Source organism: Salmonella bongori NCTC 12419 (genome assembly GCF_000252995.1).
Taxonomy (GTDB): domain Bacteria; phylum Pseudomonadota; class Gammaproteobacteria; order Enterobacterales; family Enterobacteriaceae; genus Salmonella; species Salmonella bongori.
Window position 1 is genome coordinate 3113708 of record NC_015761.1, and the last position, 57671, is coordinate 3171378.

Annotated in this window: 54 protein-coding genes, 1 tRNA gene, 1 other RNA gene and 1 pseudogene (2 of these 57 running past the window's edge); 35 read left to right on the plus strand and 22 right to left on the minus strand. The window is 51.1% G+C overall.

Annotated elements, in window-relative coordinates:
• The 3 genes from SBG_RS14715 to SBG_RS22780 all read left to right on the plus strand — a co-directional run.
• On the plus strand, nt 1-418 hold the 3' portion of the coding sequence (locus SBG_RS14715) for a phage repressor protein CI (RefSeq protein ID WP_001217271.1). 161 nt of this gene lie to the left of the window's left edge; the window shows 418 of its 579 coding nt (coding positions 162-579); its start codon lies off the left edge, out of view; its stop codon occupies nt 416-418.
• Nucleotides 418-1455, plus strand: a complete 1038-nt coding sequence (locus SBG_RS14720; protein ID WP_000218395.1) for a phage integrase — start codon at nt 418-420, stop codon at nt 1453-1455. Before SBG_RS14715 ends, SBG_RS14720 begins: the two co-directional genes overlap by 1 nt.
• Nucleotides 1447-1572: transfer RNA gene (locus SBG_RS22780), tRNA-OTHER, on the plus strand. The genes SBG_RS14720 and SBG_RS22780 overlap by 9 nt, the downstream gene beginning before the upstream one ends.
• Before the next feature lie 120 nt (nt 1573-1692).
• Here SBG_RS22780 and yecR read toward each other — a convergent pair.
• On the minus strand, nt 1693-2028 hold the full coding sequence (gene yecR / locus SBG_RS14725) for a YecR family lipoprotein (protein WP_000716773.1): 336 nt from the start codon (nt 2026-2028) through the stop codon (nt 1693-1695).
• 242 nt (nt 2029-2270) lie between these two features.
• Here yecR and SBG_RS14730 point away from each other — a divergent pair, with 242 nt between their 5' ends.
• Nucleotides 2271-2639 carry an NlpC/P60 family protein gene (locus SBG_RS14730; RefSeq protein ID WP_024135121.1) on the plus strand — a complete coding sequence of 123 codons (369 nt, stop codon included), beginning with the start codon at nt 2271-2273 and terminating at the stop codon, nt 2637-2639.
• Nucleotides 2639-3142: a YbjP/YqhG family protein gene (locus tag SBG_RS14735; protein WP_001258712.1), complete on the plus strand. Its 504-nt coding sequence runs from the start codon at nt 2639-2641 to the stop codon at nt 3140-3142. The genes SBG_RS14730 and SBG_RS14735 overlap by 1 nt, the downstream gene beginning before the upstream one ends.
• A gap of 310 nt (nt 3143-3452) precedes the next feature.
• Here SBG_RS14735 and SBG_RS14740 read toward each other — a convergent pair whose 3' ends face one another.
• Nucleotides 3453-4220: a siderophore-interacting protein gene (locus tag SBG_RS14740; protein ID WP_000213737.1), complete on the minus strand. Its 768-nt coding sequence runs from the start codon at nt 4218-4220 to the stop codon at nt 3453-3455.
• A gap of 229 nt (nt 4221-4449) precedes the next feature.
• On the opposite strand from SBG_RS14740, the gene SBG_RS14745 reads away from it, so the two are divergent.
• Nucleotides 4450-5097, plus strand: a complete 648-nt coding sequence (locus tag SBG_RS14745) for a PadR family transcriptional regulator (protein WP_000983440.1) — start codon at nt 4450-4452, stop codon at nt 5095-5097.
• Here the strand turns inward: SBG_RS14745 and SBG_RS14750 are convergent.
• Both SBG_RS14750 and SBG_RS14755 read right to left on the minus strand, forming a co-directional pair.
• A complete protein-coding gene (locus SBG_RS14750) occupies nt 5094-6659 on the minus strand; it encodes a methyl-accepting chemotaxis protein (protein WP_000478452.1) in 1566 nt (521 codons plus the stop codon). The two genes, SBG_RS14745 and SBG_RS14750, sit on opposite strands and share 4 nt — an antisense overlap.
• 344 nt (nt 6660-7003) lie before the next feature.
• Entirely contained in the window at nt 7004-8524 is a 1521-nt protein-coding gene (locus SBG_RS14755) for a methyl-accepting chemotaxis protein (protein ID WP_000094659.1), read from the minus strand.
• A 429-nt stretch (nt 8525-8953) separates the two neighbouring features.
• On the opposite strand from SBG_RS14755, the gene ygjG reads away from it, so the two are divergent.
• Nucleotides 8954-10333 (plus strand): putrescine aminotransferase, encoded by a 1380-nt coding sequence (ygjG, locus tag SBG_RS14760; RefSeq protein ID WP_079775117.1) that lies wholly within the window; start codon nt 8954-8956, stop codon nt 10331-10333.
• Between the two features lie 168 nt (nt 10334-10501).
• Nucleotides 10502-12520, plus strand: a complete 2019-nt coding sequence (locus tag SBG_RS14765) for an NADPH-dependent 2,4-dienoyl-CoA reductase (protein WP_000122474.1) — start codon at nt 10502-10504, stop codon at nt 12518-12520.
• Between the two features lie 93 nt (nt 12521-12613).
• On the opposite strand, the gene rlmG is transcribed toward SBG_RS14765, so the two are convergent.
• Nucleotides 12614-13750, minus strand: a complete 1137-nt coding sequence (gene rlmG / locus SBG_RS14770; protein ID WP_000019978.1) for a 23S rRNA (guanine(1835)-N(2))-methyltransferase RlmG — start codon at nt 13748-13750, stop codon at nt 12614-12616.
• A gap of 85 nt (nt 13751-13835) precedes the next feature.
• Here rlmG and SBG_RS14775 point away from each other — a divergent pair, with 85 nt between their 5' ends.
• The 5 genes from SBG_RS14775 (at nt 13836) to sstT (ending at nt 18999) form a co-directional block, all read left to right on the plus strand.
• Entirely contained in the window at nt 13836-14333 is a 498-nt protein-coding gene (locus tag SBG_RS14775) for a M48 metallopeptidase family protein (protein WP_000202735.1), read from the plus strand.
• Between the two features lie 151 nt (nt 14334-14484).
• On the plus strand, nt 14485-15177 hold the full coding sequence (locus SBG_RS14780) for a SanA/YdcF family protein (RefSeq protein WP_000625353.1): 693 nt from the start codon (nt 14485-14487) through the stop codon (nt 15175-15177).
• An 87-nt stretch (nt 15178-15264) separates the two neighbouring features.
• On the plus strand, nt 15265-16263 hold the full coding sequence (locus SBG_RS14785; protein ID WP_024135122.1) for a Gfo/Idh/MocA family protein: 999 nt from the start codon (nt 15265-15267) through the stop codon (nt 16261-16263).
• 269 nt (nt 16264-16532) lie between these two features.
• Nucleotides 16533-17501 (plus strand): TerC family protein, encoded by a 969-nt coding sequence (locus tag SBG_RS14790; protein WP_001098831.1) that lies wholly within the window; start codon nt 16533-16535, stop codon nt 17499-17501.
• Between the two features lie 253 nt (nt 17502-17754).
• The gene (gene sstT / locus SBG_RS14795) at nt 17755-18999 is read left to right on the plus strand and encodes a serine/threonine transporter SstT (RefSeq protein ID WP_000235302.1); all 1245 of its coding nucleotides are present in this window, start codon (nt 17755-17757) and stop codon (nt 18997-18999) included.
• 89 nt (nt 19000-19088) lie between these two features.
• On the opposite strand, the gene SBG_RS14800 is transcribed toward sstT, so the two are convergent.
• Together SBG_RS14800 and uxaC are read right to left on the minus strand one after the other, a co-directional pair.
• On the minus strand, nt 19089-20576 hold the full coding sequence (locus SBG_RS14800) for a UxaA family hydrolase (RefSeq protein ID WP_001199406.1): 1488 nt from the start codon (nt 20574-20576) through the stop codon (nt 19089-19091).
• Between the two features lie 14 nt (nt 20577-20590).
• Nucleotides 20591-22003: a glucuronate isomerase gene (gene uxaC, locus SBG_RS14805; protein ID WP_000187429.1), complete on the minus strand. Its 1413-nt coding sequence runs from the start codon at nt 22001-22003 to the stop codon at nt 20591-20593.
• Between the two features lie 470 nt (nt 22004-22473).
• Between uxaC and SBG_RS14810 the strand changes: the two genes are divergently transcribed.
• The 11 genes and pseudogenes from SBG_RS14810 (at nt 22474) to SBG_RS14860 (ending at nt 29848) form a co-directional block, all read left to right on the plus strand.
• Nucleotides 22474-23772 (plus strand): MFS transporter, encoded by a 1299-nt coding sequence (locus SBG_RS14810; protein WP_001226461.1) that lies wholly within the window; start codon nt 22474-22476, stop codon nt 23770-23772.
• Nucleotides 23773-23936: 164 nt separating this feature from the next.
• Entirely contained in the window at nt 23937-24713 is a 777-nt protein-coding gene (gene exuR, locus SBG_RS14815) for a transcriptional regulator ExuR (protein ID WP_000406481.1), read from the plus strand.
• Nucleotides 24714-25061: 348 nt separating this feature from the next.
• A complete protein-coding gene (gene yqjA, locus SBG_RS14820; protein ID WP_000422141.1) occupies nt 25062-25724 on the plus strand; it encodes a DedA family general envelope maintenance protein YqjA in 663 nt (220 codons plus the stop codon).
• A gap of 3 nt (nt 25725-25727) precedes the next feature.
• Nucleotides 25728-26111, plus strand: a complete 384-nt coding sequence (gene mzrA, locus SBG_RS14825) for an EnvZ/OmpR regulon moderator MzrA (protein WP_000917519.1) — start codon at nt 25728-25730, stop codon at nt 26109-26111.
• Between the two features lie 143 nt (nt 26112-26254).
• Nucleotides 26255-26623, plus strand: a complete 369-nt coding sequence (locus SBG_RS14830) for a DUF1090 domain-containing protein (protein ID WP_000877295.1) — start codon at nt 26255-26257, stop codon at nt 26621-26623.
• A gap of 41 nt (nt 26624-26664) precedes the next feature.
• Nucleotides 26665-26970, plus strand: coding sequence for a DUF883 family protein (locus SBG_RS14835; RefSeq protein ID WP_000031219.1), 306 nt, complete (start codon nt 26665-26667; stop codon nt 26968-26970).
• Nucleotides 26971-26972: 2 nt separating this feature from the next.
• Nucleotides 26973-27375: pseudogene (locus SBG_RS14840) on the plus strand (phage holin family protein); the annotation flags it as partial.
• Entirely contained in the window at nt 27368-27667 is a 300-nt protein-coding gene (locus SBG_RS14845) for a YqjK-like family protein (RefSeq protein WP_000095498.1), read from the plus strand. The pseudogene SBG_RS14840 and the gene SBG_RS14845, both read left to right, overlap by 8 nt.
• A gap of 246 nt (nt 27668-27913) precedes the next feature.
• Nucleotides 27914-28306, plus strand: coding sequence for a DoxX family protein (locus SBG_RS14850; protein WP_015703025.1), 393 nt, complete (start codon nt 27914-27916; stop codon nt 28304-28306).
• 66 nt (nt 28307-28372) lie between these two features.
• Nucleotides 28373-29359 carry a glutathione S-transferase family protein gene (locus SBG_RS14855; protein WP_000531170.1) on the plus strand — a complete coding sequence of 329 codons (987 nt, stop codon included), beginning with the start codon at nt 28373-28375 and terminating at the stop codon, nt 29357-29359.
• 123 nt (nt 29360-29482) lie between these two features.
• Complete coding sequence (locus tag SBG_RS14860) at nt 29483-29848, plus strand: DUF805 domain-containing protein (protein ID WP_000384141.1); 366 nt, start codon at nt 29483-29485, stop codon at nt 29846-29848.
• A gap of 35 nt (nt 29849-29883) precedes the next feature.
• On the opposite strand, the gene yhaJ is transcribed toward SBG_RS14860, so the two are convergent.
• Nucleotides 29884-30780 (minus strand): DNA-binding transcriptional regulator YhaJ, encoded by an 897-nt coding sequence (gene yhaJ, locus SBG_RS14865; RefSeq protein ID WP_001041021.1) that lies wholly within the window; start codon nt 30778-30780, stop codon nt 29884-29886.
• Nucleotides 30781-30883: 103 nt separating this feature from the next.
• Here yhaJ and SBG_RS14870 point away from each other — a divergent pair, with 103 nt between their 5' ends.
• Complete coding sequence (locus SBG_RS14870; RefSeq protein WP_000633543.1) at nt 30884-31585, plus strand: pirin family protein; 702 nt, start codon at nt 30884-30886, stop codon at nt 31583-31585.
• 23 nt (nt 31586-31608) lie between these two features.
• Nucleotides 31609-31773, plus strand: coding sequence for a hypothetical protein (locus tag SBG_RS14875; RefSeq protein WP_000039329.1), 165 nt, complete (start codon nt 31609-31611; stop codon nt 31771-31773).
• A 114-nt stretch (nt 31774-31887) separates the two neighbouring features.
• Here SBG_RS14875 and SBG_RS14880 read toward each other — a convergent pair whose 3' ends face one another.
• The 12 genes from SBG_RS14880 to garL form a co-directional block, all read right to left on the minus strand.
• Nucleotides 31888-33198, minus strand: coding sequence for an L-cysteine desulfidase family protein (locus tag SBG_RS14880; RefSeq protein ID WP_000463062.1), 1311 nt, complete (start codon nt 33196-33198; stop codon nt 31888-31890).
• Between the two features lie 25 nt (nt 33199-33223).
• Nucleotides 33224-34555 (minus strand): SLC5/6 family protein, encoded by a 1332-nt coding sequence (locus SBG_RS14885; protein ID WP_000443193.1) that lies wholly within the window; start codon nt 34553-34555, stop codon nt 33224-33226.
• A 366-nt stretch (nt 34556-34921) separates the two neighbouring features.
• Nucleotides 34922-36286, minus strand: coding sequence for an L-serine ammonia-lyase (gene tdcG / locus SBG_RS14890; protein WP_000622090.1), 1365 nt, complete (start codon nt 36284-36286; stop codon nt 34922-34924).
• A gap of 86 nt (nt 36287-36372) precedes the next feature.
• On the minus strand, nt 36373-38667 hold the full coding sequence (pflB, locus tag SBG_RS14895) for a formate C-acetyltransferase (RefSeq protein ID WP_000867331.1): 2295 nt from the start codon (nt 38665-38667) through the stop codon (nt 36373-36375).
• 32 nt (nt 38668-38699) lie between these two features.
• Nucleotides 38700-39908, minus strand: coding sequence for a propionate kinase (tdcD, locus tag SBG_RS14900; protein WP_001001846.1), 1209 nt, complete (start codon nt 39906-39908; stop codon nt 38700-38702).
• 66 nt (nt 39909-39974) lie between these two features.
• Nucleotides 39975-41306, minus strand: coding sequence for a threonine/serine transporter TdcC (tdcC, locus tag SBG_RS14905; protein ID WP_000108137.1), 1332 nt, complete (start codon nt 41304-41306; stop codon nt 39975-39977).
• 35 nt (nt 41307-41341) lie between these two features.
• Nucleotides 41342-42331: a bifunctional threonine ammonia-lyase/L-serine ammonia-lyase TdcB gene (gene tdcB, locus SBG_RS14910; protein ID WP_000548372.1), complete on the minus strand. Its 990-nt coding sequence runs from the start codon at nt 42329-42331 to the stop codon at nt 41342-41344.
• A 93-nt stretch (nt 42332-42424) separates the two neighbouring features.
• On the minus strand, nt 42425-43363 hold the full coding sequence (tdcA, locus tag SBG_RS14915) for a transcriptional regulator TdcA (protein ID WP_001087412.1): 939 nt from the start codon (nt 43361-43363) through the stop codon (nt 42425-42427).
• Between the two features lie 754 nt (nt 43364-44117).
• Nucleotides 44118-44494: RNase P RNA component class A (gene rnpB, locus SBG_RS22075), an RNA gene on the minus strand.
• A 32-nt stretch (nt 44495-44526) separates the two neighbouring features.
• Nucleotides 44527-45672 carry a glycerate 2-kinase gene (gene garK, locus SBG_RS14925; protein WP_000706449.1) on the minus strand — a complete coding sequence of 382 codons (1146 nt, stop codon included), beginning with the start codon at nt 45670-45672 and terminating at the stop codon, nt 44527-44529.
• A gap of 97 nt (nt 45673-45769) precedes the next feature.
• A complete protein-coding gene (gene garR / locus SBG_RS14930; RefSeq protein ID WP_000178102.1) occupies nt 45770-46660 on the minus strand; it encodes a 2-hydroxy-3-oxopropionate reductase in 891 nt (296 codons plus the stop codon).
• A 25-nt stretch (nt 46661-46685) separates the two neighbouring features.
• A complete protein-coding gene (gene garL, locus SBG_RS14935; RefSeq protein ID WP_001057713.1) occupies nt 46686-47456 on the minus strand; it encodes a 2-dehydro-3-deoxyglucarate aldolase in 771 nt (256 codons plus the stop codon).
• A gap of 515 nt (nt 47457-47971) precedes the next feature.
• On the opposite strand from garL, the gene garD reads away from it, so the two are divergent.
• The 8 genes from garD (at nt 47972) to SBG_RS14975 (ending at nt 56203) form a co-directional block, all read left to right on the plus strand.
• Nucleotides 47972-49543, plus strand: coding sequence for a galactarate dehydratase (gene garD, locus SBG_RS14940; protein WP_015703027.1), 1572 nt, complete (start codon nt 47972-47974; stop codon nt 49541-49543).
• Nucleotides 49544-49813: 270 nt separating this feature from the next.
• Nucleotides 49814-50668: a tagatose bisphosphate family class II aldolase gene (locus tag SBG_RS14945; protein ID WP_000469975.1), complete on the plus strand. Its 855-nt coding sequence runs from the start codon at nt 49814-49816 to the stop codon at nt 50666-50668.
• A 122-nt stretch (nt 50669-50790) separates the two neighbouring features.
• Entirely contained in the window at nt 50791-52062 is a 1272-nt protein-coding gene (gene gatZ, locus SBG_RS14950) for a tagatose-bisphosphate aldolase subunit GatZ (RefSeq protein WP_000658733.1), read from the plus strand.
• A 14-nt stretch (nt 52063-52076) separates the two neighbouring features.
• On the plus strand, nt 52077-52541 hold the full coding sequence (gene gatA, locus SBG_RS14955; protein WP_000080441.1) for a PTS galactitol transporter subunit IIA: 465 nt from the start codon (nt 52077-52079) through the stop codon (nt 52539-52541).
• A 29-nt stretch (nt 52542-52570) separates the two neighbouring features.
• Nucleotides 52571-52855: a PTS galactitol transporter subunit IIB gene (gatB, locus tag SBG_RS14960; protein WP_000824297.1), complete on the plus strand. Its 285-nt coding sequence runs from the start codon at nt 52571-52573 to the stop codon at nt 52853-52855.
• Between the two features lie 3 nt (nt 52856-52858).
• On the plus strand, nt 52859-54232 hold the full coding sequence (locus SBG_RS14965) for a galactitol-specific PTS transporter subunit IIC (protein ID WP_000490606.1): 1374 nt from the start codon (nt 52859-52861) through the stop codon (nt 54230-54232).
• A 43-nt stretch (nt 54233-54275) separates the two neighbouring features.
• Nucleotides 54276-55319 (plus strand): galactitol-1-phosphate 5-dehydrogenase, encoded by a 1044-nt coding sequence (gatD, locus tag SBG_RS14970; RefSeq protein WP_000844189.1) that lies wholly within the window; start codon nt 54276-54278, stop codon nt 55317-55319.
• Nucleotides 55320-55429: 110 nt separating this feature from the next.
• Nucleotides 55430-56203 (plus strand): DeoR/GlpR family DNA-binding transcription regulator, encoded by a 774-nt coding sequence (locus tag SBG_RS14975; RefSeq protein ID WP_001083894.1) that lies wholly within the window; start codon nt 55430-55432, stop codon nt 56201-56203.
• On the opposite strand, the gene SBG_RS22840 is transcribed toward SBG_RS14975, so the two are convergent.
• Complete coding sequence (locus tag SBG_RS22840; protein WP_020845334.1) at nt 56189-56359, minus strand: hypothetical protein; 171 nt, start codon at nt 56357-56359, stop codon at nt 56189-56191. The two genes, SBG_RS14975 and SBG_RS22840, sit on opposite strands and share 15 nt — an antisense overlap.
• A gap of 2 nt (nt 56360-56361) precedes the next feature.
• Nucleotides 56362-57225, minus strand: coding sequence for a 16S rRNA (cytidine(1402)-2'-O)-methyltransferase (gene rsmI / locus SBG_RS14980; RefSeq protein ID WP_000812280.1), 864 nt, complete (start codon nt 57223-57225; stop codon nt 56362-56364).
• A gap of 64 nt (nt 57226-57289) precedes the next feature.
• Between rsmI and SBG_RS14985 the strand changes: the two genes are divergently transcribed.
• Nucleotides 57290-57671, plus strand: the 5' portion of a protein-coding gene (locus SBG_RS14985) for a penicillin-binding protein activator (RefSeq protein ID WP_000249249.1). The gene runs 1670 nt beyond the window's last position; 382 of the gene's 2052 nt are visible here — the first part of the coding sequence; it begins with the start codon at nt 57290-57292; its stop codon lies beyond the right edge, outside the window.

Consider the following 57671-nt stretch of genomic DNA (forward strand, 5'->3'; position numbering starts at 1 on the left):
GGCACACTGCGCTCTTGAAACAGGGGCCAATCTGCAGTGGTTACTTACAGGAAAAGGGCAACCGTTCACATCTTCTGCGACAGCCGAGGACACAATGAGCATCGAGTTATTCACATTAAGTGAAGAAATACTCAAAAGTGATGGTTCTATAACAGTCGACGCTCATTTTTTCACAAAGCCGCTTACAGATGCGATGGCTATACGAACGGAAGGAAAACTCCATTTCATTGATAAGCAGGCATCACTCTCTGACGGCCTTTGGCTGGTCGACATAGAGGGTGGAATTAGTATTCGAGAGCTAACAAAACTCCCGGGTAGAAAATTGCACGTTACTGGTGGAAAGGTTCCTTTTGAGTGCGGTATTGATGACATAAAGACGCTGGGTAGAGTGGTAGGTGTGTACAGCGAGGTTAATTGATGACTGTCCGTAAAAACCCCGCTGGAGGTTGGATTTGCGAACTTTATCCTAACGGGGCAAAAGGCAAGCGTATCAGAAAGAAATTCGCCACCAAAGGTGAAGCGCTGGCCTTTGAACAATACACCGTACAAAATCCGTGGCAGGAGGAAAAGGAAGACAGGCGAACGCTAAAAGAATTGGTCGACGCATGGTATAGCGCTCATGGTATTACCTTGAGAGACGGACTAAAACGCCAGCTAGCTATGCACCATGCCTTTGAGTGTATGGGCGAACCACTCGCACGCGATTTCGATGCACAGATGTTTTCCCGCTACCGGGAAAAGCGGCTAAAGGGTGAATATGCCCGTTCAAATAGGGTTAAAGAGGTTTCCCCTCGCACGCTTAATCTTGAACTCGCTTACTTCCGCGCGGTGTTCAATGAGTTAAATCGCCTCGGCGAATGGAAGGGTGAAAATCCTCTAAAAAATATGCGCCCTTTCCGCACAGAAGAAATGGAAATGGCCTGGTTAACTCACGACCAGATTGCGCAACTGCTCGGAGAGTGCAAACGCCATGACCACCCTGATTTAGAAACAGTGGTGAGAATCTGTCTCGCCACTGGCGCTCGATGGTCAGAGGCTGAGAGCCTGAAAAAAAGCCAGCTCGCGAAATACAAAATCACGTACACCAACACAAAAGGCAGAAAAAACCGCACAGTTCCCATCAGTAAAGAGCTTTATGACTCCCTACCTGATGACAAAAAAGGCCGACTGTTTAGTGATTGTTATGGGGCGTTCAGGTCTGCTCTGGAAAGGACAGGCATCGAATTACCGGCCGGGCAACTTACCCACGTTTTACGGCATACCTTCGCCAGCCATTTTATGATGAATGGTGGTAATATTCTGGTCTTGCAGCGCGTGCTTGGTCATACCGACATAAAAATGACGATGCGATATGCGCACTTTGCCCCTGACCACTTAGAGGATGCCGTTAAACTTAATCCACTGGCGATGAGTGGCGATAAAATGGCGGTAGAAATGGCTCAAACTGGCCCTTAGCTGGTCAAGAGTGGCCCTTTATGTCTATGATTTATAAAGCAACCTATTGATTTTCGGTTGTTCTGTTAGGAACTCATAATCGCTTGGTCGCTGGTTCAAGTCCAGCAGGGGCCACCAAATAAAACAAGGGCTTACGCTAAAAACGTGAGTCCTTTTGTTATCTATGGAAAACCCCCAGCCTAGCTGGGGTTTTCCATAGACAAAAAAAGCCGGTCGTTTGACCGGCTACTTGTTGTTTTAGTTCTGTGACGCTTTCCCGTCAATACACTGATATTCGACGTAGACGTCCATTTGTCTGCATCCTATTGGGCTGGGATCCGTACATTGTGACGTCTGGCCTCCGAACGCCTCGGCGCCATCATATCCCCACACCCTGCATTTTTGGGCGGCCAATGATTGGCCCTGATTCATATCTACGCTCGCTTTTTCAAACGCGCCGTAACTTTCGCCAACGTGATACCCCATCCTGATCGTTCCATCGGCTTTACTTCCTCCGACGGGTGTCATTTGCTTATGAACAGTGCAACCAGAAAGTATTAAAAAACCAAAAAGACAAAATGCAATTTTTTTCATGATAAAACCCTTTTCCTTATAGGATTTTTCATGATGCACCCGGCATGTACGGAAACATACCCGCGCCCTTTTATTTTCGGAATTCGTTTAGGCTATCTCCTCGCGATTGATTCCGCCTGCTCTCAGCATCAAGCGCACTAGCCTCACACAGCACGTTACGCTTTCTGCGGCACTAAATGATTAACCTCCCTAATTAATTGGGTATCTACTAGCAACTCCTTTAACTGGAATGGATGATAATCATGGGATGGGATCCAAGAAGCGCAGGCAACTACGCGAAAGCTCAAGCCGAGCCAGGCCCAACAAGCAACTGCGCCGCATACGTGCGGCGGGCAATTCATGCTGGCGGGATAAATGTCATAAATACACACCATGCAAAAGACTACGGCCCGATGTTGGAGGCGGCAGGGTTTAGAAAAATATCTTCAACGCAATCCCCCATGGCAGGTGACGTGGTTGTGATACAGCCCTACACAGGAGGGAATACTTCGGGACATATGGCGATTTACGACGGGCAGGACTGGTATTCTGACTTTAAACAGAGGGATTTTTGGGGCGGGCCTGGTTATCGCTCAGCAAAGCCGTCGTACCAAATGTACAGGATGAACTAATGCGCACTTTCATTGCGATTTTATTTATCTCTCTACTTTCAGCATGCAGTTCGCATCCTGAACAGGCACAGAAACGGGTATTTGATTTTTACTCGTATTATTTAAATGTTTATGCTAATAGCACAGGGAAAATAAAACCAGATCCCGAAAAGATGAAAGATTACGTTGCTCAAGAGACACTAAATCAATTGAGCGTCATTTCATATATTTATGAGCAGGAAATCGTTGGTTCTGATTATTACACATACGCACAAGACTATGCCGCTGACTGGATACCGCGCTTAAGGGTGGGTGATGCTAAGGATTATTTTGGCGGTAAGTATGTTAACGTCTGGTTAGGTTGTGAAAACAATAAAACTTACCAAATCGGTGTATACCTGATAAAAGAGGATGGCCGCTGGAAAATATACAGAGTGAAAGATATAACCGATAATTACGAGCAGTATATATTTGACACGCACGCCATAGAAAAAGCGAAGCAACACGCCGCAAGCATCAATTAATTAGGGAGATTATGACGGCTGCTCAATTAATCTCAATGAGCGGCCATCCTTAACAGTCATAGGGCTTTTTTTCGTCTTCCTGCGGATTCAGTAACGCAAGCAACACAGGCCATTTACCCGCCTCGCTCAATGTTCCATCAGCACCAACGTATCACGCCTTACGTTACGGCGAGCACGAGCACTGCCTGAAAGCGTTCCAACCTGACGGCCCCGGCAACCGAAGATGTGTCCGATACCACTATGTTTATTAAATCACAGAGTTTCGTCCATCTTTGAGGTGTGAGGCCAGGCGATTAACACCCTCTCCCCCCTATTTACGATGCCAATAAGCTGCCGCACGAACCAGTTGTGGGTCGAACCCATTTTCAAAGCGCTGGCTTAAACGTTTCACCATTTTTCCTTCGCCAGTGATCCAGATGAAATAGTCTGAATTGGGTATGGCCATCTGCGACAGGCGCGTCTGTATTGCCTGTTCATCACCGCCAACAACATATTCCACAGCAACGTCAGTCAAATGGGCAAGATAATCCTGATATGCCGCATTCTGAATGCTCACCAGCGCCATTATGTCGGGACGCGCAGGCAGACGGCTAAGCACCTCCAGGCGACGACGCAGCGCAGGCATACCAGACTCATCGCAGACATACACCTGACAGGCATAGTCTTCCGGCACCACCAGTGAACCGCGAGGCCCGCCAATGGTCAGTGTATCGCCCTCACACGCCTCCAGAGCCCAGCGGCTGGCCATGCCGCCAGCATGAATGAAGAAATCCAGCGCCAGCTCACGACGCGCTTCATCATATAACGGCGTGTAATCCCGGGAGGCCGGACGAACGCCGTCCCCCCAGATAATGCCTTCCGCTGTTACTGCCGGAGGCGTAAAGCGGCTGCCGGGCTCAGGGAAAAAGACTTTCGTATGATCGTCAAAGCCCAGGGACGTAAAACCGTCCAGAGCATCGCCGCCAAGCACGATACGCTGAAAAGCCGCGCTAATACGCTCTGCCCGTAGGACGGTCAACTCGCGAAAACGCAGTTCATTACGAACACGTTGTGGGTAACGTAGGGATGATGTTGTCATTTGTTGCCTTCGCAAAGTAATTCGATATATCGGAATCAAATTCTTAAATGATAATGATTGTTAATAAGAGAAAATGCAACTCTTTTTTGATAGCCTTGTTGTAGAGCACTTTCCTCGCAACCAAAAATAATCCATTACAAATCATAACATTATCTCATTAATAAAAATCAACCTTGCTAACACTTCTTATTTAGATATAAATTAGATATATCTAAACAAACAGGAGGCAATGATGCAAAATCAACATGAAGGGTGTTGCAAAAACCGGGATCATAAACATGACGGCTGCTGTAAAGGTCGGGAACATCAGCATGAAGACTGCCATGACGCACATCAGCATGAGAGTGCCAGTTGCGACAGCGAACACCTTCACGGGCGCGGCTGTGGTCGCCATGGGCGGGGCGGTGGCCGCCGTCAGCGCTTTTTTGGCCACGGTGAACTTCGGCTGGTCATTCTTGATATCCTGACCCGCGACGCCAGCCACGGCTATGAATTAATTAAAGCGATAGAAAACCTGACGGGGGGAAACTATACGCCAAGCGCTGGCGTGATCTACCCAACGCTGGATTTTTTACAGGACCAGCAGTTCATCACTATTAGCGACGAAGAAGGCGGGCGGAAGAAAATCGCGATTACTGAGAGGGGCGCGCAATGGCTTGATGAAAATCGCGAACATCTGGCGCATATTCAGGCGCGAACAAAAGCACGCTGTGTCGGTATGGAGTTACGTAAAAATCCGCAGATGAAGCGGGCGCTGGATAACTTCAAGGCCGTACTGGATCTGCGGATAAACCACAGCGATATCAACGACGCGCAAATCAAACGCATTATCGGCGTGATTGATCGCGCGGCGCTGGAGATCACCGAACTGGATTAAGCTGGCTGAACGTCCTCTTCCCGGACGCGGAACACATTAACCAACTCTTTTAAATGTAGCGCCTGTTCGTTCAGCGACGCCGCGGCGGCAACAGACTCTTCTACCAGACAAGAGTTTTGTTGCGTGGCGGCGTCAATCAGGCCAATCGCGCTGTTAATCTGCGAAATACCATCGGTTTGCTCGCGGCTGGCTTGCCCAATTTCACGCAAGATGACATCCATCTCTTCGACGTTATCCACCATACCATTAATCAGATCGCTGGCTTTCTCCACCAGTTGCATCCCCTCCTGGGTCTGGCTGGTCGAATCTTCAATCAGATTACGGATTTCGCTGGCCGACGAAGCGCTCTTTTGCGCCAACTGGCGAACCTCCCCTGCGACAACGGCAAAACCGCGTCCATGCTCGCCCGCGCGCGCCGCCTCAACCGCCGCGTTCAGCGCCAGAATATTGGTCTGGAAGGCAATGGAATCAATGATATTGATGATATCTGACATACGATTTGCCGTATCGTTAATGACACGCATTTTCTGCGTCACCTGATTCATCATCTCACCGTTGTTTTTCACCACACTGGCGGCACCCGCAGACAGTTTTGTCGCTTCGCTGGTATGGTCAGCCGTATTTTTAACGGTGGCGGTAATTTGTTCCATCGATGCCGCCGTTTCTTCAACAGAGCTGGCCTGCTCTTCAGTACGGGCCGCCAAATCTTGGTTGCCGGCAACAATTTGCGCCGCCGCCGTCGAGATACTTTCCGAACCGTTTTGCACTTCCTGTACAATCTCCAGAAGACGCGTCTTCATCGCCATTAATGCCTGTAACAGGACACCGGTTTCATCTTTATCGTTGGTGGTGATATGACGGGTCAGATCGCCATCGGCAATCGCTTCAGCAAAACGTACTGCTTCATCAAGCGGTTGGGTAATGGAGCGCACGATATACCATCCCATAACACTTCCGGCGGCGATGCTTATCAGCGCTAAAGTGATTAACAGTGTCCGATTCGTTTTAAAATCTCCTTCGACCTGTACACCTGCGTGTTGCATCTGCGCATCCTGAACGGCGATAAGTTCCTGGACTTTATCTTTATAGATCTTTTGTACCTGTACCGTTTTAGTCATCATCTCCTGAATGGCCGCCTGACGATTATGGCTTTGGATATCCCGTAAAATGCGGAATCGCGATTCCAGGTACTGTTGGCGCGCTTCACGGATTTCAGTAATGATTTTTTGCGAAGCCGCATCATGACGATGTCTGGAAAGCTCATCCAGTAACGCCGAAATACGCTGGCTTATCTCATCCAGTTCTTTCTGCGAGCTCTGGCTCCAGCGCCCTTCCTCATCCAGTAACATAAGCTGCTGCGCGATGATGAAATCATTAAAATTATCAATCAACAGATTAGCTTTCACCGTGGTGGGATAGTCATTGGCAATAATGTTCTGCATCCCCGTATTAGCCCGATCGAGGCTGAACAAAGACAAAGCGGAACTCACCACCATAAGTACAATGAATAAACCAAAGGCAATAAATAATTTCGAACGTATTTTAATGTTATGCAAAAACATATTTTCTCCCTGGGAATGCATATCCTCATACAGGAAGATTTATCGGCAGAAATGTTACTAACTTTATGATATTGATCGTTTTTTATTTCAAAGCATTATTAATAATTATATTTTATCGTTCGTAAAAAAATTGAGCTAATAGTGGTATAAATTGTGACTTATAATGAAAGAAACAGACTGAATGGTTAATCATTACTCATTAATTACAGGATAAGACACCCATTAATAGGTAGATGAAAGCCGCCTATCAGCCAGCAGATTTCCTCTCTCAGAACGTGTCCGCCCGGTAAGCAACTTGCTGCCAGGCGGACATCATTACAGCGGTAGCGTAAAATTAAACGGTATTAATGCAGCACCGTGACCGCATCCTCCAACCGGCTGGCGCGATGTTTTACCATTGCCGATACCTGCGCGCTCTCTTCCACCAATTCCGCGTTTTTCTGGGTAATGCGATTCAGCTCATCCACCGCGCGGGTCAGGCTGGAAAGTCCATCTGTCTGTTCCAAAGTAGACTGACTAATACGGGCAATAAGCTGCGTGACATTTTGTACCTGAGCCACAATGTCATCCATAGTACGGCCTGCGGCATGAACCTGCTCGGAGCCTGACTGCACCTTTGTTGCACTGGCATCAATTAATTTGCGAATATCGTTTGCTGCGTTCGCACTGCGGCTGGCGAGATGGCGAACCTCGCCGGCAACCACTGCAAACCCTTTCCCCTGCTCGCCCGCTCTCGCCGCTTCTACCGCGGCATTCAGCGCCAGGATATTTGTCTGAAAAGCGATGTCGTTAATCAGCGTAGTAATGGTGCCAATACGCTGCGTACTGTTGGCGATATCGTCCATCGTTTTAATGACTGTATCCATCGCCTCGCCTCCCTGGGTTGCGGCACTACTGGCCGCTATAGAGAGCTTGTCCGCAGCGGAAGCCGTCTCTGAATTGAGTTTGACGGATTCTGCCATCTGGTTCATGGTCGCCACCGTTTCCTGAACATTTTCCACGGTCTGGCGGGTATGCTTATTCAGGTCATCATTCCCCTTCGCCAGTGTTTCGCTGCCGTTTCTGACGCTGGAGACCTGACTTGATACATCATTGATCAGCCAGCGGCACATTAATCCAAGCTGTCCCACCGCTCTTAGCGTCAGTCCCAGTTCATCGCTACGGTTAAGATGTTGCACGCTGTTGCGCTCACCGGTCGCGACTTTTAGCGCCTGTGTCGCCACATTTTCAATGGGGCGCACAATTTGCCATTCAAATATTGCGGCTCCGGCCAGCATCACCAACGCGCTCATCAGCAACGCCAGCCATGAGGCATCCGTATAAAAGAGCGCCGCCGCCAATATCACAGCCATGAGCCCCATGACGCTGCGCACCCGACAGCGAACAGACATGGCGGGCAGCCTGCCTGACCAGCCCCGCCGAACGACTAACCCTTTATGAATACGCTTGTTACACCGCCCTTCATTCAGCGCCTTATATAACGGTTCGACGGCGGCAATCTCGTCATCCGTGGCCCGGGTACGAATCGACATATACCCCGTCACCCGACCTTCGCGCACCATCGGTACCGCGTTGGCCCGCACCCAATAATGGTCGCCGTTTTTACGGCGATTTTTCACAATACCACTCCACGGTTCACCCTGCTTTAGGGTATACCACATGTCTGCGAAAGCGGCTTTCGGCATATCCGGATGGCGTACCAGATTATGTGGCTGCGCCAGCAACTCGTTTAACGTATAGCCGCTTACCTGGACAAAGGTGTCATTGGCGTGCGTGATATAGCTTTCCTGGTCGGTCGTGGACATCAGCGTGGTATCATCATCCAGCGGCGTATTTCGCTGGCTGACGTAGGGATGAGAAGACATGATAGCGTCCTGTGCAGGTTATCTGGATGTTAATTTTTCTATCAGATGTTATTTCGGCGCTAATCTATTTATCTTTAGTTGTTAAAATTGACCTGGATCGCAATTTGCAATTAATCATTAATATTTGTACGATTTTTACTTCATCCGGCTAATTATTTTCATTCTGAAATTGTTTAGCCGGGACAATCTTTTTCTCTAAAACTTGCCCTGGCTCACTTTTTTTTAGCAGCGCCGTTAACGCAACAAACCGTAAACCGTAAAACAAGATCTGCTCAAAATACACCCACTTGTTAACAGGTGGTATTAAATGTTGTATTAATGTGAGTGTTCCTGGTGTTTATCCCGATTTTCGCTATGGCCTTTGGCGCCCCCTAATCCCTGCAATACTTACTTTAGTATCATGTGATACGCGGCCTCCTGGAGCTTATTTTGAACAGGTTACCTTCCAGCGCATCGGCTTTGGCCTGTAGCGCCCACGCCCTGAATCTCATTGAGAAGCGAACGCTAACTCACGACGAAATGAAAGCATTAAACCGAGAGGTGATTGACTACTTTAAAGAACATGTAAATCCGGGATTTCTGGAATACCGAAAATCGGTTACCGCCGGCGGGGATTACGGAGCCGTAGAGTGGCAAGCGGGCAGTCTGAATACGCTTGTCGACACCCAGGGCCAGGAGTTTATTGATTGTCTTGGCGGGTTTGGCATCTTTAACGTGGGGCACCGTAATCCTGTTGTGGTATCCGCCGTGCAGAATCAGCTCGCAAAACAGCCCCTGCACAGTCAGGAGTTGCTTGATCCCTTGCGGGCGATGCTGGCAAAAACACTGGCGGCGCTGGCGCCAGGCAGACTCAAGTACAGTTTTTTTTGTAACAGCGGCACCGAATCCGTCGAAGCGGCGTTAAAACTGGCAAAAGCGTATCAGTCACCACGTGGCAAATTTACGTTTATCGCCACCAGCGGCGCATTTCACGGAAAATCATTGGGCGCGCTCTCCGCTACGGCCAAATCGACCTTCCGTAAACCGTTTATGCCTTTGATGCCTGGCTTCCGCCATGTACCGTTTGGCAATATCGACGCTATGCATACGGCATTTAATGAAGGTAAAAAGACGGGCGATGAAATAGCAGCCGTCATTCTGGAAGCTATTCAGGGTGAAGGCGGCGTGATCCTGCCGCCGCAAGGCTATCTGACCGCGGTGCGTAAGATCTGCGATGAATTCGGCGCTCTGATGATTCTGGATGAAGTACAAACCGGAATGGGGCGAACCGGCAAGATGTTTGCCTGTGAACATGAAAATGTGCAGCCTGATATTCTGTGCCTGGCAAAAGCTCTGGGTGGCGGCGTCATGCCGATTGGCGCCACCATCGCCACTGAAGAGGTGTTTTCAGTTCTGTTCGACAATCCCTTCCTGCATACCACCACCTTTGGCGGTAATCCGTTGGCCTGCGCTGCCGCACTGGCAACCATCAACGTTCTGCTGGAACAAAACCTTCCGGCCCAGGCGGAGCAAAAAGGCGATACATTACTGGATGGTTTTCGACAACTCGCGCGTGAATATCCCACTCTGGTACAGGATGTACGCGGAAAAGGCATGTTAATGGCCATTGAGTTCATAGATAACGAAACAGGCTACCGTTTTGCCAGTGAGATGTTCCGTCAGCGCGTACTGGTTGCCGGCACGCTGAATAACTCGAAAACGATTCGTATCGAACCGCCGCTAACGCTAACCATTGAACTGTGCGAACAGGTCCTGAAATCAGCGCGTAACGCGCTGGCGGCAATGCAGGTGAGCGTGGAAGAAGTTTAAACACATGCCGGATGGCGCTGCGTCATCCGGCATGTTTTTTCTCTGGCGCTGTCTCTTTTTTGAATCCCATCACAATCACTACATTCCCCTTTTCCCTTTTACGCCGCGGCGGCTACAGTAGTAACTCATCCGACCACATAACAATAATTTTACATACTGGATATGCTTATGAGCTACTCGTCGCTGTTCGCCCCACTGGATCTGGGCTTTACCACTCTCAGAAACCGCGTGCTGATGGGATCGATGCACACCGGCCTGGAAGAACATCCTGACGGTGCAGAGCGTCTGGCGGCATTTTATGCTGAACGCGCGCGGCACGGCGTGGCGCTCATCGTCTCAGGGGGAATTGCGCCTGTCCCTTCCGGCGTCACCACCACCGGCGGCGCGATGCTGAACGATGCCAGCCAGTTAGCGCATCATCGCGTTATAACCAATGCCGTACATGCAGAAGGCGGAAAAATCGCGCTGCAAATTCTGCACACTGGACGTTACAGCTATCAACCGCATCTGGTCGCCCCCTCAGCCATTCAGGCGCCGATCAACCGCTTTACGCCGCATGAACTAACGCATGATGAAATCTTGCGGTTAATCGATGATTTCGCGCATTGTGCGCAACTGGCGCGGGAAGCAGGCTATGACGGTGTAGAAGTGATGGGGTCAGAAGGCTATCTGATTAATGAATTTCTCACGCGACGAACTAACCAGCGCAATGACGAATGGGGCGGCGATTATGCCCGGCGAATGTGTTTCGCTGTTGAAGTCGTACGCACAGTACGCCAACGGGTAGGGAACGACTTTATTATTATCTACCGCCTGTCAATGCTCGATCTGGTGGAAAATGGCGGCACGTTCGACGAAACGGTCCAGCTGGCGCAAGCCATTGAAGCTGCAGGCGCAACTATCATTAATACTGGCATCGGCTGGCATGAAGCGCGAATCCCTACCATCGCCACGCCGGTACCGCGCGGCGCCTTTAGCTGGGTGACGCGTAAACTTAAAGGTCATGTGTCGGTCCCCCTCATTGCAACAAATCGCATTAACGATCCGCAGGTCGCCAATGAGATCCTGGCGCGTGGCGATGCCGATATGGTATCGATGGCGCGTCCCTTCCTCGCCGACGCTGAATTTCTTACTAAAGCGCAATCCGGGCGCGCAAATGAAATTAACACCTGTATTGGCTGTAACCAGGCCTGTCTGGACAGGATCTTCATCGGCAAAATCACCTCTTGTCTGGTTAACCCGCGCGCCTGTCACGAAACCCAGATGCCGATAACGCCGGTCATACGCAAAAAAAACCTGGCCGTTGTCGGCGCGGGTCCGGCGGGGCTGTCTTTCGCCATTAATGCCGCGTCGCGCGGCCATCATGTCACATTATTTGACGCCCACAGTGAAATTGGCGGTCAGTTTACTGTCGCCAGACAGATCCCGGGCAAAGAAGAATTTTATGAAACTCTGCGCTACTACCGTCGAATGATCGACGTTACTGGCGTTACGCTGAAACTGAACCAGCGGGTGAATGCAGCGGATCTTCAGCCGTTTGACGAAGTGATCCTCGCCTGCGGGATCGAACCGCGTCGTCCGCCGATCGACGGTATCGATCACTCAAAAGTATTGACCTACCTGGAAGTATTGCGTGATAAAACGCCTGTCGGTAAGCGGGTGGCAATCATCGGCTGCGGCGGGATCGGTTTTGACACGGCCATGTATCTGAGCCAACACGGCGAATCTACCAGCCAAAACATTGCTGAATTTTGTACCGAATGGGGAATTGATACCAGCCTGCGCCAGGCGGGTGGTCTGCGTCCGGAAGGCCCGCGTCTGGCACGCAGCCCCCGCCAAATTGTGATGCTCCAGCGTAAAGCCAGTAAACCAGGAGACGGTTTAGGTAAAACAACGGGTTGGATCCATCGTACCACGCTACTGGCGCGTGGAGTGAAGATGATCCCGGCGGTCAGTTACCAGAAGATCGACGACAAAGGATTACATATTTCGATCGGCGGTGAACCGCAATTGCTGGAGGTCGATCATGTCGTGATCTGCGCCGGCCAGGAACCCCAACGCGAGCTGGCGGAGCCGTTACGCGCCGCGGGCAAAACGGTCCATCTTATCGGCGGATGCGATGTGGCGATGGAGCTGGATGCCCGGCGGGCGATTGCCCAGGGCACCCGACTGGCGCTGGAGATTTAACGGCTTTTGCCTGATGGCGCAGCGCTTATCAGGCCGCCGGACAGGCCGGATAAAACGCGCGGGTGCCGTCATCCGGCGGCAAACGCTTTCAGGTTAACGGCGGCGTCCCAGTTTTACCGCCTTCAGAATCACAAACTTATTGTTGGTCGCTATTGTCACGCAGTTACCAAAAATCTTCTTCAGTTTGTGGAAATAATCCAGATGACGATTCGCCACAATATACAGTTCGCCGTTGATTTTCAGGCAACGGCGGGCATGGTGGAACATCTCCCAGGCGATATTATCGGTCAGAGCGTGCTTCTGGTGAAACGGCGGATTGCAGAACACCGCATTGAAGCGGAAAGGTTCAACGCCGGAGAGTGCGTTGTTGATCATAAATTCACAGCGATCGAACGCCTCCGGCAGGTTCGTTTCTACATTCAAACGGCTGGAATCTACCGCCATCGGCGATTCATCAACAAATACCACGTTTGCCTGCGGGTTTTTCGCCAGTAAGCTCAGGCCAATCACCCCGTTGCCGCAGCCGAGATCGACAATCTCCCCGTCGAGGTTTTCCGGCAGATGCTGCATAAAGAAGCGCGCGCCGATATCTAACCCGGTACGGGAAAACACATTAGCGTGATTGTGAATCGTCCAGCCGGTCTCATCCAGTTTCCAGCTTAGCGTTTGCGGCGCGTCGGCCAGCGGCGGTTCGCTGAAGGTACAGTTAATCAGTCGCGCTTTCTTCCATGCCAGCGTCGTCGTGGTCGGACCCAGCACCTTTTCAAACAGTTCCAGCGTAGAAGTATGAATATCACGCGCTTTCGCGCCGGCGATAATACGTGTTTGCGCTGTCACCACGTTACGCAAAGCGCGTAACTGCTGTTCCAGCAACGCCAGCGTTTTCGGCACTTTAATCAATACCACGCCCGGCGACTGGGGGTAATCAGCCGTACTGTCGAGAAACGTCACGCTGGACTCGGAAATATCGTTGCGGCGTAAATTCTCCCGCGTACCGAGCTCACTTAAATACGAGTCCCCAATACTGTATGGCGAATGCTCCGCCAGCGCGCAGCTCAGCGCGCCAAACGTATCATTCAGGATCAGCACCGGGCCGCAAATTTCCGTCTCATCCAGCTGTTGCAGCAGATATTCATCAGCCGCCTCCCACGCCAGCAGCGGGTTAACATCATCCGTTTCCGGAAAACGTTTCAGCGTGAGTGAACGGAAACCGTCGTCTACGTGGCTCATTGGGCCTCCTGAATGGTAAAATTGCAGCGTTATCCCTGAAAAGGGTGCGTGAGTATACACTTTTTATCAGCAACATGGAGCTTTGATGACCTCACTACCTTACCTGCAGGGGTATCCGGAACACCTCCTTGCCCAGGTGCGCACCTTAATCGCCGGGCAGCGCCTGGGAGCGGTGCTGGAAAAACGCTATCCCGGCGCGCATGATTTCGCCACTGACAAAGCGTTATATCAGTACACGCAGGCGCTGAAAAATCAGTTTTTGCGCAACGCGCCCCCCATCAATAAAGTGATGTATGACAGCAAAATTCACGTGCTGAAAAATGCGCTGGGGCTGCATACCGCCGTCTCACGCGTCCAGGGCGGCAAGCTCAAGGCAAAAGCGGAGATCCGCGTCGCCACCGTGTTTCGCAACGCCCCGGAGCCGTTTCTGCGAATGATCGTGGTTCACGAACTGGCGCACCTGAAAGAAAAAGAGCATAACAAAGCCTTTTATCAGCTCTGCTGCCATATGGAGCCGCAGTACCATCAGCTGGAGTTTGATACCCGCCTGTGGCTAACGCACCAGGCGCTGTCGGCGCAATAAATTCTGAAAATGCCCCTTTCCCCGTATCTTTTTAATGACGCGGGCATAAAATCGGCGCGTTCACATGTCGCTCATTGCCTGCCGTCACGTCAAGGATGAGGATCTGTGGAGGGTATTCCTTATCCACCACCAACGGAACCGGGCGAAAACCATGATCTCACAATGTGTCCGCTTGATCCGCCGTCGCTGTTTTACACGCCGGACGTTAACAGGGATGTGCTTTCTGCTTGTAGCAGCGGGGGGCGTGCTTTTCTACGCCAACCGGCTTATCGTCAACGCCTCACAGCATCTGACATGGAATGCGATTCAGGCCGTTCCCGCCCGCGAAGTTGGTCTGGTGTTAGGCGCTAAACCTGGCAATCGATACTTTATCCGGCGAATAAATACCGCCGCCGCGTTATATCATGCTGGCAAAGTAAAGTGGTTGTTAGTCAGTGGAGACAATGGCCAAAAAGAGTACGATGAACCGTCGGCAATGCAGCAGGCGCTAATAACGAAAGGTGTACCGGAAGCGGCCATTTTTTGTGATTATGCCGGATTCTCCACACTGGACTCCGTGGTTCGCGCCCGGAAGGTATTTGGTGAAAACCGCATTACAATTATTTCGCAAGCGTTTCATAATCAGCGGGCGATCTGGTTAGCGCAACAATATGGCATTGACGCGATCGGCGTTAACGCGCCGGATCTGAACAAAAGGCACGGGACATACACCCGGCTTCGGGAAAAGCTGGCGCGGGTCAGCGCAGTGCTGGACGCCAAAATTTTGCGCCGTCAGCCTAAATATCTGGGCGTTACTGTCACTATCGGAGCCAATAACGCACACGGGTGCCCTTCTCGCCAGTAAAATAACAGATTGCGTCACAGCGCACTGGCAAGCGCATAAAGGCGTGCTACATTGACGAAAATCCCTTTCAGGAGTCCGCTGACGTTTATGATACGTTTCGCTGTAATTGGTACTAACTGGATCACTCGCCAGTTTGTCGACGCTGCCCACGAAACGGGCAAGTTCAGACTTACCGCCGTTTATTCCCGCAGTCTTGAACAGGCACAATCTTTTGCTAATGATTATCCCGTCGAACATTTGTTTACTTCGCTGGAAGCCATGGCACAGAGCGACGCGATAGAGGCGGTTTATATTGCCAGCCCGAATTCCCTGCATTTCTCCCAGACGCAGCGCTTTTTGCAGCATAAAAAACATGTCATATGCGAAAAACCACTGGCTTCTAACCTGGCGGAGGTTGATGCCGCTATCGCCTGCGCGCGCGCCAATCAGCGAGTGCTGTTTGAAGCCTTTAAAACCGCCTGCCTGCCCAATTTCCTGCTGTTGCGGGAATCGTTGCCGAAAATCGGCAGAATGCATAAAGCATTACTAAATTACTGCCAGTACTCTTCACGTTATCAGCGCTATCTGAACGGTGAAAATCCGAATACGTTTAATCCGGCCTTCTCCAATGGTTCGATTATGGATATCGGGTATTACTGTCTGGCGTCGGCAATAGCACTGTGGGGCGAGCCGCGCAGCGTTCAGGCATCGGCAAATTTGCTGGAAAGCGGAGTGGATGCGCACGGTGTCGTGATAATGGATTACGGTGATTTTAGCGTCACGCTACAGCATTCCAAAGTCAGTGACTCCGTGCTGGCCAGCGAAATTCAGGGCGAGGCGGGGTCGCTGGTGATTGAAAAGCTGTCGGAATGCCAGAAAGTGTGCTTTGCGCCGCGCGGCGCGCTGATACAGGATCTGACCCAGCCTCAGCATATTAATACTATGCTGTATGAGGCGGAGACATTTGCCCATCTTATTGAAAATCACGCCGTGGAGCACCCGGGATTGTCGCTAAGTCGCGCTACAGCAAAATGGCTAACAGAAATACGTCGCCAAACCGGAGTCATCTTCCCGGCGGACGATTTTATGCCTTCCCTTTCTGCGTAAAATTATGTAAATCATATGTTACAGGCCATTGACTCTCCGCATGGCCTGTCATACTTTGTTACGCGCAAAGGGGAGTAACTTCATTGTCGGTCGATCGTCATTACGATGTGTGAAAAACCACATCCGGTCACCGGGCAACGATAAAGGAATACGCCAGCGTATTCCTTTATCGTTGTAAGTGAGACCTTGCCGAATGGCAAGGTCTATGCATAAAAGCAGCGGCTAATGTCATTCGGCGTTAGCCGTTTTTTTTTGCATGGGGAGAAATAATGAATACTGTCGGTACGCCGTTATTATGGGGTGGATTCGCGGTTGTTGTGGTGATAATGCTGTCCATCGACCTGTTATTACAGGGGCGCCGCGGCGCACATGCCATGTCGATGAAACAGGCGGCGGGATGGTCAATCCTGTGGGTAACGCTCTCGCTCCTGTTTAACGCCGCTTTCTGGTGGTATCTGGCGGAAACACAAGGGCGCGCGGTCGCTGACCCGCAGGCACTGGCATTCCTCACCGGCTATCTGATTGAGAAGTCGCTGGCCGTGGATAACGTCTTTGTCTGGCTGATGCTGTTTAGCTATTTCTCCGTCCCTCCGGCACTGCAACGTCGGGTGCTGGTGTATGGGGTACTTGGCGCGATTGTTCTGCGTACGATTATGATTTTTGCCGGTACCTGGCTCATCGCCCAGTTCGAATGGCTGCTGTACGTGTTCGGTGCCTTCCTGCTGTTTACCGGCGTAAAAATGGCGCTGGCGAAAGAAGACGAATCCGGTATTGGCGAAAAACCAATGGTACGCTGGCTGCGCGGTCATCTGCGCATGACCGATACGATCGAGAACGAGCACTTTTTTGTACGCAAAAACGGCCTGCTTTATGCCACACCGCTGTTGCTGGTGCTGATTATGGTTGAGTTTAGCGACGTTATTTTCGCCGTTGACAGTATTCCGGCGATCTTTGCGGTCACCACCGACCCGTTCATCGTGCTGACTTCAAACCTGTTCGCTATCCTGGGTCTGCGTGCAATGTACTTTCTGCTGTCCGGCGTGGCGGAACGCTTCTCGATGCTGAAATATGGTCTGGCGGTCATTCTGGTCTTTATCGGCATTAAGATGCTGATTGTCGACTTCTACCATATTCCTATCGCGATTTCACTGAGCGTCGTATTCGGCATTCTGATCGTTACGCTGGTGGTTAACGCCTGGGTTAACCATCAGCGCGACAAGAAACTGCGTGCGCAATAAGCCCTTATCGCAGTAACCTGCTCTGTTATTAACGCCCGGCGGCGCCTATCTGCCGGGCGTTTTTGTTTAACATGTCACAATCCTGTTAATATAAAGTTATAAAATATGATCACAGCAAAAAATCCAGGATATTTCGCTTCCCGAACCTTCAACTTTCTTTATACTCAACCAGGCAAACACTTTGTTACATCCTGAAAGATGCGCCGTTAGAGCGTGCAGTGGATGAGCAGCAACACAATACAAGGAACATGAAATGGCTACGCAACATGCATCAGGGCTACTGCAGCGTTTAGCGCAGGGCAGCCTGGTTAAACAAATTTTAGTGGGTCTGGTACTGGGGATTTTACTGGCATGGATTTCCAGACCTGCGGCGGAAGCGGTTGGCTTGCTGGGCACTCTTTTCGTCGGCGCCTTAAAAGCGGTTGCTCCTGTTCTGGTGCTGATGCTGGTGATGGCCTCAATCGCCAACCACCAGCATGGTCAAAAGACCAATATCCGCCCGATTCTCTTCCTTTATCTGTTAGGCACTTTTTCAGCCGCGCTGGCGGCAGTCGTGTTCAGCTTCGCCTTCCCTTCAACACTGCATCTGTCCAGCAGCGCACAGGATATTGTGCCGCCGTCTGGTATTGTTGAGGTCCTGCGTGGCCTGCTGATGAGTATGGTGTCAAACCCCATTGATGCGCTGCTGAACGCCAATTATATCGGAATACTGGTCTGGGCAGTCGGCCTGGGATTCGCGCTTCGTCATGGCAATGAAACCACGAAGAATCTTGTGAACGATATGTCCAACGCCGTAACCTTTATGGTGAAACTGGTGATCCGTTTTGCACCAATTGGTATTTTTGGTCTGGTTTCGTCAACGCTTGCAACGACTGGTTTCTCTACTTTGTGGGGCTATGCGCAACTGCTGGTCGTCCTGATTGGCTGTATGCTGCTGGTTGCTCTGGTGGTCAACCCGCTGTTGGTCTTCTGGAAAATTCGTCGCAACCCTTATCCGCTGGTATTTGCCTGCCTGCGTGAAAGCGGCGTGTACGCCTTCTTTACGCGTAGCTCCGCCGCCAATATCCCGGTCAATATGGCGCTGTGCGAAAAACTGAATCTGGACAGAGACACCTACTCCGTTTCCATTCCGCTGGGCGCTACTATCAATATGGCCGGCGCGGCAATTACGATTACGGTGCTGACATTAGCGGCGGTGAATACGTTAGGCATACCGGTGGATCTCCTCACCGCGCTGCTGCTGAGCGTGGTAGCGTCGCTATGCGCTTGCGGCGCCTCCGGGGTCGCAGGAGGTTCATTGCTACTGATTCCGCTGGCGTGCAATATGTTTGGTATCCCGAACGATATCGCAATGCAGGTGGTAGCGGTCGGCTTTATTATCGGCGTACTGCAGGATTCGTGCGAAACGGCGCTGAACTCGTCTACCGATGTTCTGTTCACGGCAGCAGCCTGTCAGGCTGAGGACGAGCGCCTGGCGAATAATGCCCTGCGCAGCTAAGTCATTATTGATGCAGGATAGCGCGTGCTATCCTGCAGATCTGCCGGAGGCGCCTCGCTTGCCCGGCCTGCGTCGCCATCTGGCACGTTTTATAAGGTGACGCCGCTCTTAAAGATTGCCAGCTCGCGGAAATCATTACGCTCGTTACACGTCAGCTTACCATTGGCAATCTCAACAATGGTATCCACAAACTCATTGACGAGTTGCGGCATTGCTTTTCCGTCAATGAGTTGTCCGGCGTTAAAATCAATCCAGTGTTTTTTTCTGCTTGCCAGTTCGCTGTTGGTCGCGATTTTTACCGTGGGGACAAATCCGCCATAAGGCGTTCCCCGTCCCGTACTGAACAGCACCATATGGCATCCCGCCCCAGCCAACGCGCTGGTCGCCACGGCGTCGTTACCTGGCGCGCTTAACAGATTCAGGCCGGTCTTTTTCAGGCGTTCTCCGTAGCGCAGCACGTCAACGACCTGACTGGAGCCCGCTTTCTGAGTGCAGCCCAGAGATTTATCTTCCAGCGTGGTGATCCCGCCCGCTTTGTTGCCCGGCGACGGGTTTTCATAGATTGGCTGGCCATGAGCGATGAAATATTGCTTAAAGTCATTCACCATTGCCACCAGCTTGCTAAATGTCTCTTCATCACGGCAGTGGCTCATCAGCAATTGCTCAGCGCCGAACATCTCCGGCACCTCCGTCAATACCGTAGTGCCGCCGTTAGCGATCACATAATCGGAGAATCGTCCCAGCATCGGGTTGGCAGTAATCCCTGACAGTCCGTCCGAACCGCCGCACTCCAGACCAAATTTTAGCTCGCTCAGTTTGCCAGGTACGCGTTTATCGTGGCGCATTACACTGTAAAGCTGATGAAGATGCTCAACGCCCGCCTCAACTTCATCGTCCTGATGCTGGCAAATCATAAAATGCACGCGCTCAGAGTCAAACTCGCCTAATGTTTCACGAAACGCGTCGACCTGGTTATTTTCACACCCCAGACCAACCACTAACACCGCGCCTGCGTTCGGATGGCGTACCATATTTTGTAGCATGGTACGGGTGTTAATATGGTCATCGCCCAATTGAGAGCAACCGTAAGTGTGGCTAAACAGGAAGACGCCATCGATGTCTTTCGCGTCGTGGCTCTCTTGTAAAAAACGCGTCTGGATCTGGCGCGCAATACCGTTAACGCAACCTACGGTCGGCAAAATCCACAGCTCATTACGTACGCCGACGTCACCATTAGCGCGACGATAGATCTGAACCTCCCGATCCGCAGGCTGTATCTGTGGCGTATGGAAATCAGGTTGATAGCGATACGCATCCACATCGCTCAGATTAGTGCGGGTGTTGTGCGCATGAATATGTTCTCCCGCAGCGACATCCGTCAGCGTATGACCGATCGGTAGACCATATTTAATAACATTTTCACCCGCAGTCATATCACGTAAAGCAAATTTATGTCCACGCACGACATCCTGGCGTAACATCACGATTTGGTTATCAACGCTTATTGGCGTACCTTGCACTAAATCAGCCAGCGCTACCGCAACGTTATCCAGCGAGTGGATCCTGATGTATTGCATATCAACCCCAGACCTTAGTTCAGTTCAATGGCGAAATAGTCACGCGCATTGTTAAAGCAAATATTTTTCACCATCTCGCCCAGTAACTGGATATCAGCCGGCGCTTCGCCCGCAGTAACCCAACGACCAATCATCTGGCAGAGAATGCGGCGGAAATACTCGTGGCGGGTATAGGACAGGAAACTGCGGCTATCGGTCAGCATACCGACGAAGCGGCTCAACAGGCCCAACTGCGCCAGTTGCGTCATCTGGCGCTCCATGCCGTCTTTCTGATCGTTAAACCACCAGCCGGAACCAAACTGCATTTTGCCGGGCATCCCTTCGCCCTGAAAATTACCGATCATAGTACCGATTACTTCATTGTCGCGCGGGTTCAGGCAGTAGAGAATGGTTTTCGGCAGCAGATTCTGTTCGTTCTGCTTGCTGAGTAATTTAGATAACGCTTCCGCTATCGGACGGTCATTAATGGAGTCAAAGCCCACATCCGGCCCCAGCAATGTGAACTGACGAAGATTGTTATTACGCAGAGCGCCAATGTGATACTGCTGTACCCAGCCGCGACGGGCGTATTCCGCGCCGAGAAAAACCAGCACAGCGGTTTTAAACTGCGCCACTTCGCGCTCGTTCAGCGTTTCTCCCACCAGACGGCGCGCCAGAATACTGTCCAGTTCAGCCTCGCTGGCTTCTGCAAACACGACCACGTCCAGCGCGTGGTCAGAGACTTTACACCCATGCGCGGCAAAATGATCCAGACGTTTAGTCAATGCCATTTGCAGATCGCTAAAGCGGCGAATATCGATGTCCGCCACCTCGCCCAGTCTGGTCATGTAGTCACTAAAGGTCGCCTGTTCAATGTTGAACGCTTTATCCGGTCGCCAGCTCGGCAACACTTTAATGTCAAAGGTATCGTCTTTCGCGATCGCGGCGTGGTATGCCAGCGAATCGACCGGATCGTCAGTCGTACCGGCCATTTTTACTTTCATCTGCCGCATGATACCGCGTGCAGAGAACGTCTCCTGACCCAGCAGCGCGTTGCACCGTGCCCAAATATCGTTAGCGGTAGCCGGAGAAAGTCGTTTATCGGTGATGCCAAACGGACGGCGCAGCTCCAGATGTGTCCAGTGGTATAACGGGTTGCCAATGGTATGCGGAACGGTAGTGGCCCAGGCGTCAAATTTCTCCCGATCTGACGCATCGCCGGTACACAACCGTTCTGGTACGCCATTAGTGCGCATTGCGCGCCATTTGTAATGGTCACCTTTTAGCCAGATATCATACAAATTTTTAAAACGGTAATTTTCGGCAATCTGTTGCGGCGGTAAGTGGCAGTGGTAATCGAAAATCGGCTGATCCTTTGCATAATCATGGTACAGACGGCGGGCAAACTCAGTATCCAGTAAAAAATCGTCGGTCATAAACGGCGTCATGGTCATCATCCTCATCAACAAGAGCAGCAGACTGGTTATGTCTTAATAGTGCCAAAGTTATCACACCAATTTCTCTATGCCGAACAACTTTTCGTGAGATAGATCAATAAACATTAACAAATAAAACGTCTATCAACCGGAAAATCGCTTACTAACCCGCATCAGAACGGGTTTTTCTGGAACCAACTGATAACCACACGAAGATTAAAACATTTGTGATGTCACTCACCTTTTAAAGTTGTATGACAAGTTATCGTTCTGCCGTCGCAATAGGTAAGCCGATGGAATGCAACATTATCGATGGCGCCGCCATCGAATTGACCGGTACGGAAACCGAATCAGCACAGTGACTTGATGGCAGAGTCGTGGCATAGCGGATTTTGTCCGATCCCCCTTCGTTAATGGACATCCTCCGCGAGCAGGAAAATAGCCGCGTTCCTTGCGGAAATAACAAAACGATGAGGTTTTAGATGCGTAAAATTAAAGGGTTACGTTGGTATATGATAGCGCTGGTGACGCTGGGCACCGTACTGGGCTACCTGACGCGAAACACGGTGGCGGCAGCAGCACCGACGCTGATGGAAGAGTTACACATCTCTACCCAGCAGTATTCTTATATCATTGCAGCTTATTCTGCGGCCTATACCGTTATGCAGCCGGTCGCAGGCTACGTATTAGATATTCTGGGTACAAAAATCGGTTACGCATTTTTCGCTATCGCATGGGCCGTATTTTGCGGCGCCACCGCGCTGGCGGGAAGTTGGGGCGGTCTGGCGCTGGCGCGCGGCGCGGTTGGCGCAGCGGAAGCCGCCATGATCCCTGCGGGCCTAAAAGCCAGCTCCGAGTGGTTTCCGGCGAAGGAGCGCTCCATCGCTGTGGGTTACTTTAACGTTGGGTCCTCCATCGGCGCGATGATCGCGCCGCCGCTGGTCGTCTGGGCAATTGTGATGCACAGTTGGCAGATGGCATTTATGATCTCCGGCGTATTGAGTTTTATCTGGGCGATGTCATGGCTGGTCTTTTATAAGCATCCCCGCGACCAAAAAAAGCTGACCGACGAAGAGCGCGATTACATCATTAATGGTCAGGAAGCACAGCATCAGACCCACAATGCGAAAAAAATGTCCGCCTTACAAATTCTGCGTAACCGCCAGTTCTGGGGCATCGCCCTGCCGCGTTTTCTGGCGGAGCCGGCATGGGGGACCTTTAACGCATGGATCCCATTATTCATGTTTAAGGTCTATGGCTTTAACCTGAAAGAAATTGCCCTGTTCGCCTGGATGCCGATGCTCTTTGCCGATCTTGGCTGCGTGATTGGCGGTTATCTGCCGCCGCTGTTCCAGCGCTGGTTTGGCGTAAACTTGATCGTTTCCCGCAAGATGGTCGTCACGCTTGGTGCGTTGCTAATGATAGGTCCGGGGATGATCGGTCTGTTCACCAGTCCGTATGTCGCCATTGTATTGCTTTGTATCGGCGGTTTTGCGCATCAGGCGCTCTCTGGCGCGTTAATTACACTCTCTTCTGATGTTTTCGGGCGTAATGAAGTCGCAACGGCGAATGGCCTGACCGGCATGTCCGCCTGGCTGGCAAGCACCCTGTTTGCCCTGGTCGTCGGCGCGCTGGCGGATACTATCGGCTTTAGCCCGCTGTTCGCGGTACTGGCGGTGTTCGATCTACTTGGCGCGTTAGTGATCTGGACGGTTCTGCAAAATAAACCAGCCAGTGCAACTGCCGCCCGTCAGATAAGTGTCCCGGCAACACAAAGTTGATGCCCGACAACGCATATTGATCGCGCTTGCCCGGTAGCGCTACGCTTACCGGGCGTTCTTCCAAATCAGCTCAGGCCCAACGGTTTTTTCGTGGTTGCGAGTGGTGGCAGCTTCACGAAAGTGGTATAACAAATAGAGTCTGCCGTATCATGCCTGGAGCGCATATGGAAATCACCGAACCACGACGTTTATATCAACAACTTGCTGCCGATCTGAAGGCGCGTATTGAACAGGGTCTCTATCATCCAGGCGATAAACTGCCCGCAGAACGTTTTATTGCCGAGGAAAAAAACGTCAGCCGTACCGTGGTTCGTGAAGCGATCATTATGCTGGAAGTAGAAGGTTATGTCGAAGTCCGTAAAGGTTCCGGCATTCATGTTATTTCCAACCAGCCCCGGCACTATATTGTTCCGGATGAAAAGCTGGAATTCGCCAATTATGGCCCTTTCGAACTACTTCAGGCGCGACAGTTGATAGAGAGCAACATCGCCGAGTTCGCCGCGACGCAAGTCACGAAGCAAGACATCATGAAGCTGATGGAAATCCAGGAAAAAGCGCGTAATGAAAAATGTTTTCGCGACTCCGAATGGGATTTGCAATTCCATGTTCAGGTCGCGCTAGCCACGCAAAATTCTGCATTGGCTGCCATTGTCGATAAGATGTGGACGCAGCGCGTACATAACCCTTACTGGAAAAAACTTCACGATCACATCGACTTACGTACCGTTGACAACTGGTGCGACGATCATGACCAGATTCTGCGCGCGCTGATTCGTAAAGATCCACATGCCGCTAAAGTGGCGATGTGGCAGCATCTGGAGAACACGAAACAGATGTTATTTAATGAAACCAGCGATGATTTCGAATTTAATGCCGATCGCTATCTATTTGCCGAAAATCCGGTCGTACATCTTGATACTGTCACTGGCGGAACAAAATAATTATTTTTTACCACGACAGGCGCGTAGACGGCGTCTGCCGTGGCGCTTGGTAAGCATAAAGTATAAAGTGTCAGCCTGTGTAAATCCTCTCGCCACCCTCCTTTGCGATAAGCAAAATCAAAGCTCAACGACGCGTAATTTCTATAACGGACTTCGTTGACCTTTGTTACAATTAGATTCATTTTGAATTTTTGTGTGTTAGTGCTTGCTTACTTCACAACTTAACAAGGAATTGTTCAGGCCGCGAATTTGCCGTTTCCGCAACGCCAATAAAAACGCCAACCATGTTGCGGTAGTGCAAACCCCAGATTACCGGCGTGACGTTAACCGATTTTCCAGGAATACTGAATGGAACTATTGACTCAATTGCTGAATGCCCTGTGGGCTCAGGACTTTGAAACACTGGCCAATCCGTCCATGATTGGCATGCTGTATTTTGTGTTATTTATGATTTTGTTCCTGGAAAATGGGCTGCTTCCCGCCGCCTTTTTGCCTGGCGACAGCTTGTTGATTCTGGTTGGTGTACTGATAGCCAAAGGCGCAATGGGTTTTCCACAAACCATTTTGTTGCTTACCGTCGCTGCCAGCCTGGGCTGCTGGGTCAGCTATATCCAGGGCCGATGGCTGGGAAATACACGAACCGTACAAAACTGGCTTTCCCATCTCCCTGCGCATTATCATCAACGCGCCCACCATCTTTTCCATAAACACGGTCTGTCGGCATTACTGATAGGCCGGTTTATCGCCTTTGTCAGAACGTTGCTACCTACCATTGCCGGCATATCCGGCCTGAATAACGCGCGCTTTCAGTTTTTCAACTGGATGAGTGGCTTATTATGGGTGCTTATCCTGACGTCGCTGGGTTATCTGCTGGGCAAAACGCCCGTCTTTATGAAGTATGAAGATCAGTTAATGTCCTGTCTGATGCTGCTCCCCGTGGTGCTTCTCTTTTTTGGCCTGGCAGGTTCGCTGGTTATGTTGTGGAAAAAGAAGTACGGGAGTCGGGGGTAATTTATGCTTAAACCACGCATAACAGCCCGACAACTTATTTGGATTAGCGCTTTTCTACTGATGCTGACCGTACTCATGGTGGCGTGGTCAACACTACGCCAGCAAGAGTCGACGCTGGCCATTCGCGCGATTAATCAGGGTGCCAGTATGCCGGACGGCTTTTCCGTTTTGCATCATCTGGATGCAAACGGTATCCCTTTTAAAAGCATTACGCCTAAAAATGACATGCTGCTCATTACGTTTGATTCCCCTGCGCAAAGTGCTGCCGCTAAAGCAGTTCTTGATCAAACACTCCCACACGGTTATGTCGTGGCTCAGCAGGACGATGACAACGAAACGGTACAGTGGTTATCTCGCTTACGGGAAAACTCACATCGCTTTGGCTAATCTCCAGGAATCCGAATCATATCACTCACTTTGGTGATTTCGTTGTTTAATGACTATGATTAATAAAGCGGTGTTTAGCCCACCGCGTTATTATCGGGATCGCTCCCCGGACAACGGGTCAGAACACAAGGGAAAGTTCAGGAATGAAATACCGCATCGCTTTGGCTATCACGTTTTTTATGCTCAGCGCTGGCAGCTACGCTAATACGCTTTGTCAGGAAAAAGAGCAGGATATACAAAAGGAAATTAGCTACGCCGAAAAGCACAATAATCAGCGTCGTATTGAGGGGCTGAACAAAGCGCTCAGTGAAGTTCGCGCGAATTGTACTGACAGCAAGCTGCGCGCCGAGCACCAGAAAAAGATCGCTGAACAAAAAGGCGAGATAGCCGAGCGTCAACATGATTTAGCCGAGGCAAAAGCAAAAGGCGATGCGGATAAAATAGACAAACGTGAACGTAAACTGGCCGAGGCTCAGGATGAGCTAAAAAAACTTGAGGCCAGAGACTATTAAGTAAACGCCGAACGTAAATACTCACTCACCTGGAGAAAACTATGTCGAAAGATAACACTACGGAACATCTGCGCGCTGAGTTGAAATCCCTGACCGACACCCTTGAAGAAGTGCTGAGCTCTTCGGGTGAAAAGTCGAAAGAAGAGTTGAGTAAGATTCGCAGTAAAGCCGAACGCGCGCTGAAAGAGAGCCGCTACCGTCTGGGCGAAACAGGCGATGTTATTGCCAAACAAACTCGCGTCGCTGCGGCTCGCGCTGATGATTATGTGCGCGAAAACCCCTGGACCGGGGTAGGCATTGGCGCTGCCGTCGGTCTGGTGTTGGGCGTTCTGCTGACGCGTCGCTAATTATGGCGGACTCTCGACAGGCACAAGGACCAGGCAAAAGCGTACTGGGTATCGGGCAGCGGATTGTCACCATTATTGTTGAAATGGTGGAAACCCGGCTACGGCTGGCGGTAGTAGAACTGGAAGAAGAGAAAGCGAACCTCTTTCAGCTTTTGCTGATGGTAGGTCTCACCATGCTCTTCGCTGCGTTTGGCTTAATGAGCCTGATGGTCCTGATTATCTGGGCTATCGATCCTCAGTACCGCCTGAACGCCATAATCGCGACTACCGTAGTGCTGTTAGCGCTTGCGCTGATTGGCGGCATCTGGACATTACGTAAAGCACGTCAGTCCACATTGTTGCGCCATACACGGCACGAACTGGCTAATGACCGACAAATTCTGGAGGACGATCAGTCGTGAGCAGCAAAGGCGAACGCGAAAAACGCAAGGCGTTGCTTCTCAGTCAGATCCAGCAGCAACGGCTGGATCTGTCCGCCAGCCGTCGCGACTGGCTGGAGACCACCGGCGCTTATGATCGCGGCTGGAATACGGTATTAAGCCTACGTTCCTGGGCGCTGGTCGGCAGCAGCGTGATGGCCATCTGGACCATTCGTCATCCTAATATGCTGGTACGCTGGGCGAAACGCGGGCTGGGTATCTGGAGCGCATGGCGCCTGGTAAAAACTACTCTCCGTCAGCAACAACTCCGCAGCTAATCTCTTTTCTTTTTCGATATCGTGGCATCAGGTTATCATTCATTGATACCTGATGGCGCGGCTTACCAGCGATGTTAACCTTTCACCAGCACCTCAAATTTTTTGAATAAATTTGGCAATTTTCCTTGATAACAATTTCTTTAAGTCACATTTATGATTCTCCTTATCGACAACAGTGAAGCGTCATGCCGCGCCATTGCTTATGAAAAGAATGTCAGCAGTCGAAGCGGTCGCCTGGAGAATAAAATGAAAAAATTAGAAGATGTTGGTGTACTGATAGCACGTATTTTAATGCCAGTGCTGTTCATTACCGCAGGATGGGGAAAAATTAACGCTTACACAGGCACACAACAGTATATGGAAGCCATGGGCGTACCGGGATTCCTGCTGCCACTTACCATACTGCTTGAATTTGGCGGCGGCCTGGCGATTCTGCTGGGGTTCTTCACTCGCACTACCGCGCTTTTCACCGCTGGCTTTACGCTACTGACGGCGTTTATCTTCCATAGCAATTTTGCAGAAGGCGTAAATTCGCTGATGTTTATGAAAAACCTGACCATTGCAGGCGGATTCTTACTGCTGGCACTGACCGGGCCAGGCACGTTCAGTCTTGACCGTCTGTTAAATAAAAAGTGGTAAGCCACCTATACTCAATTAAAAAGCGAGGAAATAGCGCCTCGCTTTTGTCATCTGAAGGAGAGTGAAATGGGACAACTGATCGATGGCGTCTGGCACGACACCTGGTACGACACCAAATCTTCCGGGGGTAAATTTCAGCGTTCAGCATCGGCTTTCCGAAACTGGCTCACCGCTGACGGCACGCCCGGGCCTTCCGGCGAAGGCGGCTTCGCCGCAGAAAAAGATCGCTACCACCTGTACGTCTCCCTTGCCTGTCCCTGGGCGCATCGCACGCTGATTTTCCGTACACTGAAAGGTCTGGAGCCGTTTATTCCGGTCTCCGTCGTTAATCCGTTGATGCTGGAAAATGGCTGGACATTTGGTGACGATTTTCCAGGGGCCACCGGCGATACGCTTTATCAGCATGAGTTTCTCTACCAATTGTATCTTCATGCCGATCCCCATTACAGCGGCCGCGTTACCGTGCCGGTCCTGTGGGATAAAAAAAACCACACGATCGTCAGCAACGAATCCGCCGAAATCATTCGTATGTTTAACTCCGCCTTCGATGCGCTGGGCGCCAAAGCAGGGGATTATTATCCGCCAGCGCTGCAAAGCAAAATTGACGAGCTTAATAGCTGGATTTATGACAACGTTAATAACGGTGTATATAAAGCAGGCTTCGCCACCAGCCAGCAGGCGTATGATGAAGCAGTCGAAAAGGTGTTTACTGCGCTGGCGCGCCTGGAGCAGATTCTGGGACAGCACCGCTATCTGACGGGCGATCGGTTGACTGAGGCGGATATTCGCTTATGGACGACGCTGGTACGCTTTGATCCGGTTTACGTGACCCACTTCAAATGCGACAAATACCGAATCAGCGACTATCTGAATCTGTATGGTTTCCTGCGCGATATCTATCAAATACCGGGTATTGCTGAGACCGTTAATTTTGACCATATTCGCCACCACTATTTCCGCAGCCATAAAACCATTAATCCAACGGGTATCATTTCTCTCGGACCATGGCAGGATTTGACTGAACCCCATGGGCGCGACGTGCGGTTTGGCTAATTTGAGGCGTCCCCCGGGACGCCTTATTAATTAACGTCGCAAATATTTACCATCATTTCATTCGCGGCTATTCTTAGTTTGATTACTTTAAAAACAAGCGATTGAACGACTATTGAGGCGAAAATGGATTGGTATTTAAAGGTTTTAAAAAATTACCTGGGATTTGGCGGCCGTGCGCGACGCAAAGAATACTGGATGTTTATTCTGGTCAATATCATTTTTACCTTCGTGCTGGGCGTGCTGGACGCTATGCTCGGCTGGCAGCGTGCCGGAGGTGAAGGCGTGCTAACCACCCTTTACGGCGTGCTGATCTTTTTACCCTGGTGGGCCGTACAATTTCGTCGTTTGCATGACACTGACCGCTCAGCATGGTGGCTATTGTTGCTGCTCATTCCCGTTATTGGCTGGCTGATCATCATCGCTTTCAACTGCCAGAGCGGTACACCGGGCGACAACCGCTTCGGCCCCGACCCGAAACGTTTTTCCTGATAGCGGTGCGGCGCCGTTTTTAAAGCGCCGCGCTACTATTTTCCAGCGAATAGCTTAGGAATCTCCCGCAGGCACCAGGATTTTGCCTCACCCATACTGTCGCGCCGCCAGGCCATAATAATATCGATTTCGCTGGTTGACTCCGGGCTAACAACGCGTAAACGCCCTTCGGCAATATCCTGTTCCACCATTGAATACGGCATAGTGGCGACGCCAAGCCCGGCCAGCAACGCCTGACGTTTATCTTCAATCGTGCTTACCGTCAGACGCGGCTGTTTATCCAGTAATTGCACCGTTAATACCGGACGTTCGCGAGCGGTATCTGCCACCGCGACGCCGCGATATTTTACCCGCGTCACTTCCGAAAGCGGTTCCGGCTCCTGATGAATCGGATGGTCAGGCGCGGCGACATACACATTCTTGAGCGTATACAATTTACGGGCGTTAATTTCCGATGACGATCGAAAGTGCATATCCGGGGCGATGACGATATCCGCCCGCCCCTGCTCAAGCCGCTCCCATGCCCCCGCCAGCACTTCAGTAATAAGTGAAAGCTGCGTATTGGCTTTCGCAGCCAGCCGGTCAATCAGCGGGAAGAATGCGGACGTCGGTACCAACGCTTCGCTAACCAGCGTCAGGTGCGTTTCCCAACCGCGGGCCAACGCTTCGGCATCGGTGGTCAACTTATCTGCCGCCTCCAGCAAAACCCGGCCACGCTCCAGCAGCATACGCCCGACATTGGTGAATTTTGTGCGATGGCCGGAGCGGTCGAACAGCACAACGTCCAACTCTTCTTCCAGCTTCTGCATGGTGTAACTTAGCGCGGACGGCACCCGGCCCAGCTCATCCGCCGCCGCGGCAAAACTGCCGCGGCGGTCAATGGCGTCCATCACACGTAATGCTTCAAGCGTTAGCGCCCTCTCTTTAGCCATATCGCTCTCATTCAGGAAATTTGAACATACTGGGCAGAATATCTGGCTAACAATGCAGCGTCCAGCCCCTTAACATAAAAGGAAGTAAAGAGAGGTTAATAAGATGATTACCACCCGAACAGCCAAACAATGCGGACATGCAGACTATGGATGGCTGCAGGCCCGCTATACCTTCTCCTTTGGACATTACTTCGATCCTGCGCTGCTGGGCTATGCTTCGCTGCGTGTTCTAAACCAGGAAGTACTGGCACCAGGCGCTTCTTTTCAACCCCGGACTTATCCAAAGGTAGATATTTTAAATCTTATTCTGGACGGTGAAGCGGAATACCGCGACAGCGATGGCAATCATATACAGGCTACCGCGGGTGAAGCGTTACTCCTCGCCGCGCAGCCTGGTATTAGCTATAGCGAGCATAATCTCAGCAAAGTTAAGCCATTAACCCGTATGCAGCTATGGATGGATGCCTGCCCTGAACGGGAAAACGCCCTGGTGCAAAAAACCACGCTGTCGACAACACAACAACAGCTTCTTGCGTCGCCCGATGGCGAGCAAAACAGCTTACAACTACGCCAGCAAGTCTGGATACATCACATTACGCTGGAAAAAGGCGAATCGCTCCCTTTTCAGCTCCACGGACCGCGCGCTTATTTACAATCGATTCACGGTACGTTTCACGTGGTCGCCCACAATGAAGCGCGTGAGGCGTTAACCTGCGGAGATGGCGCATTTATTCGTGATGAACCTAACATTACGTTGGTTGCCGATACGCCACTACGTGCATTACTGGTAGATTTGCCGGTGTAGCCAGCCAGCAAAGGAGTCGTAAGATGAGCAAAAAATCGGCGAAGAAGCGTCAGTCCGCGGTAAAACCTGCCGTACAGGAGGCAATGGGCGCCACTGTACATCTGGGCTATGAAGACATGCTAACCGAACTGGAAGCCATTGTGGCGGACGCCGAAGTCCGGCTGGCAGAAGAAGAGGCCGCAGCCTGAATAACCCTGCCGGATGTCGGCGCAAACGCCTTATCCGGTCTACGACAGCCAGGCCCGATAAGCGCAACGCTATCGGGCAACACCACGCCCCGACATCACGCCGGGGCGCTATCATTAATGCGCTTTACTGGCCATGATCTCAATGATTTGTTTGTCGGTCTGCTGCATTGAACGGCACGCCAGCGAACACAAATTCGAAATAGATTGTTCGACGTTGTGCGCCACAATCCCTTCGTTTCCAGTCACTGCCGTATCGTCCAGCGCCATCAGTACGGCTTTCCACGCTGCCGACGCGCTGGTAGACACTTTCATCGCACAGCTGTTCGACGCGCCGTCGCAAATCATCCCGCTGACATCGCCAATCATGCTGCTGATAGCCATAGCGATAGTGTCATAACGGCCATCTATCAGCCACGCCATACCCGCCGCCGCGCCCATCGCCGCCGTAGTTGCTGCGCATAGCGCTGACAAACGCGGAAGCTGATGATGAATATAGATAGCGCTCAGATGCGATAACATCAGTGCGCGCGCCAGACGCTCATCATCTGCGCCAACATGTTCAGCCACCACCATGACCGGCACCGTGGCGGTGATCCCCTGATTGCCGGAACCGGAGTTACTCATCGCAGGCAATGTCGCGCCGCCCATTCGCGCATCTGACGCCGCACTGGTACGGATCAAAATCGCCGTGGAAAGATCTTTCGCCAACAGGCCACGATCGCACTGTTTTGCCAGCGTCGAGCCGATATGCAGCCCCCAGGAACCACGCAGGCCTTCCTGAGACAGGGCGCCATTTAACCTTGCCGCATCCAGAATAAAACGGATGGCGTCAAAGGGTACCACATTCACAAACGTCAGGATCTCTTCCAGCGAGGTGTGAGACAGAACCTCCAGTGGCGAAGCCTTTTCTTCTCCCTGCGCATTATCTGCCTGCGCAAACACCACGCCCTTGTCGGTTTCTACACGCACAATGTTCGTGTGATCGCCAACGATCGTGACGCACGCCCAGCTCCCGGCGCCGTAAACTTTCGCCTTCGAGAAGAGAATATCGTGACACGGTTCCTGTAACATCACCGAGACCTTTCCGGCGGCCAGCATCGCTTTTGCATCTGCAATCGCTTTATCAGAAGCACCTTTCAGCACCTCCAGCCCGGCTTTCGCATCGCCGCCCAACGCACCAAGCGCCGCGGCAATCGGCAGACCTACCATGCCTGTTCCTGGAACGGTAACGCCCATACCATTTTTCATCAGATTGGGCGAAACCCACGCGTCAATGCGTTCAACTGTGCCGTCAAGTTCAGCCGCCGCTGCCGCTGCCGCCAGCGCCAGTGAAATAGGCTCAGTACACCCCAGCGCCGGTTTTACCTCTTCCTGTACGGCCAGGATGAAACGTTGCCACAGTGGATTTATTTTAGATTCAAACATAACAACAACCTTAATCTCAGGTATATCAAGAGAATGCCAGGAACGGAGAAACACATAACAGCAGACCGGTAATAATAATCAGGTACAACGAGGCGCCTTTATATTTGTGCAATGCAGGCACCTTGTAGACCAACCATGCCGGAATTAAACAGCCCACCATACCGAAGATAGGGCTACAAATAGAGGTGAAGCTCAGTACCGGCGCATTGAGCACAATCGCGCTCCAGGCCAGCAAAATGGCGAAAAGCATAATGCCGCGCTGTACAAGATTTTCATTGATCTTCTCGGCGGGCATTTTGCGGCGCAGGATATTCATCACGATGCCTTGCGTCGCTTCACGGAACCCCAGGTAAACGCCGAAGAAGGCGGTCATCACGGCAAAGATGTTCAGAATCACGCTGACCACTTTGACCCAGCCAGCGCCATCGCCGCTAATAAATTGCGCCGCAATCGCTAAAGCGGAAATATTCTGCTCATAGGCTTTTACCGCTTCGTCATGCCCCATCGCCAGGGTAAAGGAAACCGCATAGAAAAAGACGGTAACGAACAGGACGCCAAACGCGATATTCATGGCGCGCAGCGCTTTATGACGTGCAACCTCAATAGATTTTTCGCGTGAACGGTAAGAGATCACCATGGGGCTTAACGTCTGGATAAACAAAATCGAGGTCAACGTAAACGGCAGGGTAATAATGGCGTTTTTGATGAGCAGGGCCATCGGCGGCAACGCACCAATGTTGTACAGATGCCACATGCCAACCATGGATACGCCCAGCGCCGCAACAACCAGCAGTTTGGTCAGCACCATACCGGTAGAAATTTTGAACAGTAATTTTTCACCGCGTGAGGAAATAGCGACCAGAATACAAATCAGCACCAGACCATAAAACGGGCTATCGGAAAGTAACCCTTTCGTGACGCCGAAAGTGTGCAAGTAAGAGGCGCTGTCGTTAGTGATGGCAGTGGAATAGACGAACATCCAGATCACCAGCATAACGAAGTAGAGCGCGCCTAACAGAATACCCCAGTTTTTCCCCAGGTAGCCGCTGATCACGCTGGGATAGTCTTTACACTCCGGGGATTCCGCCAGCGTGTTAATAAACAGCCGTTGGAAAAGATACATGGCCGGGTAACCGATAATGGAAGACAAAAGGAAGACCCACAGTCCCATCAGGCCCACCTGAACCGGGAGGAAAACGATCCCCGCGCCGATCGCCATACCGATACTCATTATGACCCAGCCGGTGTCGGTGCTGTCGAATTTGATGGCTTCCCGCCATTCACTTTCTGTCATCCCTGCCCGACGCGCCGGGGCTGATGCGTCGAGGATTACGCTGGTATTACTTGCCGATTCCATAGAATTCTCGCTCAATGTGTAGGTAGAGGTTTTTTATTTTTCGTAGCGCAGCAAAGGCGATGTGCGATACGTGAGGCGCAGGCGCTCTCTTGTAATAAGAAAATCATACGCGCAGGATAAGAGAAAAACTTACCAATAAAATCCCTGTATTTTTTGTAGGTTAAGAATTATTTTCTATTTACTATTCGTTTAATATTGTTATTTTCTCTATTTGAAGCGGATCACAACAAAAAAGGGCGCACTTTCGCGCCCCCTTTTTTCATACTTCTGTCATCCGCCCTTACCAGTCCTGTCTCTGGTAGCTAAATCAGGCAGTTATGCTGCCATCCGGCAGACTATTATCCGATAGCACTACGCTTACTGGCCCTACCCGCAAACGACTTTAATCGCCAGGCCGCCGCGCGACGTCTCCCTATACTTATCGTTCATGTCTTTACCCGTTTCGTACATGGTTTCAATCACTTTATCGAGCGAAACCCGCGGTTCAGAAGTGCGGCGTAGCGCCATACGCGCCGCATTCACCGCTTTAACAGCGTTAATCGCATTACGTTCAATGCAGGGGATTTGCACCTGACCCGCAACCGGATCGCAGGTGAGCCCCAGGTTATGCTCCATCGCAATCTCCGCCGCGATACACACCTGCGCCGGACTCCCTCCCAGCAGTTCTGTCAGCCCCGCCGCCGCCATCGAACACGCGACGCCAACCTCGCCCTGACACCCCACTTCCGCGCCGGATATTGAGGCGTTCATCTTGTACAACATGCCAATCGCCCCTGCCGCCAGCAGATAACGGGCGATGGAATTAGCGTTGACCGGGCGGCGAAATTTGTCATAGTAGGCGAGCACAGCTGGCACAATTCCACATGCGCCATTGGTAGGGGCAGTAACTACCCTTCCCCCGGCAGCGTTTTCTTCACTGACGGCCAAAGCAAACATATTGATCCAGTCAATGACATTCATCGGATCACGGGAGAGATTATCGCTGGAGACCAATAAACGACGTAATGCTACCGCGCGACGAGGCACGTTCAGCGGTCCCGGCAACACGCCCTCGGTATTGATGCCACGTTCAATTCCGCTCGCCATCACCTGCCAGATGCGGGCAAAGCCAGCGTCAATCTGCTCTTTGCTCCGCAACGCCAGTTCATTTTGCATCATCAGTCCGGAAACCGAGAGTCCCTGTCTTTCACACAGCGTCAGCAGCTCGCTGGCTGAGCGAAAGCCGTAGGGAACCGGCGCTTCCACATCATGCGACTGGCCAAAGCGTTCCTCTTCGACAATAAAGCCGCCGCCGATGGAGTAATAAGTCTTGCTTAAGCGCGTTTCCTGATTTTGCCATGCGGTGATACGCATGCCGTTTTCGTGGCGGGGGAGCATTTCGGGATGAAAAAGTATACTGTCCGCAAGCGGGAAGTCGACCACGTGTCTGCCCTCAGCCACCGACAGACGACCGCTACGGGCCACTTCGTCAATAAAGGGCGTAATGCCATCAATATTGACGTCCTGCGGCGTATTACCTGCCAGCCCCATAATGATGGCGGTATCGGTAGCATGACCTTTACCAGTCAGTGAGAGAGAGCCATACAGATCGACCACAATCCGCGTGGTTTGCGGCAAAAGACCACTTTCGACCAGGTTGTCGATAAAACGTTTACCTGCGTTCATTGGCCCTACGGTATGCGAACTGGAAGGCCCAATGCCAATCTTAAAAATATCGAATGCGCTAATCATATCCACACCCTTGGGATGCCGTTCAGTGAAGACCTGGTGGTTACACGCATTGTCGAATGGGACGATCTTAAGATCGCCCCATTCGCTTACATCGCCTGCGTGAAAGTCCGCGAAATAACGTCCTGCTGCTGTTCACGGGTGAGCGCGTTGAAGCGCACCGCATAACCCGAAACGCGGATCGTCAAGTTCGGATAGTTTTCCGGATGTTCGATCGCATCCAGCAGCATTTCCCGGTTCATAACGTTAACGTTGAGATGCTGACCGCCTTCCACCCCGGCTTCGTGATGGAAGTAGCCATCCAACAGCCCGACCAGGTTGGTTTTGCGAACAGTATCCTCTTTTCCCAGCGCCGCAGGCACAATCGAGAAGGTGTAGGAAATACCATCTTTCGCATAGGTGAACGGCAGTTTCGCCACCGACGTTAGCGAAGCCACGGCACCTTTACGGTCACGCCCATGCATCGGGTTTGCCCCCGGCGCAAACGGCGTGCCGCCGCGACGTCCATCCGGCGTATTACCGGTTTTCTGCCCATACACCACGTTTGAAGTGATGGTCAGAATGGACTGCGTCGGCACCGCATTACGATAGGTTGGCAACGCCTGGATTTTCTTCATAAAGCGCTCAACCAGATCGCAGGCAATGCTGTCCACGCGTTCGTCGTTGTTACCGTACTGCGGATAGTCGCCTTCAATCTCAAAGTCGATAGCCAGACCATTTTCATCACGAATCGGCTTCACGCGGGCATACTTAATTGCGGAGAGCGAATCCGCCGCTACCGAAAGACCGGCGATACCGCAGGCCATCGTCCGGTATACGTCGCGGTCATGCAGCGCCATTAGCGAGGCTTCGTAGCTGTATTTATCATGCATAAAGTGAATGATGTTCAGCGCGCTAATGTACTGCACCGCCAGCCAGTCCATAAAATGGTCCAGGCTCTCCATTACCGTGTCATAATCCAGCACCTTATCCGTTAACTGCGCGGTTTTCGGCCCGACCTGGATTTTCAGCTTTTCATCCACGCCACCGTTGATGGCATACAGCAACGTTTTGGCGAGGTTGGCGCGCGCGCCGAAGAACTGCATCTGCTTACCGATGACCATCGGGCTGACGCAGCAGGCGATGGCGTAATCATCGCTGTTGAAGTCAGTGCGCATCAGATCATCATTTTCGTACTGCAAAGATGAGGTCACGATGGAGACCTGCGCAGCATATTTCTTGAATGCCACCGGCAGCGCCTCGGACCACAGTACAGTCAGGTTTGGCTCTGGCGCAGGTCCCATCGTGTGCAGGGTATGCAGGTAACGGAAGGAATTTTTAGTCACCAGCGTACGGCCATCCAGCCCCATCCCGCCAATCACTTCGGTCGCCCAAATCGGATCGCCGGAGAACAGGGAATCAAACTCCGGGGTACGCAGGAAGCGCACCATGCGGATCTTCATGATGAAGTGATCGATTAGCTCCTGCGCCTGCGGCTCGTTCAGCGTGCCGGCATTAAAGTCACGTTCAATATAGATATCCAGGAACGACGCGGTGCGTCCCAGCGACATCGCGCCACCATTCTGCGATTTAACCGCCGCGAGGTAGGCGAAATAGAGCCACTGTACCGCCTCCCGGGCGTTGCAAGCCGGACGGGAGATATCGTATCCGTACTTCGCGGCCATCTCCTGCATTTGCAGTAGCGCGCGACGGTGTTCCGCCAGCTCTTCACGCAGGCGGATAGTGGCCTCCAGATCCTGCCCTTTTTCCAGCCTTGACTGAAGATCGGCAAACTGCAGCTCACGCTCGCGTACCAGATAACGAATCCCATACAGCGCCACGCGACGATAGTCACCAATAATACGTCCGCGTCCGTAGCCATCCGGTAGCCCCGTCAGCACACCGGATTTACGGCAGCGCAGCATGTCGGGAGAATAGACGTCAAACACGCCCTGATTATGGGTCTTACGCAGCTCGGTAAAAGTATAGGTAAATTTCGCCTCCATCTCGCGCCCGTAGGCATCAAATGAACTTTTGATCATGTTGATACCGCCAAACGGATGCAGGGCGCGTTTCAGCGGTTTGTCAGTTTGCAGACCGACGATCTTTTCCAGTTCTTTTTCAATATACCCCGCGTCGTGCGCAGTAATGGTAGTGGCGATATCGGTATCAAAATCGACCGGCGCGTGCGTCGCGTTTTCAATACGAATACCCGCCATGACTTTTTCCCACAGCGCGGTTGTGGCCGACGTCGCTTCAGCGAGGAAGGACTCATCTCCTTCATAAGGCGTATAATTATGCTGAATAAAATCACGGACATTAATCTCTTCTTTCCAGTCCACGCCTTTAAAACCACGCCATGCTTCGGCATACAGCATATCGCTGGTATCGATATTTACCTTCATGAAAATAATCTCTCTACAGAACAACAGTTAATTTATGCAAATTCGACAGATGACTGCACTTTACCTAAATGAATGGCATCAAGGGCAATCATTTTCTCTTCATTCGTTGGAATAACAGCACAAATAACCTGAGAAGAATCAGCAGAAATAATGCGTTCGCCATGAGAATTTGACTGCTTATTTTTTTCAACGTCTAATTTAATTCCCAATATGCCCAGGTGTTCACTCACCAGTTGGCGAATTAATACGGAGTTCTCACCAATACCACCGGTAAAAATAATACCATCCAGACGGTGTAGCGATGCCGCATGGCCAGCGATATGGCGGGCGATGCGATGAACAAAGATTTTAATTGCCAGCCGCGCGCGATCGTGACCTTCGTGCCAGGCTTTTTCCAATACCCGAAGATCGGATGACAGGCCAGAGATAGCGAGCAAACCAGACTCCTTATTCACTACGCGTTCCAGATCGCTGAGCGTCTGCCCGGTTTCTTTCGCTATCCATGCCATCGCACCGAAGTCGACATCACCGCTGCGGGTGCCCATCACTAGCCCCTCCAGTGGCGTCATGCCCATGGAGGTATCCACGCTCTGACCGTTACGTACTGCGCAGATAGACGCGCCATTGCCCAGATGGGCAATAATCAGCCCCGAGTGGTTTTCGTCCAGGTCGAGCAGCGCATACGCACGCTGTGAAACATAGCGATGTGACGTACCGTGAAAGCCGTAGCGACGTACTCCCAGCCTGGAAAAATATTCCCACGGCAATCCGTACAAATACGCTTCCGGTGCCAGTGTCTGGTGGAAGCTGGTATCAAATACCGCCACCTGGGTCACGCCAGGGAAAAGATGCCTTGAGGATTCAATACCGCTTAAATTCGCATAATTATGTAGCGGCGCTAAAGGCGATACCCGACGAATATTATCGATAACCTCATCGGTAATAATAACGGACTGCGTAAAAATATTGCCACCGTGAGCGATGCGATGGCCAATTAATTCTACGCTATCCGTTAACTCGCGTTTTTCCAGCTCAAAGGCAATAGCTTTTAATGCCTCCTCATAATCAGAATAAGGAAGTTTTATTGGCTTATCGTCGTTAATAGATAAAAATGCATTGTCAGTATTAATCCCATCTGCTATTCCCGCCATTAAAACATCACAGGAAGCGACATCCAGTACGGAAAATTTAATAGAAGATGATCCGCAATTAATCACCAGTACTACCGGAAATTCATTCATGTAGTGGCTCCGCCAATATCAGACTGCATCCACACCCTGTGGCGTAACGCAGTCTGAATGTGAGGATTAGAACAATTTGTAGACGATATTCAGGATAGTCAGTAGACCAATCAGGGTGACGAACATATTATCCAGACGGCCCCGGTATTTCGCCAGCGACGGCGCTTTACGAATAGCGTACATCGGCAATAGACATAACAATGAGGCAATAATCGGCGCGCCCATCGCTTCAATCAGATCCAGAATGTTCGGGTTTGCGTAAGCCACCACCCAGGTCGATCCCATGATGAAGATCATACTGATGGTGTTGAGCTTGCCCATTGAAACTTTAGTTTTATCCCCTTTGTAGCCGAACTTCAGGATCAGACCGTTTAGCCCTTCCAGCGTGCCAAGATAGTGGCCAAAGAACGATTTGAAGATAGCGACCAACGCGATAATAGACGCGCCATACTCCAGGATAGTGGCGAAAGTGGATTTTGTCCCGGATAAAGAGGCAAAATGGTTGGCCAGATAGGAAAGTACCGGAATGTTTTGCGCTTTCGCATCCGCCATATTCTGCGGGGAGAGCGTGAACAGGCAGCTAAAGGCAAAGAACATCACTACCGCGACCATCAGCATACTGGCGCGCGAGATGATCTGAGAACATTTACGCTCAGTAAAGTCACGACCAAACTCTTTCTCATACTCTTCACGCTTAGAAACCACAAACGAAGAGACGATAGGGGAAAAGTTAAAGGAGAACACCATGATGGAGATCCCCAGCCACACGGTAACCAGTATGCCATCGTGCCCGGTCAGCGCGATATTGCCGAGATCAACCTGCTCAATAACCGCTGAGTTCCAGTAAGGTATCAGCGACAAGGAGATCAACACCAGACTGGCGATAAATGGCCACACCAGGTAACTCATCACCTTAACCATCAGATCCTTACCAAACCAGATGACAAAGGCCATCAGCAGCAGCAAGAACAGCGCCACGAAGCCGCGGTTCAACGCTGGCATTTGCAACTGATTTTCCCAGAACGTCATAAAGGTGTTAGTAATAGTGACGCCATAAATCCATAACAGCGGACAAATTGCAAAGAAATACAGGAAAGTAATGACCACGCCGCCCGTTTTACCGAAGTGTTCTTCAACCGTTTCCGTAATGTTCCCGGACGGGTTAGACCCTGACAAACACAGACGCGCCAGCGCCCGGTGGCAATAAAAGGCGATAGGGTAAGCCAGCACCAGCATTAACAGAATGGGGATCAATCCGCCAAACCCTGCGCGAATTGGGAAGAACAGCACCCCTGCGCCGATGGCGGTACCAAATAAACCCAGCGTCCACGTGGTGTCTGATTTACGCCAGGACGACTGTTTTGTCTGGCTGGATACAATGCTATCAGTAGTACTCATATCCTATCCTCAACGAAAAGATTTATTGTCAGGCTTTACGCATCAACTAAACCCGTAATTTGCGATACACGAGAAAGATCGATATTACCGCCAGAAATAATGCTGACCGTTTTTCTGTTATGAATATGGCTATCTAATTTTCCGCTTAATAAAGCAGCACAAGCCAGAGCGCCAGCACCTTCAGTAATTACCTTATTACGCTGAATTAATGCGATCATACTGTTACGAATTTCATCTTCGCTGACCAGGACAATATCATCCACTAATTCACGAACGATTTCATACGTTAAATTACCCGGGCGAGAGACATCACAACCATCCGCCAGGGTGCCGGTCGTTCGGTGCGTGGTTATTTCACCAGCGCGATAAGACGCCGCCATACCATGAACATTTTCGGACTGTACACCAATAACTTTAATGGTGGGGTTAATCGATTTAATCGCAATGGCAATACCTGCAATTAAACCACCGCCACCAATTGGCACAATGACATTATCGACATCATACAGATCTTCCATAATTTCAAGGCCAATGGTGCCCTGTCCGGCAATCACTTTCGGATCGTCATATGGGGGAATGAAAATACGCCCTTCAGTTTCAACGATTTCGCTAACTTTAGCGATAGTGTCGTTGAAGTTGTCGCCGTGCAGCACCACTTCCGCAGAGTAGTCGCAGGTTGCCGCCACTTTAGACTTCGGCGCGCCCTTCGGCATCACCACTTTGCCGTCAATACCGAGCATTGCGCAAGAAAGAGACACGCCCTGCGCATGGTTACCTGCCGAACAGGCCACCACCCCTTTACGTTTTTCGGCCTCCGTTAATGAACTAAGTTTGTTAAAAGCACCACGAATTTTAAAAGACCCCGTACGCTGCATATTTTCAAACTTGAGAAATATTTCACCTTTGCAGCGTTCACTAAAATAGTTTGAGCGAGGCATTCCCGTTTTATATATTTTCCCCGCCAGTCTTTTTTTTGCTTCGAGGATATCTTCAATGGCAACTGGCAGATCATATGTAATGTGCATTATAACCTCTTAACCTGGGGATTAAAAAATAAATTACCGTGGCCCACTGTTCAAAAACAGGCGGCGTTCATTTCACTAAATATATTTATTCCGTTACTCAATTTCTATTAACTGCCTGCGTCTACATCCATTAAATGATGAATATTGTTTTGCTAATTCTACTAATACTGAAGCAGCTTTTTTTATGCGATAATTTTTAGACCATACCGCAGCGTATCGCGCCACGGGTAATGTGTCTTTTATTGGTATGGTGATAAATTGATTGGAACCAAAAGGCGTGGTCATATCGCAGGGAATAACAGTCAAGAAATCAGCATTGAGAACAAGGTTATAAATTGTGACGACGGAATCTGTTTTAACGATGTTTTCGATGCTGATGCCATTTCTTTGCAGGGTGGTGAGAAGTTCGCTGTAGTAGCCCATGTTCGTTTGCGGCAATACCCACTGTTCGTTTTTTAACGACTCCAGTGTGATGGTGCCGGTGCATGTTCGGGACTTACTGGCCACCAGCACAAACTCCGATTCAAAAAGCGACTCTACATGCAGATCCTGAAGTTGCATTTCGTTGCTAAGCGTACCAATAGCAAAATCCAGACGTCCGTCGCGAATGGCCGGCAGGAACGAAGAGAGCTGCGCCTCATACATGGATACCTGCGCTTTTGGAAAGACCTCTTTGAACTTATGAATCATATCGGACATAAAGGTAAAGCCAATCAGCGAAGGAAAGCCAAACGAGACGTCAACGACGGTATTGCAAGTCATGCTGTTCATCTCGTTGATCATGTTTTTCATTTCGCGGGTGATAGACTCAGACCAGGTGAGCAACACTTGTCCCGCTTCAGTTAGCGTAACGCCGGTATTTTTACGTACAATTAACTCAACGCCGAAATAAGCCTCGGCATCGCTAATGATTTTGCTAACGGCGGGTTGAGTTAACCCTAACGATTTTGCGGCAGACCCGATAGAACCACTCCTGATGACTTCCTGAAAGACCACCAGATGCTGTGTTTTAGGGAGAACAAGACTATTCATATCTGCCGCTCTGAAATAACATTGTGAACGGCAGGAAGTGTAGCAAATTAAAACTTAAAGGTTATGTGCGACCACTCACAAATTAACGTAACGTAATTTTTCAATGGCATCCAATAAATAAATAAAACATTTAATTTCAATTACTTATAAAAACAAAATAATAAATTAACCTGATTTTAATCAAAAAAAATGGCGGTAATAACAATATATTATGGCGATAACAAGCCTGTTTACTCGCTATTTTTTACCACGCCAAAAGATGATATTTCAAACAATTACGGCATATTTTATAGACAGTTTCAGTGTTAAAGTTAAAACGCAATTTATCAAATTAATGTATAAAAATGACGTCACTTCGCTAAAAAAACGTTACGCGTCACATTTTTTTACCTTATTTGTTTGTAAAGAAACATTTAATAAATTTTTAACCAAAATATCTCATACATTTAATTTTCATTTACAACAAATAATTTACACTGCCTGGGTGAGGTTTTTCAGTGTGTAATTTCGTGAAGGAGATCGATTGCCTTTCATTTCTCTTGAAAAAATAATCGATACCAGATTTTTGTGCTGCATATCACAAAACGGGAAATAAGATATAACCGCGATAGCCAATTAATGCTCGGATAGCGACGCCGGGGCGTTTTATCCAGCCAACCCGGCGTACAGATCCTCATAACGGCTAAGCGCAGCGTTCAGGCAACATGCTCCCGGGTCTGATAAGCAAAAACCCGCCGAAGCGGGTTTTATAAATAAGTGAAACTGACCGATAAGCCGGGTTCTGTCGTGGACAGTCATTCATCTAGGCCAGCAATCGCTCACTGGCTCAAGCAGCCTACCCGGGTTCAGTACGGGCCGTACCTTATGAACCCCTATTTGGCCTTGCTCCGGGTGGAGTTTACCGTGCCACGGACTGTTACCAGCCGCGCGGTGCGCTCTTACCGCACCCTTTCACCCTTACCTGATCCCGCTTACGCGGGCCATCGGCGGTTTGCTCTCTGTTGCACTGGTCGTGGGTTTCCCCCCCAGGCGTTACCTGGCACCCTGCCCTATGGAGCCCGGACTTTCCTCCCCTCCGCCCGTCTCCCCCGAAAGGGACGACGACGAAGCGGCGACTGTCTGGTCAGCTTCGGCGCGCAGTATAGAGGGTTCGCGCGACTTTGTCACCCCGCGCTGCGCATTCCTATCGCCAGAGCGGCAGCAACATTTCTTGACGCCCGATAAATATTATCAAACGCGCCCCGAAAAGCCTCTTCCAGCGTCACAATACGCGTAAGTACGCTAAAGACGGCGTCAATACCATACTGATGCACGACACCGACATCATGCGTCAGGCTGCCAGCAATACCAATCACCGGTTTATGATATTTTTTCGCCACGTTCGCCACACCCACCGGCACTTTACCGCGAATGCTTTGGCTATCAATCCGCCCCTCTCCGGTAACAACCAGTGTACAATCGTGAATATGATCCTCGAGGTTCAACGCCGCCGTGACAATGTCGATCCCGCTGCGTAACTCCGCGCCGAGAAACGCCATTAACGCCGCGCCCATACCGCCTGCCGCCCCTGCGCCGGGCGCCGCCTTTACATCAACATTCAGCGATTTTTTTATGATATCGGCATAGTGAGCAAGATTCCTGTCCAGCTCAAGAATGTTCTCTTCGGTCGCGCCTTTTTGCGGCCCAAAAATGCGTGATGCGCCGTTGTCGCCAATCAGTGGATTAGAGACATCGCAGGCAGCCTGAATAACGCAGAGTTTTAAACGGGGATCGAGCTCTGAAATATCAATGTGACTGAGGTGATTAAGGCTCCCACCGCCATAGCCAATCTCTGCGCCATTTGCATCGCACAGTTTTGCACCCAATGCCTGCATCATCCCTGCCCCGCCGTCATTCGTCGCGCTGCCGCCAATACCGATAATGATATTTCTTGCGCCGTTGTCCAGCGCCTGCAAAATCAGCTCTCCCGTTCCTCGCGAGGTGGTAATCAAAGGATTGCGTTTTTCTGGCGGCACCAGCGCCAGTCCGCTGGCCGCCGCCATTTCAATAAAGGCGGTGTTGCCGTCGCCGGAAATCCCCCAACTGGCTTTCACCTTTTCGCCCAACGGCCCGGTCACCCATGCGGTGTGTTCAGCGCCCTGTGTGGCAGCAATCATCGCCTCGACCGTTCCTTCTCCGCCATCAGCAACCGGGACAGAAATATATTGCGCGTCGGGAAAGATCTCCCGAAATCCTTTTTCGATCGCCTGCGCTACCTCCGCAGCAGAAAGGCTTTCTTTGTAAGAGTCCGGGGCAATTACGATTTTCATAGTGGTAGCCTGTTACTGCACAACGCCGGATGGCGTTTCACTTATCCGGCCAACAATTCAGGCCCGGAACGCGATACGCCATCCGGGCACAACGTCATTAGCGAGTGACTTCCACTTTCGCCAGTTTTTCGTAATAGCATGCCAGGGCGCTATGGTCATCGTGACCGTATCCATCCGCGCGTAATGCCTGCATCATTTCCATCACCGCGGCGGTCAGCGGCAACTGTGCGCCAACGCCGTGGGAGGTATCCAACGCATTCGCCAGATCTTTAATATGCAAATCGATACGGAAACCCGGTTTAAAGTTTCTGTCCATCACCATTGGCGCTTTCGCGTCCAGTACCGTACTGCCCGCCAGGCCGCCGCGAATTGCCTGATAAACCAAATCCGGGTTAACGCCTGCTTTGGTCGCCAGCGTCAACGCTTCAGACATCGCCGCAATATTCAACGCGACGATCACCTGGTTAGCCAGCTTCGTGACGTTACCTGCGCCAATTTCACCGGTATGCACCACAGAACCGGCCATCGCTTTCATCAGATCGTAGTATTTGTCGAAAATCGTTTTGTCGCCGCCGACCATGACGGACAGAGTGCCATCAATGGCTTTAGGTTCTCCGCCGCTGACCGGGGCATCCAGCATCGCAATGCCTTTTGCTTTCAGGGCATCGCTAATCTCACGGCTCGCCAGCGGCGCGATAGAGCTCATATCAATCAACACTGTTCCCGGCTTAGCGCCTTTGATGATGCCGTTCTCGCCCAGCGCAACCTCTTTCACGTGCGGAGAGTTAGGCAGCATCGTAATGATGACGTCGCACTGTTCCGCGATTGCCTTCGCCGTAGAGGCTGTTTCTGCGCCTGCAGCGATGACATCAGCAATCGCGTCAGGATTACGGTCAGACACCACCAATGAGTATCCAGCTTTCAGTAAGTTTTTGCTCATGGGCTTCCCCATGATGCCTAAGCCAATAAAGCCAACTTTCATCGTCATAACGTGCTCTCTTTTCATACCAGAATTATTTTTTAAAAGCGTCGGCAAGTTTCTGCGTGCCGGCACGGAAGACGCCTAAATCGCTGCCGACGGCGACAAAGGTCGCGCCCCATTCCAGATAACGACGGGCATCCGCCTCTACCGGCGCCAGAATGCCGCACGGTTTACCGTGTGCTTTGGCGCGGGAGAAAATATGTTGAATCGTCTGCTGCACCTCAGGGTGAGAAGCATTGCCGAGATGACCCAGCGCGGCGGCCAGATCGCTGGGGCCGACGAAAATACCGTCAACGCCTTCTGTTGCAGCGATGGCATCAACGTTATCGACTCCCAGCTGGCTTTCGATTTGAACAATAATGGTGATGTTTTTGTTCGACTGCGCAAAATAATCAGGCACCGTGCCGAACATGTTGGCGCGGTGAGAAACGGAAACGCCGCGAATGCCTTCCGGCGGGTAACGCGTAGAGGCGACGGCGCGAACCGCCTCCTCTTGCGTTTCAACAAAGGGGATCAGGAAGTTATAAAAACCGATATCCAGCATCCGTTTGATAATGACCGGTTCGTTAGTCGGCACACGTACCACAGGCGCGCTGGCACTGCCTTTCAATGCCAATAACTGCGGAATTAAAGTGGTTACATCGTTCGGCGCATGTTCGCCATCCAGCACCAGCCAGTCGAATCCCGCCAGACCGAGCACTTCGGTGGTGATTGGGCTGGCCAGCGCAGACCAGCAGCCAATCTGTACCTGCTGAGCCGCCAGCGCAGCTTTAAACTTATTTGGGAAAATAGCGTTATTCATCGATTATACCTTCGCTTATTTCTTTAATTATCTGGATATGTTGCCGCCGCCACTACTTATAGCGGCGACCATAAATGGTCATTTCAAACTCAGTACGGAGTTTCGCATTTTATTTCCATGGCGATAACCACACATTGCGTCATAATATTTCACCAAAACATTGGCACTTTTTATTATTATCCTGGTACTTTTAAATAACTCGCCAGATATACGTAATTTGCTATTTAGTATAAACAGCATGACGCGGATAATCATTGTGCAAATGCTCATTAAGAAGACGAAATTCAGCGCTTATTTTTAAGCATTCGCCCATGACACTGGGCGCTGATGCACATATTTACGCTTTGTCTGCCTCGCACCAAAAGTTTCATGATCTGTGGTGATCTGGATCACATTCTTATTTTTATACTCCTGCCATTCTTATTTCATTATGAGTAATTTTTATATATCGCTTTCGCGTTTTAATCATAACCAAAATAGATAATTTTTATCATCCAGGCTGGAGAATGCTGAACATGGCCAACATCGAAATTCGCCAGAAATCCCCATCGGCGTTTTATATAAAAGTACACGAAACTGATAATGTCGCCATTATTGTTAATGACAATGGTCTAAAAGCTGGAACATGTTTCCCGGACGGACTGGAACTGATCGAGCATATTCCGCAAGGTCATAAAGTCGCCCTGAAAACTATCCCCGCTCATGGCGAAATCATTCGTTACGGCGAAGTGATCGGCTATGCGGTACGCGACATCTCATGTGGAAGCTGGATCGACGAATCACTGGTTGAACTACCAAAAGCGCCGCCGCTAAATACACTGCCGCTGGCAACCAAAGTCCCTGAAGCACTGCCGCCGCTGGAAGGCTACACGTTTGAGGGCTATCGTAACGCCGATGGCAGCGTGGGCACCAAAAATCTGCTTGGCATTACTACCAGCGTACACTGTGTGGCGGGCGTGGTCGATTATGTGGTGAAAGTGATAGAGCGCGATCTGCTGCCCAAATACCCGAATGTGAATGGCGTCGTGGGATTGAACCATCTGTACGGCTGTGGCGTGGCCATCAACGCGCCGGCGGCGGTGGTGCCAATTCGCACGATCCATAATATTGCGCTCAACCCCAATTTTGGCGGTGAAGTCATGGTGATTGGCCTCGGCTGCGAGAAACTTCAGCCGGAGCGACTACTGGAGGGTACTGATGATATCCCGGCTATTCCTCTTGAAAACGCCAGCATTGTGCGTCTACAGGACGAGCAGCATGTCGGCTTTAAAGCAATGGTCGATGATATTTTGCGGGTTGCCGAACGTCACCTGGCGACACTCAATCAGCGTCAGCGTGAAACCTGTCCGGCCTCCGAACTGGTGGTCGGGATGCAGTGCGGCGGCAGCGACGCATTTTCTGGCGTCACAGCCAACCCGGCGGTAGGCTACGCTTCAGATCTACTGGTACGCTGCGGCGCGACAGTCATGTTCTCGGAAGTCACCGAGGTACGCGACGCCATCCATCTGCTGACGCCTCGCGCCGTTAACGAAGAGGTGGGCAAGCGCCTGCTGGAAGAGATGGCCTGGTACGATAACTACCTTGATATGGGGAAAACCGATCGCAGCGCTAACCCGTCCCCTGGCAACAAAAAAGGCGGCCTGGCAAATGTGGTGGAAAAAGCGCTGGGTTCGATCGCCAAATCCGGCAAAAGCGCCATTGTGGAAGTGCTGTCGCCAGGCCAACGACCGACCAAACGCGGACTGATTTACGCGGCAACACCTGCCAGCGATTTTGTTTGTGGCACGCAGCAGGTTGCCTCCGGTATCACCGTGCAGGTGTTCACCACCGGGCGCGGTACGCCGTACGGGCTAATGGCGGTGCCGGTCATTAAAATGGCGACGCGTACCGCGCTGGCGAACCGCTGGTATGACTTAATGGATATCAATGCGGGCACCATCGCCACAGGAGAAGAGACCATCGAAGACGTAGGCTGGAAGTTATTCCACTTTATTCTGGATGTCGCCAGTGGCCGGAAAAAGACGTTCTCTGACCAGTGGGGCTTACATAATCAATTGGCGGTGTTCAACCCGGCGCCAGTAACCTGATCCAGGCAATGCCGGAGGGCAACCACACCTTGTCCGGCCTGGGATAACCACACAATCCTGTAGGCCGGGTAAGCGCCAACGCTACCCGGTATTTTTACATCATTTTACCCTTATACAAGCATGTCCACCCGACATGCTTTTTTACGTCTGTCTTTCGTCGCCTTACATTTTCTTTCGAAACTTTCATTTATCAGATCATAATCACAAAAAAACATTCCGAAAGCCTATAGATTCTTTCGAAGAAAACAAACGAAAGATTTCGGAGGAAGGATGTTTATCATTTCAGGCAAAACAATGCTCAGGAAGGCGCAGCAGGAAGGTTATGCTGTGCCGGCATTTAACATCCACAATCTCGAGACGTTACAAGTGGTGGTGGAAACCGCGGCAGAATTGCGCTCTCCGCTGATTGTCGCCGGTACACCAGGCACCTTTAGCTACGCTGGCGTCGGCAATATTGTAGCCATTGCCGCAGAGCTGGCGAAAAGCTGGAACCACCCTCTCGCGGTACATCTCGATCATCATGAAAAATTAGCTGACATCAAAATGAAAGTCGCCGCAGGAGTACGCTCAGTCATGATCGACGGCTCGCATTTTCCCTTTGCCGACAATATTGCGCTGGTAAAAAGCGTGGTTGATTACTGCCACCGCTACGATGTCAGCGTGGAAGCCGAACTTGGGCGTCTCGGCGGGCAGGAAGACGATCTTATTGTTGACGGCAAAGATGCACTCTATACCCATCCGGAACAGGCCCGGGAATTTGTAGAAAAAACAGGCATCGACTCGTTAGCCATTGCTATCGGCACCGCTCACGGCCTCTATGCCGCTGAGCCGAAGCTTGATTTTGAACGGCTGACGGAAATTCGTCAGCGAGTTGATGCTCCCCTGGTTTTGCACGGCGCCTCTGGTCTGCCGACCCGCGATATTAGACGCGCTATCTCACTGGGCATCTGCAAGGTTAACGTCGCGACCGAACTCAAAATCGCCTTTTCCGGCGCACTCAAAAATTATTTAACACACCACCCGGACGCCAGCGATCCCCGGCATTACATGATTCCGGCGAAAGCGGCCATGAAAGACGTTGTTCGCAAAGTGATTGCCGACTGCGGTTGTGAAGGGAAGCTCTAAAAGTATCCCGGATTTAGCACGGCAAAGGACGTTTTCAATAGCGGGATCACGAAAGCCATTATTATCCTTTGCCTTCAAACCAAAAATATTATGAAGATAAACAAAAGATATCGGAGCCAAAAGTGAAAGAAATAATTTCTCGTCACAAAGCAGGGGAACAGATAGGGATCTGTTCTGTATGTTCAGCACATCCGCTGGTGATTGAATCTGCATTACGTTTTGATCTGCATACCGACAATAAGGTTCTGATTGAAGCGACGTCTAACCAGGTGAACCAGTTTGGCGGTTATACCGGTATGAAACCTGCTGATTTTCGTGATTTTGTCTATGGCATCGCCCAGGAGGTGGGTTTTCCGCGCGAGCGACTTATTTTAGGCGGTGATCACCTGGGACCTAACTGCTGGCAAAACGAACCCGCGGATACGGCGATGGAAAAATCTGTTGAGCTCATTAAAGCGTACGTCACTGCCGGGTTTAGCAAAATCCATCTTGACGCCTCTATGTCCTGCGCCGACGACCCCACACCGCTGGACCCAATGGTCGTTGCTGAACGCGCCGCCCTGCTTTGCCATGCAGCGGAAACGACAGCGACTGATGAGCAAAAACACCAGTTAACGTACGTTATTGGCACTGAAGTTCCCGTTCCTGGGGGAGAAGCCAGCGCCATTGGTACCGTTCATGTTACCCGCGACCAGGATGCGGCCCGTACGCTGGAAACCCATCAGGTTGCGTTTCACGCCTTAGGATTGGACGAGGCGGTAGGCCGTATTATCGCCATTGTCGTACAGCCAGGCGTTGAGTTCGACCACACGCAGATTATTCATTATCAACCACAGGCCGCTAAAGCCCTTTCCACCTGGATCAAAAAAACGCCGATGGTCTATGAGGCGCATTCGACCGATTATCAGACGCGAAAAGCCTATCGTGCACTGGTACGCGATCATTACGCCATTCTGAAGGTTGGTCCGGCGCTCACATTTGCATTGCGCGAAGCCCTTTTTGCGCTCGCACAAATGGAAAACGAATTGATCTCGCCAGAACAACGTAGTCGGGTACTGGAGGTCATTGATGAAGTTATGCTAAACGAGCCCGGCTACTGGAAAAAATACTACCGTCCAACCTGGAGCCAGGCGATGGTCGACATCCACTTTAGTCTGTCTGACCGTATTCGCTATTACTGGCCGCACCCGCGTATTCGTCAAAGCGTAGAGAAGTTACTCGCCAATCTGAATAACGTCACATTGCCGCTGGGATTAATTAGCCAGTTTATGCCCGTACAGTTTGAACGCCTGTCTGAGGGCGTGCTCACCCCCACGCCGCATAACCTGATTATTGACAAAATTCAGGATGTTCTGCGCGCCTACCGCTTTGGTTGTACGCCGGATATCGCCTGAATAATGGAGAGTCTATGAGCCAACTATTTGTCCGAACCGGAATCGCATTCGACTCGTGCCAACAGGCGCTGGCGCACATTGGAAAAGAGATGCTGGCGAAAGGTGTGGTACACGACAGTTATCCGCAAGCGCTGGTGGAACGTGAAGCGTCTTTTCCCACCGGTATTGCGCTGGAACGTCACGCTGTCGCTATCCCTCATTGCGAGGCGATTCATGCGAAATCTCCCGCTATCTATCTGATTCGTCCAGATAAGCCGGTCATGTTTCAACAAGCGGATGATGATGAACAGATTGCCGTTTCGTTAATCATCGCTTTAATCGTTGAGAACCCTGCGGCACAGCTAAAGCTTCTGCGCCGCCTGTTTAGTGAGCTACAAAATCCGAATACCCTCGATGTCCTGTTAAGCGCGCCTGACAGCGAACTGGCGATACGCTTTCAGAAAACCATCCTTAAACCTGAGCAGTGCGTACAGGTTTGATAATAAATTGATAATAAGAGGAATACCCTATGAAACGTAAAGTAATTGTGGCCTGTGGCGGTGCGGTTGCAACCTCAACGATGGCTGCGGAAGAAATTAAAGAGCTGTGTGAAGCCAACCGTATCGAACTTGATTTAGTACAGTGCCGGGTAAACGAAATCGAAACCTATATGGACGGCGCCGATCTTATTTGTACCACCGCCCGCGTCGATCGTACTTTCGGTGATATTCCCGTCGTTCACGGTATGCCTTTTGTTTCCGGCGTGGGGATCGAGGCCTTGCAGCAAAAAATTCTGTCTATTCTCATGGGGTAACGTATGTTTAGCGAAATAATGCGTTATATCCTCGATTTAGGGCCCACGGTGATGTTGCCTCTGGTCATCATCGTGTTCTCTAAACTGCTCGGCATGAAGCTTGGGGATTGTTTTAAGTCGGGTTTACATATTGGTATCGGCTTTGTAGGTATTGGTCTGGTCATTGGCCTGATGCTGGACTCCATCGGCCCGGCGGCAAAAGCCATGGCGGAGCATTTCCAAATCAACCTCCATGTTATTGACGTAGGCTGGCCGGGCTCATCACCGATGACCTGGGCATCGCAAATTGCGCTGGTCGCGATTCCCGTTGCCATCGGGGTTAACGTCCTGATGCTGGTAACTCGCATGACGCGCGTGGTGAACGTCGATATCTGGAATATCTGGCACATGACTTTCACGGGCGCCATGCTGCACCTGGCGACCGGCTCATATTGGCTGGGGATTCTGGGCGTGGTGGTTCATGCCGCCTTTGTCTACAAGCTGGGAGACTGGTTTGCCAAAGATACCCGCGACTATTTTGGCCTGGAGGGGATTGCTATCCCGCATGGTTCCTCCGCTTATCTTGGCCCCGTAGCAGTTCTCGTTGATACGGTTATCGAAAAAATTCCGGGCCTTAATCGTATTCACTTCAGTGCAGATGATGTTCAAAAACGCTTCGGCCCCTTTGGCGAGCCGGTCACCGTTGGCTTCGTGATGGGGATAGTCATTGGTTTACTGGCAGGTTACGACGCCAAAGCCGTTCTGCAACTGGCGGTCAAAACCGCGGCGGTGATGCTGCTTATGCCACGTGTCATTAAGCCTATCATGGATGGCTTAACGCCTATCGCAAAACAAGCGCGTAAACGCCTACAGGCTAAGTTTGGCGGCCAGGAGTTTTTGATAGGTCTGGACCCGGCGCTACTGCTCGGCCACACCTCGGTCGTTTCCGCCAGCCTGATATTCATACCGCTGACCATCCTGATTGCCGTCTTAGTGCCGGGTAACCAGGTACTGCCGTTTGGCGACCTTGCCACTATCGGTTTCTTTGTCGCGATGGCGGTCGCGGTACACCAGGGCAACCTGTTCCGCACGCTAATTTCCGGTGTGATTATCATGGGCATCACCCTATGGATATCCACACAGACGATTGGTCTGCATACCCAGTTAGCCGCTAATGCCGGCGCGCTAAAAACAGGCGGTCAGGTTGCCTCTCTGGATCAGGGCGGTTCCCCCATCACCTGGCTGCTGATTCAACTGTTTACCTGGCAGAACATCGTCGGATTCGTCGTGATAGGTATTATCTATCTGGCTGGCGTACTACTGACCTGGCGCCGTGCCCGTCAATTTGTCGCGGCTGAGAAAGCCGTATCTCTACAACAAAGTCAAACCACCTCTTAATTCCAGGGGAGCAGTCGCTCCCCTCACCTTGCTGGAGAATGTTATGAAATCAGTGGTTATTCACGCTGAGGGAGACGTACGCGTCGAAGAACGCCCTGTGCCACAACTGCAAGCCGACGACGATGTATTGGTAAAGGTCGTCAGTTCCGGGCTTTGCGGGTCGGATATCCCACGTATTTTCGCGCAGGGCGCGCATTATTATCCTATCACGTTAGGTCATGAATTCAGCGGCTACGTTGAATCCTACGGCACAGGCGTAACGGATATGCAGCCCGGCGATGCCGTCGCTTGTGTCCCGCTTCTGCCCTGTTTTCACTGCCCGCAATGCGAACGTGGTTACTTTTCTTTATGCAAACAGTATCAGTTTGTAGGATCGCGTAGCGAAGGCGGTAATGCAGAATATGTGGTGGTCAAACGGGCCAATCTTTTCCGCTTGCCATCTGATATGCCGATTGAAGATGGCGCATTGATCGAACCGATTACCGTAGGCTTGCACGCCTTTCATCTGGCGCAGGGCTGTGAAGGGAAAAACGTTATTATCGTCGGTGCCGGGACCATTGGCTTGCTGGCATTACAGTGCGCGCGAGAACTGGGCGCCCGCAGCGTGACGGCGATTGATATCAATCCGCAGAAACTGGAACTTGCGAAAGCGCTGGGCGCAACGTACACCTGTAACAGCCAGGAGATGACTGCCGCCGATATTCAGAACGCGTTGTCCGACGTACAGTTTGAGCAACTGATACTCGAAACGGCAGGCACTCCTCAAACCGTCTCTCTGGCTATCGATATCGCCGGGCCGCGCGCGCAGTTGGCGCTGGTCGGTACGTTACACCACGACCTGACTCTGCAGGCGCACACATTCGGCTTAATTTTGCGTAAAGAACTGACGCTCCTCGGCAGTTGGATGAACTATTCCGCGCCGTGGCCAGGCGAAGAGTGGGAAACCGCAGCGCGTCTGTTAAGCGAAAAACGTCTTCAACTTTCCCCTCTCATTGCCCATCGTGGCGATGCAGAAAGCTTTGCAGAAGCGGTTAAAGCGCTTAATGGCGCCCCTATGCAAGGCAAAATCCTGCTTCAACTTTCCTGAAGGTACGAGCCAGCAACCTGCGCTGGCTCACACTTCCTTTCGAAATTTAACGTTCACCTTTCGCAATCCTTCGATTAAACTAGTTACAGTTAATTATCAGGCAAATCAATATGAACTCCTTTGAGCGAAGAAATAAAATTGTCGACCTGATTAATATGCAGGGCAGCGTGTTGGTCATGGACCTTTCGAATACCTTTGGTATTTCTGAAGTGACTATCCGCGCCGACCTGCGTCTGCTGGAAGAGAAAGGCCTGGTCACCCGCTTTCATGGTGGTGCGGCAAAACCAGGAAGTCATCTGGCGGAAGGCGACAATCAGGAAGTCATTCTGGAAGATCGGTACCAACTCGCCAGCGATCCGAAAAAACGGATTGCCCAGGCAGCGGCGGCAATGGTTGAAGAAGGGATGACGATCATTCTGGATAGCGGGAGCACCACGCTACTGATTGCGGAAGCGCTCGCCCGGAAAAGCAATATTACGGTTATCACTAATAGCCTGCCAGCCGCTTTTACTCTGTCAGAAAATAAAGATCTGACATTGGTGGTCTGCGGCGGTACGGTGCGGCATAAAACCCATTCAATGCACGGTACGATTGCGGAACGTTCGCTACACGGAATTAGCGCCGATTTAATGTTTGTCGGGGCAGATGGCATTGATGCGACAAACGGCATTACCACGTTTAACGAAGGTTATTCCATTAGCGGCGTCATGGCGGCGGCAGCGCACAAGGTTATCGCGGTACTGGACGCGACCAAATTTAACCGTCGCGGCTTTAACCAGGTATTGCCGATGGACAAGATCAACTGTGTGATAACAGATGACACGATCAGTAAACAGGATAAAGCGGCATTAGCGAAAACAAGCGTGGAATTAATGATCGTCTAAAAAGGAGTCGGTTATGCGTTGCTGATCGCGAGAGTAAGCCACGAAGGAAAGGTCCGGCCCGCTATCACCGCCCAATGCCCCCATCAATTTACCCACATCAATCACCTGATTGAGTATTAACGCGATGGTGATAAAAGGCGGTTCCCGGACGCTCACTTTTACTCTTCCTGCTGCGCCAGCGCATATTTATACAGTGCGTTCTTTTTCACGCCGTGGATTTCGGCTGCCAGCGCCGCCGCTTTTTTCAGCGGCAACTCGGCCTGCAACAACGCCAGCGTGCGCAGCGCGTCGGCGGGCAGATCGTCCTCTTGCGCTTTATGTCCTTCGACAATCAGTACCATCTCACCTTTACGGCGGTTTTCATCCTCTTTCACCCACGCCAGCAGTTCGCCGACCGGCGCGCCATGAATCGTCTCCCAGGTTTTGGTCAGCTCACGCGCCAGCACTACGTAGCGGGATTCGCCCCAGACCGCCACCATATCTTCCAGGCTATCCAGCAGACGATGGGTGGATTCATAAAAAATTAACGTCCGTGGTTCTGCTTCAATCGCCTTCAACGCATCGCGACGGCCTTTGGATTTGGCCGGCAAAAAACCCTCATAGCAGAAGCGATCGGAAGGCAGCCCCGCAGCGCTTAATGCCGCGATCGCCGCGCACGGCCCCGGCAGCGGCACCACCCGGATGCCCGCTTCGCGACAGGTACGCACCAGATGGTAGCCCGGATCATTAATTAACGGCGTGCCGGCATCAGACACCAGCGCAATGTTCTGCCCCTCTTTCAGTTTCGCCACCAGCGTTTCCGCTTTTTGTTGTTCGTTATGGTCATGCAACGCGAACAGCCGGGCGTTAATCGCGAAATGTTGCAGTAATAAACCAGTATGACGGGTGTCTTCAGCGGCAATTAAATCAACGGCTTGTAAAACTTCCAGCGCGCGTTGGGTAATATCAGCCAAATTCCCGATAGGAGTAGGTACAATAAAGAGTTGGCCCTGAGAATTATCCGCCGATTCATTTTGTTTCATTGTGTCGTCCGTATTGCCGATTTAATATTGAGCATTGCGTAAAAAAAATATCACTGGATACAGTATGGTACCCTCAACATTTTCTCGTTTGAACGCCGCGCGCGCGCTGCCTGTCGTCCTAGCGGCACTGCTTTTCGCCGGGTGCGGCACCCAGGCGCCAGATCAAAGCGCAGCCTATATGCAAGGCGTAGCGCAAGCTGATTCCGGCTTCTATCTGCATCAGATGCAGCAAAGCGCAGATGATAGCAAGACCAACTGGCAATTACTCGCCATTCGTGCATTGCTAGAAGAAGGTAAAAGCCAGCAGGCTGTCGACCTGTTTAACCAACTACCGCAGAATCTGAACGATACTCAGCGCCGCGAGCAGTCGCTACTGGCTGTCGAGATCAAACTGGCGCAGAAAGATGTGGCAGGCGCACAGGCCTTGCTGGATAAGCTAAAACCTG

Excerpts from the sequence above, each read along its gene's own strand:
- SBG_RS14720 (WP_000218395.1), top strand. The coding sequence starts at position 418 with ATGACTGTCCGTAAAAACCCCGCTGGAGGTTGGATTTGCGAACTTTAT.
- yecR (WP_000716773.1), bottom strand. The coding sequence starts at position 2,028 with ATGAAAAAAATTGCATTTTGTCTTTTTGGTTTTTTAATACTTTCTGGT.
- SBG_RS14730 (WP_024135121.1), top strand. The coding sequence starts at position 2,271 with ATGGGATGGGATCCAAGAAGCGCAGGCAACTACGCGAAAGCTCAAGCC.
- SBG_RS14735 (WP_001258712.1), top strand. The coding sequence starts at position 2,639 with ATGCGCACTTTCATTGCGATTTTATTTATCTCTCTACTTTCAGCATGC.
- SBG_RS14740 (WP_000213737.1), bottom strand. The coding sequence starts at position 4,220 with ATGACAACATCATCCCTACGTTACCCACAACGTGTTCGTAATGAACTG.
- SBG_RS14745 (WP_000983440.1), top strand. The coding sequence starts at position 4,450 with ATGATGCAAAATCAACATGAAGGGTGTTGCAAAAACCGGGATCATAAA.
- SBG_RS14750 (WP_000478452.1), bottom strand. The coding sequence starts at position 6,659 with ATGTTTTTGCATAACATTAAAATACGTTCGAAATTATTTATTGCCTTT.
- SBG_RS14755 (WP_000094659.1), bottom strand. The coding sequence starts at position 8,524 with ATGTCTTCTCATCCCTACGTCAGCCAGCGAAATACGCCGCTGGATGAT.
- SBG_RS14765 (WP_000122474.1), top strand. The coding sequence starts at position 10,502 with ATGAGCTACTCGTCGCTGTTCGCCCCACTGGATCTGGGCTTTACCACT.
- rlmG (WP_000019978.1), bottom strand. The coding sequence starts at position 13,750 with ATGAGCCACGTAGACGACGGTTTCCGTTCACTCACGCTGAAACGTTTT.
- SBG_RS14775 (WP_000202735.1), top strand. The coding sequence starts at position 13,836 with ATGACCTCACTACCTTACCTGCAGGGGTATCCGGAACACCTCCTTGCC.
- SBG_RS14780 (WP_000625353.1), top strand. The coding sequence starts at position 14,485 with ATGATCTCACAATGTGTCCGCTTGATCCGCCGTCGCTGTTTTACACGC.
- SBG_RS14785 (WP_024135122.1), top strand. The coding sequence starts at position 15,265 with ATGATACGTTTCGCTGTAATTGGTACTAACTGGATCACTCGCCAGTTT.
- SBG_RS14790 (WP_001098831.1), top strand. The coding sequence starts at position 16,533 with ATGAATACTGTCGGTACGCCGTTATTATGGGGTGGATTCGCGGTTGTT.
- sstT (WP_000235302.1), top strand. The coding sequence starts at position 17,755 with ATGGCTACGCAACATGCATCAGGGCTACTGCAGCGTTTAGCGCAGGGC.
- SBG_RS14800 (WP_001199406.1), bottom strand. The coding sequence starts at position 20,576 with ATGCAATACATCAGGATCCACTCGCTGGATAACGTTGCGGTAGCGCTG.
- uxaC (WP_000187429.1), bottom strand. The coding sequence starts at position 22,003 with ATGACGCCGTTTATGACCGACGATTTTTTACTGGATACTGAGTTTGCC.
- SBG_RS14810 (WP_001226461.1), top strand. The coding sequence starts at position 22,474 with ATGCGTAAAATTAAAGGGTTACGTTGGTATATGATAGCGCTGGTGACG.
- exuR (WP_000406481.1), top strand. The coding sequence starts at position 23,937 with ATGGAAATCACCGAACCACGACGTTTATATCAACAACTTGCTGCCGAT.
- yqjA (WP_000422141.1), top strand. The coding sequence starts at position 25,062 with ATGGAACTATTGACTCAATTGCTGAATGCCCTGTGGGCTCAGGACTTT.
- mzrA (WP_000917519.1), top strand. The coding sequence starts at position 25,728 with ATGCTTAAACCACGCATAACAGCCCGACAACTTATTTGGATTAGCGCT.
- SBG_RS14830 (WP_000877295.1), top strand. The coding sequence starts at position 26,255 with ATGAAATACCGCATCGCTTTGGCTATCACGTTTTTTATGCTCAGCGCT.
- SBG_RS14835 (WP_000031219.1), top strand. The coding sequence starts at position 26,665 with ATGTCGAAAGATAACACTACGGAACATCTGCGCGCTGAGTTGAAATCC.
- SBG_RS14850 (WP_015703025.1), top strand. The coding sequence starts at position 27,914 with ATGAAAAAATTAGAAGATGTTGGTGTACTGATAGCACGTATTTTAATG.
- SBG_RS14855 (WP_000531170.1), top strand. The coding sequence starts at position 28,373 with ATGGGACAACTGATCGATGGCGTCTGGCACGACACCTGGTACGACACC.
- SBG_RS14860 (WP_000384141.1), top strand. The coding sequence starts at position 29,483 with ATGGATTGGTATTTAAAGGTTTTAAAAAATTACCTGGGATTTGGCGGC.
- yhaJ (WP_001041021.1), bottom strand. The coding sequence starts at position 30,780 with ATGGCTAAAGAGAGGGCGCTAACGCTTGAAGCATTACGTGTGATGGAC.
- SBG_RS14870 (WP_000633543.1), top strand. The coding sequence starts at position 30,884 with ATGATTACCACCCGAACAGCCAAACAATGCGGACATGCAGACTATGGA.
- SBG_RS14875 (WP_000039329.1), top strand. The coding sequence starts at position 31,609 with ATGAGCAAAAAATCGGCGAAGAAGCGTCAGTCCGCGGTAAAACCTGCC.
- SBG_RS14880 (WP_000463062.1), bottom strand. The coding sequence starts at position 33,198 with ATGTTTGAATCTAAAATAAATCCACTGTGGCAACGTTTCATCCTGGCC.
- SBG_RS14885 (WP_000443193.1), bottom strand. The coding sequence starts at position 34,555 with ATGGAATCGGCAAGTAATACCAGCGTAATCCTCGACGCATCAGCCCCG.
- tdcG (WP_000622090.1), bottom strand. The coding sequence starts at position 36,286 with ATGATTAGCGCATTCGATATTTTTAAGATTGGCATTGGGCCTTCCAGT.
- pflB (WP_000867331.1), bottom strand. The coding sequence starts at position 38,667 with ATGAAGGTAAATATCGATACCAGCGATATGCTGTATGCCGAAGCATGG.
- tdcD (WP_001001846.1), bottom strand. The coding sequence starts at position 39,908 with ATGAATGAATTTCCGGTAGTACTGGTGATTAATTGCGGATCATCTTCT.
- tdcC (WP_000108137.1), bottom strand. The coding sequence starts at position 41,306 with ATGAGTACTACTGATAGCATTGTATCCAGCCAGACAAAACAGTCGTCC.
- tdcB (WP_000548372.1), bottom strand. The coding sequence starts at position 42,331 with ATGCACATTACATATGATCTGCCAGTTGCCATTGAAGATATCCTCGAA.
- tdcA (WP_001087412.1), bottom strand. The coding sequence starts at position 43,363 with ATGAATAGTCTTGTTCTCCCTAAAACACAGCATCTGGTGGTCTTTCAG.
- garK (WP_000706449.1), bottom strand. The coding sequence starts at position 45,672 with ATGAAAATCGTAATTGCCCCGGACTCTTACAAAGAAAGCCTTTCTGCT.
- garR (WP_000178102.1), bottom strand. The coding sequence starts at position 46,660 with ATGACGATGAAAGTTGGCTTTATTGGCTTAGGCATCATGGGGAAGCCC.
- garL (WP_001057713.1), bottom strand. The coding sequence starts at position 47,456 with ATGAATAACGCTATTTTCCCAAATAAGTTTAAAGCTGCGCTGGCGGCT.
- garD (WP_015703027.1), top strand. The coding sequence starts at position 47,972 with ATGGCCAACATCGAAATTCGCCAGAAATCCCCATCGGCGTTTTATATA.
- SBG_RS14945 (WP_000469975.1), top strand. The coding sequence starts at position 49,814 with ATGTTTATCATTTCAGGCAAAACAATGCTCAGGAAGGCGCAGCAGGAA.
- gatA (WP_000080441.1), top strand. The coding sequence starts at position 52,077 with ATGAGCCAACTATTTGTCCGAACCGGAATCGCATTCGACTCGTGCCAA.
- gatB (WP_000824297.1), top strand. The coding sequence starts at position 52,571 with ATGAAACGTAAAGTAATTGTGGCCTGTGGCGGTGCGGTTGCAACCTCA.
- SBG_RS14965 (WP_000490606.1), top strand. The coding sequence starts at position 52,859 with ATGTTTAGCGAAATAATGCGTTATATCCTCGATTTAGGGCCCACGGTG.
- gatD (WP_000844189.1), top strand. The coding sequence starts at position 54,276 with ATGAAATCAGTGGTTATTCACGCTGAGGGAGACGTACGCGTCGAAGAA.
- SBG_RS14975 (WP_001083894.1), top strand. The coding sequence starts at position 55,430 with ATGAACTCCTTTGAGCGAAGAAATAAAATTGTCGACCTGATTAATATG.
- rsmI (WP_000812280.1), bottom strand. The coding sequence starts at position 57,225 with ATGAAACAAAATGAATCGGCGGATAATTCTCAGGGCCAACTCTTTATT.